This is a genomic window from Streptomyces sp. NPDC090994 (genome assembly GCF_044768905.1).
Lineage (GTDB): Bacteria > Actinomycetota > Actinomycetes > Streptomycetales > Streptomycetaceae > Streptomyces.
Genome location: NZ_JBIVWS010000003.1, coordinates 553,161 through 608,744 on the forward strand (window position 1 = coordinate 553,161; position 55,584 = coordinate 608,744).

The 55,584-nt window shown below is 72.8% G+C and carries 57 protein-coding genes and 1 riboswitch (2 of these 58 running past the window's edge); of the genes, 30 read left to right on the top strand and 27 right to left on the bottom strand.

Translation table 11 applies throughout. The annotated features are described in order from the left end of the window. The 6 genes from cobN to ACIQR3_RS09915 all read right to left on the bottom strand — a co-directional run. Positions 1-1,409 carry the 5' end (the start) of a cobaltochelatase subunit CobN gene (gene cobN, locus ACIQR3_RS09890; RefSeq protein WP_403536632.1) on the bottom strand. Its footprint begins 2,248 nt before the window's first position, so the window shows 1,409 of its 3,657 coding nt (coding positions 1-1,409); the start codon lies at positions 1,407-1,409; the stop codon falls past the left edge of the window. Next, entirely contained in the window at positions 1,406-2,914 is a 1,509-nt protein-coding gene (locus ACIQR3_RS09895) for a cobyric acid synthase (protein ID WP_403536635.1), read from the bottom strand. Before ACIQR3_RS09895 ends, cobN begins: the two co-directional genes overlap by 4 nt. Then, positions 2,911-3,867 carry a cobalamin biosynthesis protein gene (locus tag ACIQR3_RS09900; RefSeq protein WP_403536638.1) on the bottom strand — a complete coding sequence of 319 codons (957 nt, stop codon included), beginning with the start codon at positions 3,865-3,867 and terminating at the stop codon, positions 2,911-2,913. The genes ACIQR3_RS09895 and ACIQR3_RS09900 overlap by 4 nt, the downstream gene beginning before the upstream one ends. Before the next feature lie 122 nt (positions 3,868-3,989). Continuing rightward, positions 3,990-4,063: riboswitch (cobalamin riboswitch) on the bottom strand. Positions 4,064-4,282: 219 nt separating this feature from the next. Further along, positions 4,283-4,504: a hypothetical protein gene (locus ACIQR3_RS09905; protein WP_215167070.1), complete on the bottom strand. Its 222-nt coding sequence runs from the start codon at positions 4,502-4,504 to the stop codon at positions 4,283-4,285. Between the two features lie 55 nt (positions 4,505-4,559). Then, positions 4,560-5,912: an anion permease gene (locus tag ACIQR3_RS09910; protein ID WP_403536641.1), complete on the bottom strand. Its 1,353-nt coding sequence runs from the start codon at positions 5,910-5,912 to the stop codon at positions 4,560-4,562. 131 nt (positions 5,913-6,043) lie between these two features. Further along, positions 6,044-6,847 carry a lysozyme gene (locus ACIQR3_RS09915; protein ID WP_403536643.1) on the bottom strand — a complete coding sequence of 268 codons (804 nt, stop codon included), beginning with the start codon at positions 6,845-6,847 and terminating at the stop codon, positions 6,044-6,046. Between the two features lie 255 nt (positions 6,848-7,102). On the opposite strand from ACIQR3_RS09915, the gene ACIQR3_RS09920 reads away from it, so the two are divergent. From ACIQR3_RS09920 to ACIQR3_RS09945, 6 genes are all read left to right on the top strand, one after another. Then, the gene (locus ACIQR3_RS09920) at positions 7,103-7,774 is read left to right on the top strand and encodes a class II aldolase/adducin family protein (protein WP_403536645.1); all 672 of its coding nucleotides are present in this window, start codon (positions 7,103-7,105) and stop codon (positions 7,772-7,774) included. 331 nt (positions 7,775-8,105) lie between these two features. Continuing rightward, positions 8,106-9,224 carry an alpha/beta hydrolase family protein gene (locus ACIQR3_RS09925; protein ID WP_403536648.1) on the top strand — a complete coding sequence of 373 codons (1,119 nt, stop codon included), beginning with the start codon at positions 8,106-8,108 and terminating at the stop codon, positions 9,222-9,224. Positions 9,225-9,455: 231 nt separating this feature from the next. Beyond that, positions 9,456-10,877 (top strand): hypothetical protein, encoded by a 1,422-nt coding sequence (locus ACIQR3_RS09930; protein ID WP_403536650.1) that lies wholly within the window; start codon positions 9,456-9,458, stop codon positions 10,875-10,877. Positions 10,878-11,144: 267 nt separating this feature from the next. Then, entirely contained in the window at positions 11,145-12,743 is a 1,599-nt protein-coding gene (gene abc-f / locus ACIQR3_RS09935; RefSeq protein WP_403536652.1) for a ribosomal protection-like ABC-F family protein, read from the top strand. 371 nt (positions 12,744-13,114) lie between these two features. After that, the gene (locus ACIQR3_RS09940; RefSeq protein WP_003976983.1) at positions 13,115-13,336 is read left to right on the top strand and encodes a helix-turn-helix domain-containing protein; all 222 of its coding nucleotides are present in this window, start codon (positions 13,115-13,117) and stop codon (positions 13,334-13,336) included. 147 nt (positions 13,337-13,483) lie between these two features. Further along, entirely contained in the window at positions 13,484-14,275 is a 792-nt protein-coding gene (locus tag ACIQR3_RS09945; RefSeq protein WP_403536655.1) for an enoyl-CoA hydratase/isomerase family protein, read from the top strand. 157 nt (positions 14,276-14,432) lie between these two features. On the opposite strand, the gene ACIQR3_RS09950 is transcribed toward ACIQR3_RS09945, so the two are convergent. Beyond that, entirely contained in the window at positions 14,433-15,161 is a 729-nt protein-coding gene (locus tag ACIQR3_RS09950; protein ID WP_403536658.1) for a nucleopolyhedrovirus P10 family protein, read from the bottom strand. An 88-nt stretch (positions 15,162-15,249) separates the two neighbouring features. On the opposite strand from ACIQR3_RS09950, the gene ACIQR3_RS09955 reads away from it, so the two are divergent. The 5 genes from ACIQR3_RS09955 to amaP are packed head-to-tail and all read left to right on the top strand — an operon-like array spanning position 15,250 to position 17,578. Then, a complete protein-coding gene (locus tag ACIQR3_RS09955; protein WP_403536660.1) occupies positions 15,250-15,735 on the top strand; it encodes an Asp23/Gls24 family envelope stress response protein in 486 nt (161 codons plus the stop codon). Between the two features lie 37 nt (positions 15,736-15,772). After that, positions 15,773-15,958, top strand: a complete 186-nt coding sequence (locus ACIQR3_RS09960; RefSeq protein WP_403536662.1) for a hypothetical protein — start codon at positions 15,773-15,775, stop codon at positions 15,956-15,958. After that, positions 15,955-16,338, top strand: coding sequence for a hypothetical protein (locus ACIQR3_RS09965; RefSeq protein WP_403536664.1), 384 nt, complete (start codon positions 15,955-15,957; stop codon positions 16,336-16,338). Before ACIQR3_RS09960 ends, ACIQR3_RS09965 begins: the two co-directional genes overlap by 4 nt. Continuing rightward, a complete protein-coding gene (locus ACIQR3_RS09970) occupies positions 16,335-16,994 on the top strand; it encodes a DUF6286 domain-containing protein (RefSeq protein ID WP_403536667.1) in 660 nt (219 codons plus the stop codon). The genes ACIQR3_RS09965 and ACIQR3_RS09970 overlap by 4 nt, the downstream gene beginning before the upstream one ends. Beyond that, positions 16,991-17,578 carry an alkaline shock response membrane anchor protein AmaP gene (gene amaP / locus ACIQR3_RS09975; RefSeq protein WP_403536669.1) on the top strand — a complete coding sequence of 196 codons (588 nt, stop codon included), beginning with the start codon at positions 16,991-16,993 and terminating at the stop codon, positions 17,576-17,578. The genes ACIQR3_RS09970 and amaP overlap by 4 nt, the downstream gene beginning before the upstream one ends. A gap of 61 nt (positions 17,579-17,639) precedes the next feature. On the opposite strand, the gene ACIQR3_RS09980 is transcribed toward amaP, so the two are convergent. The 7 genes from ACIQR3_RS09980 to ACIQR3_RS10010 all read right to left on the bottom strand — a co-directional run bounded on the left by ACIQR3_RS09980 (position 17,640) and on the right by ACIQR3_RS10010 (position 25,187). After that, on the bottom strand, positions 17,640-18,395 hold the full coding sequence (locus ACIQR3_RS09980; RefSeq protein WP_403536671.1) for an SDR family oxidoreductase: 756 nt from the start codon (positions 18,393-18,395) through the stop codon (positions 17,640-17,642). Positions 18,396-18,400: 5 nt separating this feature from the next. Then, positions 18,401-20,185, bottom strand: coding sequence for a glycoside hydrolase family 15 protein (locus ACIQR3_RS09985; protein WP_403536674.1), 1,785 nt, complete (start codon positions 20,183-20,185; stop codon positions 18,401-18,403). 71 nt (positions 20,186-20,256) lie between these two features. Then, positions 20,257-21,081 (bottom strand): SURF1 family protein, encoded by an 825-nt coding sequence (locus ACIQR3_RS09990; RefSeq protein WP_403536677.1) that lies wholly within the window; start codon positions 21,079-21,081, stop codon positions 20,257-20,259. A 60-nt stretch (positions 21,082-21,141) separates the two neighbouring features. Further along, positions 21,142-21,375, bottom strand: coding sequence for a hypothetical protein (locus tag ACIQR3_RS09995; RefSeq protein WP_215167052.1), 234 nt, complete (start codon positions 21,373-21,375; stop codon positions 21,142-21,144). A gap of 114 nt (positions 21,376-21,489) precedes the next feature. After that, positions 21,490-22,476: a DEDDh family exonuclease gene (locus ACIQR3_RS10000; RefSeq protein WP_403536679.1), complete on the bottom strand. Its 987-nt coding sequence runs from the start codon at positions 22,474-22,476 to the stop codon at positions 21,490-21,492. 106 nt (positions 22,477-22,582) lie between these two features. Further along, positions 22,583-23,587 carry a CopD family protein gene (locus ACIQR3_RS10005; RefSeq protein WP_403536681.1) on the bottom strand — a complete coding sequence of 335 codons (1,005 nt, stop codon included), beginning with the start codon at positions 23,585-23,587 and terminating at the stop codon, positions 22,583-22,585. An 85-nt stretch (positions 23,588-23,672) separates the two neighbouring features. Continuing rightward, positions 23,673-25,187 carry a S8 family serine peptidase gene (locus ACIQR3_RS10010; protein ID WP_403536684.1) on the bottom strand — a complete coding sequence of 505 codons (1,515 nt, stop codon included), beginning with the start codon at positions 25,185-25,187 and terminating at the stop codon, positions 23,673-23,675. A 294-nt stretch (positions 25,188-25,481) separates the two neighbouring features. Here ACIQR3_RS10010 and ACIQR3_RS10015 point away from each other — a divergent pair, with 294 nt between their 5' ends. The 3 genes from ACIQR3_RS10015 (at position 25,482) to moaA (ending at position 28,608) form a co-directional block, all read left to right on the top strand. Next, positions 25,482-25,838, top strand: coding sequence for a DUF485 domain-containing protein (locus tag ACIQR3_RS10015; protein WP_215167048.1), 357 nt, complete (start codon positions 25,482-25,484; stop codon positions 25,836-25,838). Continuing rightward, entirely contained in the window at positions 25,835-27,460 is a 1,626-nt protein-coding gene (locus tag ACIQR3_RS10020) for a cation acetate symporter (protein ID WP_403536687.1), read from the top strand. Before ACIQR3_RS10015 ends, ACIQR3_RS10020 begins: the two co-directional genes overlap by 4 nt. Before the next feature lie 158 nt (positions 27,461-27,618). Beyond that, a complete protein-coding gene (gene moaA / locus ACIQR3_RS10025) occupies positions 27,619-28,608 on the top strand; it encodes a GTP 3',8-cyclase MoaA (protein ID WP_403536690.1) in 990 nt (329 codons plus the stop codon). Here moaA and ACIQR3_RS10030 read toward each other — a convergent pair. Continuing rightward, a complete protein-coding gene (locus ACIQR3_RS10030) occupies positions 28,605-28,820 on the bottom strand; it encodes a hypothetical protein (protein WP_403536693.1) in 216 nt (71 codons plus the stop codon). The genes moaA and ACIQR3_RS10030 overlap by 4 nt on opposite strands. Positions 28,821-29,053: 233 nt before the next feature. After that, positions 29,054-29,458 (bottom strand): DUF3099 domain-containing protein, encoded by a 405-nt coding sequence (locus ACIQR3_RS10035; RefSeq protein ID WP_403536696.1) that lies wholly within the window; start codon positions 29,456-29,458, stop codon positions 29,054-29,056. 261 nt (positions 29,459-29,719) lie between these two features. Here ACIQR3_RS10035 and ACIQR3_RS10040 point away from each other — a divergent pair, with 261 nt between their 5' ends. Further along, positions 29,720-30,004 carry a GlsB/YeaQ/YmgE family stress response membrane protein gene (locus tag ACIQR3_RS10040; RefSeq protein WP_215173976.1) on the top strand — a complete coding sequence of 95 codons (285 nt, stop codon included), beginning with the start codon at positions 29,720-29,722 and terminating at the stop codon, positions 30,002-30,004. Positions 30,005-30,080: 76 nt separating this feature from the next. On the opposite strand, the gene tyrS is transcribed toward ACIQR3_RS10040, so the two are convergent. From tyrS to ACIQR3_RS10065, 5 genes are all read right to left on the bottom strand, one after another. Continuing rightward, positions 30,081-31,349 carry a tyrosine--tRNA ligase gene (gene tyrS, locus ACIQR3_RS10045; protein ID WP_403536699.1) on the bottom strand — a complete coding sequence of 423 codons (1,269 nt, stop codon included), beginning with the start codon at positions 31,347-31,349 and terminating at the stop codon, positions 30,081-30,083. Between the two features lie 44 nt (positions 31,350-31,393). Further along, positions 31,394-32,800 carry a metallopeptidase TldD-related protein gene (locus ACIQR3_RS10050; protein WP_403536701.1) on the bottom strand — a complete coding sequence of 469 codons (1,407 nt, stop codon included), beginning with the start codon at positions 32,798-32,800 and terminating at the stop codon, positions 31,394-31,396. After that, a complete protein-coding gene (locus ACIQR3_RS10055; protein WP_403536799.1) occupies positions 32,797-34,317 on the bottom strand; it encodes a TldD/PmbA family protein in 1,521 nt (506 codons plus the stop codon). Before ACIQR3_RS10055 ends, ACIQR3_RS10050 begins: the two co-directional genes overlap by 4 nt. Before the next feature lie 86 nt (positions 34,318-34,403). Then, positions 34,404-34,583 (bottom strand): DUF397 domain-containing protein, encoded by a 180-nt coding sequence (locus tag ACIQR3_RS10060; protein ID WP_403536704.1) that lies wholly within the window; start codon positions 34,581-34,583, stop codon positions 34,404-34,406. After that, positions 34,580-35,425 (bottom strand): Scr1 family TA system antitoxin-like transcriptional regulator, encoded by an 846-nt coding sequence (locus tag ACIQR3_RS10065; RefSeq protein ID WP_403536706.1) that lies wholly within the window; start codon positions 35,423-35,425, stop codon positions 34,580-34,582. The genes ACIQR3_RS10060 and ACIQR3_RS10065 overlap by 4 nt, the downstream gene beginning before the upstream one ends. A 203-nt stretch (positions 35,426-35,628) precedes the next feature. Here ACIQR3_RS10065 and ACIQR3_RS10070 point away from each other — a divergent pair, with 203 nt between their 5' ends. From ACIQR3_RS10070 to ACIQR3_RS10085, 4 genes are all read left to right on the top strand, one after another. Continuing rightward, positions 35,629-36,042: an ATP-binding protein gene (locus ACIQR3_RS10070; RefSeq protein ID WP_403536709.1), complete on the top strand. Its 414-nt coding sequence runs from the start codon at positions 35,629-35,631 to the stop codon at positions 36,040-36,042. Positions 36,043-36,184: 142 nt separating this feature from the next. Further along, positions 36,185-36,889 (top strand): 3-oxoacyl-[acyl-carrier-protein] reductase, encoded by a 705-nt coding sequence (fabG, locus tag ACIQR3_RS10075; protein ID WP_403536711.1) that lies wholly within the window; start codon positions 36,185-36,187, stop codon positions 36,887-36,889. Positions 36,890-36,894: 5 nt separating this feature from the next. After that, the gene (gene fabI, locus ACIQR3_RS10080; RefSeq protein WP_215173958.1) at positions 36,895-37,662 is read left to right on the top strand and encodes an enoyl-ACP reductase FabI; all 768 of its coding nucleotides are present in this window, start codon (positions 36,895-36,897) and stop codon (positions 37,660-37,662) included. A 172-nt stretch (positions 37,663-37,834) separates the two neighbouring features. Continuing rightward, the gene (locus ACIQR3_RS10085) at positions 37,835-38,191 is read left to right on the top strand and encodes a hypothetical protein (protein WP_403536715.1); all 357 of its coding nucleotides are present in this window, start codon (positions 37,835-37,837) and stop codon (positions 38,189-38,191) included. On the opposite strand, the gene ACIQR3_RS10090 is transcribed toward ACIQR3_RS10085, so the two are convergent. Next, positions 38,169-38,861: a FadR/GntR family transcriptional regulator gene (locus tag ACIQR3_RS10090; RefSeq protein WP_403536718.1), complete on the bottom strand. Its 693-nt coding sequence runs from the start codon at positions 38,859-38,861 to the stop codon at positions 38,169-38,171. The genes ACIQR3_RS10085 and ACIQR3_RS10090 overlap by 23 nt on opposite strands. A 97-nt stretch (positions 38,862-38,958) precedes the next feature. On the opposite strand from ACIQR3_RS10090, the gene ACIQR3_RS10095 reads away from it, so the two are divergent. The 4 genes from ACIQR3_RS10095 (at position 38,959) to ACIQR3_RS10110 (ending at position 41,473) form a co-directional block, all read left to right on the top strand. Further along, complete coding sequence (locus tag ACIQR3_RS10095; protein ID WP_403536720.1) at positions 38,959-40,284, top strand: CynX/NimT family MFS transporter; 1,326 nt, start codon at positions 38,959-38,961, stop codon at positions 40,282-40,284. 34 nt (positions 40,285-40,318) lie between these two features. Beyond that, positions 40,319-40,435 carry an SGM_5486 family transporter-associated protein gene (locus tag ACIQR3_RS10100; RefSeq protein WP_251076200.1) on the top strand — a complete coding sequence of 39 codons (117 nt, stop codon included), beginning with the start codon at positions 40,319-40,321 and terminating at the stop codon, positions 40,433-40,435. 203 nt (positions 40,436-40,638) lie between these two features. After that, positions 40,639-40,842, top strand: a complete 204-nt coding sequence (locus ACIQR3_RS10105; RefSeq protein ID WP_403536723.1) for a hypothetical protein — start codon at positions 40,639-40,641, stop codon at positions 40,840-40,842. A gap of 112 nt (positions 40,843-40,954) precedes the next feature. Then, entirely contained in the window at positions 40,955-41,473 is a 519-nt protein-coding gene (locus ACIQR3_RS10110; protein WP_215173947.1) for a histidine phosphatase family protein, read from the top strand. A 74-nt stretch (positions 41,474-41,547) separates the two neighbouring features. Here the strand turns inward: ACIQR3_RS10110 and serB are convergent, their stop codons facing one another. Together serB and ACIQR3_RS10120 are read right to left on the bottom strand one after the other, a co-directional pair. Further along, complete coding sequence (gene serB / locus ACIQR3_RS10115) at positions 41,548-42,840, bottom strand: phosphoserine phosphatase SerB (RefSeq protein ID WP_403536726.1); 1,293 nt, start codon at positions 42,838-42,840, stop codon at positions 41,548-41,550. A gap of 119 nt (positions 42,841-42,959) precedes the next feature. Beyond that, on the bottom strand, positions 42,960-44,903 hold the full coding sequence (locus ACIQR3_RS10120) for a streptophobe family protein (protein ID WP_403536729.1): 1,944 nt from the start codon (positions 44,901-44,903) through the stop codon (positions 42,960-42,962). Between the two features lie 242 nt (positions 44,904-45,145). Here ACIQR3_RS10120 and ACIQR3_RS10125 point away from each other — a divergent pair, with 242 nt between their 5' ends. Beyond that, positions 45,146-47,749: an FHA domain-containing protein gene (locus tag ACIQR3_RS10125; RefSeq protein WP_403536732.1), complete on the top strand. Its 2,604-nt coding sequence runs from the start codon at positions 45,146-45,148 to the stop codon at positions 47,747-47,749. A gap of 118 nt (positions 47,750-47,867) precedes the next feature. On the opposite strand, the gene ACIQR3_RS10130 is transcribed toward ACIQR3_RS10125, so the two are convergent. Further along, positions 47,868-48,575 carry a transglycosylase SLT domain-containing protein gene (locus ACIQR3_RS10130; protein WP_403536735.1) on the bottom strand — a complete coding sequence of 236 codons (708 nt, stop codon included), beginning with the start codon at positions 48,573-48,575 and terminating at the stop codon, positions 47,868-47,870. 890 nt (positions 48,576-49,465) lie between these two features. Between ACIQR3_RS10130 and ACIQR3_RS10135 the strand changes: the two genes are divergently transcribed. From ACIQR3_RS10135 to chpE, 3 genes are all read left to right on the top strand, one after another. Continuing rightward, positions 49,466-50,611 (top strand): GAF domain-containing sensor histidine kinase, encoded by a 1,146-nt coding sequence (locus ACIQR3_RS10135; RefSeq protein WP_403536738.1) that lies wholly within the window; start codon positions 49,466-49,468, stop codon positions 50,609-50,611. After that, on the top strand, positions 50,604-51,260 hold the full coding sequence (locus ACIQR3_RS10140; RefSeq protein ID WP_403536740.1) for a response regulator: 657 nt from the start codon (positions 50,604-50,606) through the stop codon (positions 51,258-51,260). The genes ACIQR3_RS10135 and ACIQR3_RS10140 overlap by 8 nt, the downstream gene beginning before the upstream one ends. Before the next feature lie 112 nt (positions 51,261-51,372). Then, positions 51,373-51,621 carry a chaplin ChpE gene (chpE, locus tag ACIQR3_RS10145; RefSeq protein ID WP_403536743.1) on the top strand — a complete coding sequence of 83 codons (249 nt, stop codon included), beginning with the start codon at positions 51,373-51,375 and terminating at the stop codon, positions 51,619-51,621. A 175-nt stretch (positions 51,622-51,796) separates the two neighbouring features. Here chpE and ACIQR3_RS10150 read toward each other — a convergent pair whose 3' ends face one another. Continuing rightward, complete coding sequence (locus tag ACIQR3_RS10150) at positions 51,797-52,579, bottom strand: hypothetical protein (protein ID WP_403536745.1); 783 nt, start codon at positions 52,577-52,579, stop codon at positions 51,797-51,799. A 261-nt stretch (positions 52,580-52,840) separates the two neighbouring features. Between ACIQR3_RS10150 and ACIQR3_RS10155 the strand changes: the two genes are divergently transcribed. The 3 genes from ACIQR3_RS10155 (at position 52,841) to ACIQR3_RS10165 (ending at position 55,251) form a co-directional block, all read left to right on the top strand. Then, positions 52,841-53,638, top strand: coding sequence for an ABC transporter ATP-binding protein (locus ACIQR3_RS10155; RefSeq protein ID WP_215174497.1), 798 nt, complete (start codon positions 52,841-52,843; stop codon positions 53,636-53,638). 79 nt (positions 53,639-53,717) lie between these two features. Continuing rightward, the gene (locus ACIQR3_RS10160) at positions 53,718-54,149 is read left to right on the top strand and encodes an NfeD family protein (protein ID WP_215174495.1); all 432 of its coding nucleotides are present in this window, start codon (positions 53,718-53,720) and stop codon (positions 54,147-54,149) included. 160 nt (positions 54,150-54,309) lie between these two features. Further along, entirely contained in the window at positions 54,310-55,251 is a 942-nt protein-coding gene (locus ACIQR3_RS10165) for an SPFH domain-containing protein (protein ID WP_215174493.1), read from the top strand. Positions 55,252-55,366: 115 nt separating this feature from the next. Here ACIQR3_RS10165 and ACIQR3_RS10170 read toward each other — a convergent pair whose 3' ends face one another. Further along, positions 55,367-55,584, bottom strand: partial view of an HNH endonuclease gene (locus ACIQR3_RS10170; RefSeq protein ID WP_215174490.1) — the 3' end only. Its footprint extends 289 nt past the window's final position; 218 of the gene's 507 nt are visible here — the last part of the coding sequence; the start codon falls outside the window, past its right edge; the stop codon is at positions 55,367-55,369.

A 55,584-nucleotide genomic window follows, 5' to 3' on the forward strand; every position in this document is an offset into this window, starting at 1 on the left:
TCCCCGAAGCCGCGCGGCGGCTGGATCATCACGACCACGTTCCCGAACTGGAGGGACGCCAGCACGATGTCGTCGCCGTCCACGTACAGCGAACCCGGCGGCTCGCCCCACGCCTCCAGCATCGCCTCCTTCAGCGACGGGTCGAGCGTCTCGAACCACGCCCGGTAGTCCGCCAGCGGCACCCGCGCGGGCGCCGCCGCCAACTGGTCCTCCGTCAGCCACTCCACGTCATGGCCGCCGGCCTCGATCAGCCGGTGGATCAGCTCGTCGCCGCCGGAGGGGTACCCGTCGACCGCGTAGCCCGCCGCCCGCAGCGCGTCCAGCACCCGCACCGCCGACGCCGGCGTGTCCAGACCCACCGCGTTGCCGACCCGCGAGTGCTTGGTCGGGTACGCCGTGAAGACCAGCGCCAGCTTCTTCTCCGCGTTCGCCTTGTGCCCCAGAGCCGCGTGCCGTACGGCGATCCCGGCGACCCGCCCGGCCCGCTCGGGGTCGGCCACGTACACCGGCACTTCGTCCGGTCCCTGCTCCTTGAAGGAGAACGGCACCGTGACCAGGCGCCCGTCGAACTCCGGGATGGCGACCTGCATCGCCGCGTCCATGGGGGAGAGGGCGGCGTCGGACGCCTCCCAGGCCGCCTTCGACGAGGTGAGGCAGAGCCCTTGCAGCACCGGCACGTTCAGGTCGGCGAGCGCGCCGATGTCCCACGCCTCCTCGTCACCGCCGGCCGACGCCTGCGAGGCGTGCGTGCCGCCGGCCGCGAGGACGGTGGCGACCAGGGCGTCCGCCCGGCCCAGCAGCTCGTACAGCCCGGCGTCGGCGCCGCGCAGCGAACCGCAGTACACGGGGAGCGCGTTGGCGCCCTTCGCCTCGATCGCGTCGCACAGGGTGTCCACGAAGGCGGTGTTGCCGCTCAGTTCGTGGGCCCGGTAGAAGAGCACGCCGACGGTCGGGCGGCCCTCGGCGTACGGGCGGTCGCCGTGGACGCCGTACTCCGGCATCTTCCGCGGCTCGTCGAAGCCCTCGCCGGTCAGCAGCACGGTGTCGGAGAGGAACCGGGCGAGCTGGGTGAGGTTGTCCGGGCCGCCCTCGACCAGGTAGCGCAGCGCCTCCGCGACCACGCCGGCCGGCACCGACGACTCCGCCATCAGCTCCGCGTCCGGCACGGACTCCCCGCCGAGCAGCACGGTCGGCAGCCCGGACGCCTTCAGCGCGGCCAGCCCGTCCTCCCAGGCCCGCTTCCCGCCGAGCAGCCGTACGACGACCAGGTCCGCGCCGTCGACCAGCGCGGGCAGCTCCTCCCGGACGTCGACCCGGGTGGGGTTGCCGATCCGGTACGAGGCACCGGAGGCGGCGCGGGCCGCCAGCAGATCCGTGTCGGCGGTCGACAACAACAAGACAGTGCTCATACGGGCGCTCCCGGTGGAATGAAGGGCAGTCCTTGTGGCGCGCCGGACTCGATGAGCCGCCACAGCGCGTCCGTGTCCGCGTGCTGTTCGATCAGGTCGCCGAGCCGGTCGAGCTGCTGCTCGCGCAGCGCGGCGAACGAGGTGTCGGGGGCCGGCACGAAGCGGCGGCCCGCGGCGGCGGCCACCTCGCGCAGGAACGCCCGCCGGAACCCGTCCGACTCCAGCGAACCGTGCCAGTGCGTGCCCCAGGTCTGCCCGACCCGGCAGCCGTCGAGGAAGGGTTCGCCGCCCTCCACGGAGGCGACCCCGTGATGGATCTCGTACCCCTCCACCCGCTCCCCGAGGGCCTCGCCCACCGGCCGGGTGAGCGTCTTCTCGCGGGCGAACTGCACCCGCACGGGCAGCACGCCGAGCCCGTCGACGTGCCCGGCGCGCGACTCGACGTCGTCCTCGATGTGCTCGCCGAGGAGCTGGAACCCGCCGCAGACACCGAGCACCGGCCGGCCCTCGGCGGCCCGGCGCGCCAGGGCGTCCGCCAGTCCCCGCTCCCGCAGCCACTGAAGCGCCCGGACCGTCCCCCGCGTCCCCGGCACGACGACGAGGTCCGCGTCGGCCAGCTCCTCCGGCCGGTCCACGAACCGCACGACGACGCCCGGCTCGGCGGCCAGCGCGTCGACGTCCGTGAAGTTGGACATGAGGGGGACCGCGCAGACGGCGACCCGCAGCACGTCCTCGCCGACGGGGGCGGTGACCCGGGACTCCCGGACGGCGCCGCGCAGCGACACCGCCATCCCGTCCTCCTCGTCGATGCCGAGCCCGTGCCGGTACGGCAGCACGCCGTACGCGGGCCGCCCGGTGAGCCCGCGCAGCATCTCCAGCCCCGGTTCCAGCAGCGAGACGTCGCCCCGGAACTTGTTCACCAGGAACCCGGCGACCAGCGCCTGGTCCTCGGGCGCCAGCAGCGCCACCGTGCCGAAGAACGAGGCGAAGACCCCGCCGCGGTCGATGTCCCCGACGACGAGGACGGGCAGCCCGGCACCCCGCGCGATGCCCATGTTCACGATGTCGGTCCGGCGCAGGTTGATCTCGGCCGGACTGCCCGCCCCCTCGCAGATCACCGCGTCATACGTGCCCCGCAGCTCGGCCAGGCACTCCAGCACGGTGCCGAGCAGCCGCTGCTGCCGCCCGCCGTGGTAGCCGCGGGCGCTCATCTCACCGACCGGCCTGCCCAGCAGCACGACCTGGCTGCTCTGTTCGCCGCCCGGCTTCAGCAGGACGGGGTTCATCAGCGCGGTCGGCTCCACGCGGCACGCCTGCGCCTGCATGGCCTGCGCCCGCCCGATCTCGGCGCCCTCCCGCGTCACGAACGAGTTGAGGGACATGTTCTGCGCCTTGAACGGCGCCACCTTCACGCCCTGCCGCACCAGCCACCGGCAGATCCCGGCGGTCACGACGCTCTTCCCGGCGTCGGAGGTGGTACCGGCGACGAGCAGACCGCCGTTCATGCCGTACGTCCTTTCCTCAGTCGCGCTCCCACGATCCGTGCGCCCGCGCACACGCCCAGCGCGAGCCAGCTCACGCGCCGGGACAGCCGTACCGCGCGGTCGATGTCGGCGACCCGCACGGCGCGTCCGGCGGCCCCGTTGAGCACGGGCCGGTGCTCCACCCGGCCGCCGTAGGACAGGGTTCCGCCCAGCCGCACCCCGAGGGCGCCCGCGAAGGACGCCTCGACCGGCCCGGCGTTGGGGCTCGGGTGCCGGCCGGCGTCGGCCCGCCAGGCCCGTACGGCACCCCGCGGGTCGCCCCCGGCCGCCGTGGCCAGTGCGGCGGTCAGCCGGGCGCCCGGCCAGCCGGCCACGTCGTCGAGCCGGGCCGAGGCCCAGCCGTAGCGCCGGTAGCGGGGCGACTTGTGTCCGACCATGGCGTCGAGGGTGTTGACGGCACGGAAGCCGAGCAGCCCGGGGACCCCGGCCACGGCGCCCCACACCAGGGCGCCCACCACCGCGTCGGAGGTGTTCTCGGCGACGGACTCCACCACCGCCCGGGCGATCCCGTCGGCGTCCAGGGCCTGCGGGTCCCGCCCGCACAGGTGCGGCAGCCGGGCCCGGGCCCCTGCCACGTCCCCGGCCTCCAGCGCCCGCCCGATCGCGGAAGCCTCCCGGGCCAGCGAGGTCCCGCCGACCACGGCCCAGGTGGCGGCGCCCGTCAGCGCGACGGAGGCGGCGGGGCAGGGGCGTACGGCACGGGCGGCGACGGCACCGAGGGCGACGGCGCCACCGGCGCATACGGCGGTGTGCAGGGCGCCCCGGCCCCGGTGGTCACGCCACAGCAGTTGTTCCACGGCACCGGCGGCACGGCCGAACACGGCGACCGGATGCCCGCGGCGGGGGTCGCCGAGGAGCAGGTCACTGAGGAGGCCGGCGGCGGCGCCGTACGCGAAGACGCGTCCGGCACGCACGGGAGTTCAGCCGGTCACGCGGGGGGAGGGGGAACCGGGCCTGCGGTCCGAACGGCAGCCGAGCATCGCGTTATGTCCTCACTCAGGGTGTCCACGCCCTGGTTCGACGAGACCGGCGGTGAGAGTTCCTGACTCCCGGGGAGTGCTCCCCGGTCACAGTGGCGGGACCGCGCCGGATTCGCACCGGGCTTCCTCTCCTGCCGCCGTACATGGCCCCGGAAGTCCACCACGGGCCGAGAACGCCCGTCAACTTGCCGTTGACCTGCACGGGGGGAGTGTGCTGAGGCCCACACGCGGGGTACGGGGTGCGGACACGAAGCCGCCCTGCCGGAAGCACCCGCAGGGCGCCCGGCAGGGCGGCGACAAGGGAGGCGGGGAAGCGGGGGAGGGGGAGCGGGGGAGGGGGGAGGGGGCGTCAGGCCACGATCAGATAGATCCCGTACGCCACCGCCGCCGCGCACGCCGCGAAGCACACGTACGCGCCGGTGACCGCGAGGCCGGCGGAACCGCCCCGCTCGGCGGCCCGCTCCTGGCGGGACAGGCCGGCGATGCCGAGGGTGAACAGGGCCACCAGGGCGACGGTGGCCACGAGGCCGACCCCGAAGACGGAGCCGAGGGCTGCCCAGTCGATCTTCATCGTGCTTCTCTTCTCCTGATGTCCGGTCTTCTCCTGATGTCCGGACGGGACCGGCTCAGACGGGGGTGGCGGCCGAACGGGCGGCCGGGGCGTCGGGGGCCTCGGACGGCTGGGCCGGGATGGTGGCCGAGAGCCCGTCGGTCACCGCGAGCCCTTCGGCCACCGGAAGCCCTTCGGCCACCGGAAGTCCTTCGGTCGCCGGAAGGCCGTCGGTCGCCGGAAGTCCGTCGGCCGGGGTGCCCACCGGGGGCGGCGCCACGGCGGCCACCGCGGCGGTCACCACACCGGCCGGCTCCGCGACGCCGTCCTCCGCGTCGGTGACGTTGGTGTGGTCGACGACCTCGCGCCGGGAGATCCGCCAGATCGCGAAGCTGGCCGCGACCAGCAGCACCGCGACGAGCGCCGTGCCCCAGTCGCCGAGCCCGCAGACCCACTCGGCGAGTGCGGCGACCAGGGCCGCGGCCGGCAGCGTCAGCCCCCAGGCGACGAACATCCGCGTCGCCGTCGACCAGCGCACCACACCGCCCTTGCGGCCGAGGCCGGCGCCCATCACCGAACCGGAGACGGAGTGCGTGGTGGAGAGCGAGAAGCCCAGGTGGGAGGAGGCCAGGATGACCGTCGCCGCGCTGGTCTGGGCGGCGAAGCCCTGCTGCGGCTGGAGGTCGGTCAGGCCCTTGCCCATGGTGCGGATGATGCGCCAGCCGCCGAGGTAGGTGCCGAGCGCGATGGCCAGGCCCGCGGAGAGGATGACCCACAGGGGCGGGTCGGAGTCGGGGGTGAGGGCGCCGCCCGCCACCAGGGCGAGGGTGATGATGCCCATCGTCTTCTGCGCGTCGTTGGTGCCGTGCGCCAGCGAGACCAGCCCGGCCGAGGCGATCTGGCCGACGCGGTACCCCTTGTCGGCGGCCTTGCCGTCGGCCTTGCGGCCCAGCCGGTACATCAGCCGGGTGGCGACCAGCGCCGCGACGCCCGCCACCACGGGGGCGGCGATCGCCGGGAGCAGCACCTTGGTGACGAGGACGTCGCCGTGGACCGCGCCGACCCCCGCCGAGGCGATCGCGGCGCCGATCAGACCGCCCATGAGGGCGTGCGAGGAACTGGACGGCAGCCCGACCAGCCAGGTCAGCAGATTCCAGAGGATCGCGCCGACCAGGGCGGCGAAGATGACCTCGGGACGGATGCCGGTCTCGTCGACGAGACCCTTGGAGATCGTGTTGGCGACCTCCACGGAGAGGAAGGCGCCCACCAGATTCAGTACGGCGGACATGGCCACCGCGATCTTGGGCTTGAGCGCACCGGTCGAAATGGTCGTCGCCATCGCGTTCGCGGTGTCGTGGAAACCGTTCGTGAAATCAAACGCGAGTGCGGTCACCACCACAATCGCGAGGATCAGCGAGAAGCTTTCCATTTACCCAGGCAATCGTTCGAGGTCATTGGCTGGTCGAACGTAGGTAACCAGGGTGAACGGAAGATGAACTGGGAGGGGCGCGGTGGTGTCCGGAATCGGAGTCACCGCCCCCTGCCCGCACCCCTCCGGCCTCAGCCGCCCGCGGCGAACGTCTTCAGCCGGGCGAGGGACCCGTTGAACACGTTCTGGTCGCCCGGCAGCGGACCGGCGTTGTCGTACTGCCAGAACGTGTACGACGCCCAGCCGGCCGGCAGTTCGCCCGCGCTCGGCGCGTCGTAGCGGGCGATCCACAGGGGGTGGTCCGCGGCGAAGGCGCGGCTGTTCCCGGTGCACGTCTTCCACCAGTGCGTGGTGGTGTAGATCACCGGTCGGCGGCCCGTGAGCCGCCTCACCTCGTCGCTGAACGAGTCGATCCAGGCCGTCATCCGTGCCTTGCTCAGCCCGTAGCACTTCCTCTTCTTGTCGTACGGGTTGTACTCGATGTCCAGCGCGGGCGGCAGGGTGCGGCCGTCGGCGCGCCAGCCGCCGCCGTGGCGCACGAAGTACGCCGCCTGGGTGCGGCCCGAGGACCGGTGCGGCAGCGCGAAGTGGTAGGCGCCGCGGATCAGGCCCGCCCGGCGCGCGCCGTCGTACTGCTCCTCGAAGTAGGGGTTGCGGTAGGTGTGCGACTCGGTGGCCTTGACGTAGGCGAACGTCGCGCCCTTCGCCCTGGCCCGGCCGAAGTCGACGCTCTTCTGGTGGGACGAGACGTCGTGCCCCTTCGGCAGGCCGGTCGCGGCCGAGGCGGGCGCCTCGGTGAGCGCGGCCCCGCCGAGGGCGAGCGCGGCGGCGCAGGCCGCGAGCAGCCGGCCGCGGCCGGACGGTGTGGGGCGGGACGGTGTAAGGCGGGACGGTGCGAGCTGGGACGGTATGAGGCGGGTGCGGTCACGGGCCATGATTCCCCCCGGAAATCCCCCGAAATGGCAACGTGCATGACAAACCAGCCCGAGCGTACGCGAAGATCGTCGAACGCTCACCGATCTCCGGCCAAGAGAAGGGCGGGGGTGATTTGCCACGATATGCCCCCTCCCGGAGGTCCGGCTTCCGTCCTACAGTGCCCCGGCCTGCCGGCCCGCCTGGCAGGATCGCCGCAGCGCCGGTCGGCGGCGGGACCATTGGGGCGTACGGGACGCCCGGGAGGAGGCGGGGTCGTGCGGGAGTCGCGGGGGAGATGTGTACGCCCGGAGGAGGCGCGCGCCTGGGAGGCACTGGTGGCCGCCGCCCGGCGCACGGTCGCCGACGGCCTCGTGGTCGGCACCTCCGGCAACGTCTCGGTCCGGGTCGGCGACACCGTGCTGGTCACGCCCTCGGGCGTGCCGTACGACCGGCTCACGCCGGACGACGTCACCGGCGTGGACCCGGACGGGCGACAGGTGCTCGGCACGCTCGTCCCGACCAGCGAACTGCCCATGCACCTCGCGGTCTACCGGCACACCGACGCCCGCGCGGTCGTCCACACCCACGCCGTGCACGCGACGGCGGTCTCCACCCTCGTACCGGAGCTGCCGCTGGTGCACTACATGGCCGCGGCCCTCGGCGGACCCGTCCGGGTCGCCCCGTATGCGACGTACGGCACCGACGAGTTGGCCGAGAACATGCTCCGCGCCCTCGACGGCCGGTCCGGCTGCCTCCTGAGGAACCACGGGACGCTCACGTACGGCTCCTCCCTCGACCAGGCCTACGACCGCACCGCCCAGCTCGAGTGGATGTGCCGCCTGTGGCTGACCGCCTCCTCCGTCCCCGGCCTGACCCCGTCCCTGCTGACGGAGGGGCAGGTCGAGGAAGTGGCGCAGCGGCTGCGCGGCTACGGGCAGCGGGGCTGAGGCGGCGAGCCGGGAATCCGGGCGGGACGGCGGACCGGGGTGGCCGGGTCGCGGTGGCGGGATGTGGTGACGGCCGGGAGGGCGGGCCGGGGGTGGCGGGATGTGGCGGCGGGCCGGGGTGGCCGGGTCGGGGTGGCGGGATGTGGTGACGGCCGGGAGGGCGGGCCGGGGGTGGCGGTACGTGGTGACGGTCGGGCGGCCGGGCCGGTGGTGGTGGGACGCGGTGACGGCCGGGGCCGTACGGCCGGGTGGCGGGTGCGGGTGACCCGTCCGTCACCCCGAGCCGTCCTTCCGGTGGCTTACGGCGGAGCACGCCGGGAAACTGGGAGCTGTGCGCACCGTCACCGCAACGACCGCCGCCGTCACCGCGGCCCTGGCAGCCGGCGCCGCGAGCGTCGCCGCCGGCCGCCTCGCCAGCGACGCCGCCCTCAAGGCGACGCCCGGCCGCCCCCTGCCCACCGAGCCCCGGCTCACGGTGCACGGCACCGCGGCCGGACAGATCACCCTCACCCGGCACCTGGCCACGCTGCGGCCGGGCCGGTACGGACTGGCCGGCGACGGCTCGCACGCCGTCGTGGGTCCCGTCCTGCCCGGCGCCCAGCACCCGGCCGACACCGTCGTACGCCGCCTCGAAGGCGTCACGCACGGCACCCTGGGCCCCGGCGACAAGGCCTGGCTCACCGCCAACCTGTACGTCGGCGACCCGGGCACCGCCCTGGGCCTGGTCCACACCGACGTCGAGGTCCCCGGCGACCTCGGCGCGCTGCCCGCCTGGTTCCTGCCGGGCGCCCGCGGCACCTGGATCATCGCGGTGCACGGCCTGGGCACCACCCGGGAGCACGCCCTGAACCTCATGGGCCTGCTCAGCCGCCTCGAATTCCCGCTCCTGGCCCTCGCCTACCGGGGCGACGTCGGCGCTCCCCGCCCGCCGGACGGCCTGCGCCACTTCGGCGAGACCGAGTGGCGCGACCTGGACGCCGCCGTCCGGTACGCCGTCGGTCACGGCGCCCGCAGGGTCGTCCTGCTCGGCTGGTCCACCGGCGCCACCATGGCCCTGCACACCGCCACGCGCTCCGCGCACCGCGACCGGATCTCCGGGCTGGTCCTCGACTCCCCGGTCCTCGACTGGCAGACGACCGTGCGCGCCCTCGCCGCGGCCGGCCGCACGCCGGGCGCGCTGCTGCCGCTCGCGGTCCGCGCCGCCCAGGGCCGCACCGGACTCGACTCCGCGCGGGCCGCCGGCCCCGACCGCCTCGACGTCCCGGCCCTCGTCTTCCACGGCCCGGCCGACACCGTCGCCCCCTGGCAGCTCTCCCGCCGGTTCGCCGACGCCCACCCCCGCCTGGTCGCCCTCCACACCGTCCCGAACGCCGCGCACGGCGCGATGTGGAACGCCGCTCCCGACCGGTACGAAGAGGCCCTGCGCCGCTTCCTGACCCCGCTGATGTAGCCCTCACGCGGCCCTCCCGCTCGTTCCGCGCCCCGTTCCGACCTTTTCCGTTCCCTTCCGACCCCTGCCGACCCCTTCCGACCCCTTCCGTTACCGGGACCGCGGGCCCGGTGGCGCGATCGGTCCGGTCCCCTGTCGCCAGGCCCGTCGACCCCCCCGTACCGGACTTGTCCGTGACCCGTCGAGCCGTTCCGTTTGGGTTTTCGGACCGTCAACCGGAAGACTGCACCCGTGACGTCCCGTATCCCGCGCGACTCCAGGCTCCGACTCGTCCGCCCGCGACCCCTGGCCGCCGCCCCCAGAGCGATGAACCAGCGGCCACCGCGCCGCACCGCGCCGCGCCCTCCGGAGGGCACCCCCGCACGGTCGGAGCTGGCCCGCATGGCCCGCTCCGTCCTGGCCGACGCGGCCCGCGTCGCCCGCTGGGCCGACACCGCCCTCGGCCCCGGCCGCGCCTGCGGGACCACCGACGGCAAGGCCACCCTCTCCGTCGCCTCCGCCGAACTCGCCGGTCGGGAACTGGGCCTGACCACGGCTCAGGTGCAGGCCGACTGGGACATCGCCCGGCTCGCCGGACTCGTCGAGGTGCACGGCGACAGCGCCCGCCCCGGCTGGCGGCTGCGCGCCTGGGACCGCGACGACAGCGCCGTACTGCGCGGCTGGGTCGCCCTCTTCGACGCCTGGTCGCTCGCCCACCCCGAGCCCGCCGGCCAGGAGCCCGCCGCCGTCGCCGAGGTCGTCTCGGCCATGCCCCAGGTGCTCTCCTTCCTCCAGCTGTCCGCCGGACCGGTACCCGTCGCCCAGCTCCTCGACCTCCTCCAGCAGCGCGTCACCGAACTGCGCACCGAGCGCTGCGAGGTCCCCTACGACGGCCCCCGGCCGGACCTGCCCGAGCAGCCCGAGCAGCCGGAGCAGCCGGGGGACGACGACACCCCGCTCGACCCGCTCCTGGACTGGGCCCTCGGCGCCCTCGCCTCCGTCGGCGCCCTCACCTACGGCGACGGACAGGCCACCCTCACCCCGCTCGGCAACTGGGCGGTCTGGGTCAAGCTGGAGCAGATCTGCGTCGCCGCGCAGAGCCCCGCCGGCAACATCGAGCAGGCGGCCGAGGACATGCTCCGCGGCTGCGCCCAGCTCCGCCCCAACGCGGCCCGCGCCGAGTACCGCGCCTGGCTCGCCGCCCGCCCCGTCGGCAGCGCCGTCACCGAACTCCTCAAGGCCGCCCGCGGCGAGGACGCCCTGCTGCGGGGCCTGGCCTTCGAGGCGCTGCGCGTGGTCGGCGCCCCCGCCGAACCCGACGTGCGGGCCGTGGCCGACGAGCCGACCCTGCGGCCGTACGCCCTGCTGTGGCTGGCCGAGCACGACGGCGCCGACCCGGAGGACGCGCACGAGGTGCTCACCCGCCAGGAGGCCACCTGGCTGTGGGTCGACACCGCCGCCGCCGTCGCCGACCACGGCGAGGCCCCGATGCTCGTACGCCACCTGGAGTCCGCGATCCAGCCCACTGTCCCGATGCTGCTGGACGAGGTACGGGCCGTCGGGCACCCCCGGACCGTGCAGGTCCTGGTGGCGCTGGCCGCCGCGCACCCCGACCCGGCGCTGGCCAAGGCCGTGCGCCGGGCCGCCTTCCAGGTGCACACCGGGGGCAGCTGAACGCCGCGCGGCCCCGGGCCAGGTGGTCCGACGTACACCCCCCGTTGGGCCCCCGGCCCCCATCCCCCGTCCCCCATCCCCCCTCTCCCTCTCGCACCAGCTCCGCGTGGGCCTCCGTGCCGTGCCTCCCGCGCCCTCTTCCGACGCAGGGAAAAGTGGTTGCACGGCACCGTTAGACTGGCCCCATGGCCATTCTCCTCGCGCATTAGACGGCGGGCACGTCCTCAGCCGCCCCCTCCCGCCACCCAACCGCCCTGGAGTCTGTCCGTGATCTCCGCCTCCGGTATCGAGCTGCGCGCCGGTGCCCGTGTCCTCATCGAGAGCGCCACCTTCCGCGTCGCCAAGGGCGACCGCATCGGCCTGGTCGGCCGCAACGGCGCCGGCAAGACCACCCTCACCAAGTGCCTGGCCGGTGAGGGCATCCCCGCCGCCGGCACCATCACCCGCTCCGGCGAGGTCGGCTACCTCCCGCAGGACCCCCGCACCGGCGACCTCGACGTGCTCGCCCGCGACCGCATCCTCTCCGCCCGCGGCCTGGACGTCCTGATCCGCAAGATGCGGGAGAACGAGCAGCGCATCGCCAACGGCCAGGGCGCCACCCGCGAGAAGGCCCTGCGCCAGTACGAGCGCCAGGAGACGGAGTTCCTCACCAAGGGCGGGTACGCCGCCGAGGCCGAGGCCGCCACCATCGCCGCCGCGCTCAACCTGCCCGACCGGGTGCTCGGCCAGCCTCTGCACACCCTCTCCGGCGGTCAGCGCCGCCGTATCGAGCTGGCCCGCATCCTCTTCTCGGACGCCGACACGCTCCTGCTCGACGAGCCGACCAACCACCTCGACGCCGACTCGATCATCTGGCTGCGCGACTACCTCAAGACCTACCGCGGCGGCTTCATCGTGATCTCCCACGACGTCGACCTGGTCGAGACGGTCGTGAACAAGGTGTTCTACCTGGACGCCAACCGCTCCCAGATCGACGTCTACAACATGGGCTGGAAGCTCTACCAGCAGCAGCGCGAGGCCGACGAGAAACGCCGCAAGCGCGAGCGCGCCAACGCCGAGAAGAAGGCCGCCGCCCTGCACTCGCAGGCCGACAAGATGCGCGCCAAGGCCACCAAGACGGTCGCCGCGCAGAACATGGCCCGCCGCGCGGACAAGCTGCTCAGCGGCCTGGAGGCGGTCCGGCAGTCCGACAAGGTCGCCAAGCTGCGCTTCCCCGAGCCCGCGCCCTGCGGCAAGACCCCGCTGACCGCCGAGGGCCTGTCGAAGTCGTACGGCTCCCTGGAGATCTTCACCGACGTCGACCTGGCCATCGACAAGGGCTCCCGGGTCGTCATCCTCGGCCTCAACGGCGCCGGCAAGACCACCCTGCTGCGCCTGCTGGGCGGGGTCGAGAAGCCCGACACCGGCAAGGTGGTCGAGGGCCACGGCCTCAAGCTCGGCTACTACGCGCAGGAGCACGAGACCCTCGACCCCGAGCGCACGGTCCTGGAGAACATGCGCTCCGCCGCGCCCGACATGGACCTGGTCGAGGTCCGCAAGGTGCTCGGCTCGTTCCTGTTCTCCGGCGACGACGTCGACAAGCCGGCCGGAGTCCTCTCCGGCGGTGAGAAGACCCGTCTGGCCCTGGCCACCCTGGTGGTCTCCTCGGCCAACGTGCTGCTGCTCGACGAGCCCACCAACAACCTCGACCCGGCCAGCCGCGAGGAGATCCTCGGCGCGCTGCGCACCTACAAGGGCGCCGTCGTCCTCGTCACCCACGACGAGGGCGCCGTCGAGGCGCTCCAGCCGGAGCGGATCATCCTGCTGCCCGACGGCGTCGAGGACCTCTGGGGCGCCGACTACGCGGATCTCGTCGCGCTGGCCTGATCGTCGTCTTTTCTCCGACCGTCTTCCTTGCTTGATCGAATGGATGATCCACGGCGTATGGATCATTCGGCCGATCCGTGATCCACCATCTGTGTGAGATCTCCTCGTACCGAGGTGTGTCATACATCGATTTCACGGCCGAGCCGCCCGTCCCCGGGTGCTCGGCCGTTTCACCTTTCTGACCAGGAACTTCGCCGGGGAACCCGTTCGGGTGTACGGACGCGAGATCTTGGAATTCGTGATTCCGCTTGTGGGGACGCGCTCCTGTCGTCACATCCTTGTCTCATCGACCTTGCCGAATGGGTGGCCATCGGGGCCCGGAGGGGTGATCATGAGGAGAACCAGAGCGCACTTCCCATGAGGAGGCACGGGTGGCCGAGACTCTGAAGAAGGGCAGCCGGGTGACCGGCGCCGCGCGCGACAAGCTCGCGGCAGACCTGAAGAAGAAGTACGACGCCGGTGCGAGCATCCGGGCGTTGGCCGAGGAGACCGGCCGCTCGTATGGCTTTGTGCACCGCATGCTCAGTGAGTCGGGCGTCACGCTGCGAGGGCGTGGCGGGGCGACCCGGGGCAAGAAGGCCACGTCGGCCTGATTTCCCCCCGGGCGGCCCCTCGGCTCTTCGATGGTGGCCACCCGGTCGGAGGTATGACCGACCGGGTGGTTACTGTGCAGTCACTTAAGTGCGCTGTACGGGTGTCCGTACGGCACACAGGCCGACCGCACCCATCGGAGGCGCCTCATGGCTGCACAGGACCCCGTACTCGACCAGGACGGCGTACGGCTCACCGTCGACGACGCGATCGCCACGGTGACGCTGACCAACCCGGCCAAGCGCAACGTGCAGAGCCCCGCTCTGTGGCGGGCGCTCACCGAGGCGGGGCGGCGGCTGCCGGGCTCCGTGCGGGTCGTCGTCCTGCGGGCCGAGGGCAAGTCGTTCTCGGCAGGGCTCGACCGGCAGGCGTTCACGCCCGAGGGCTTCGACGGCGAACCGTCGTTCCTGGACCTCGCGCGCGGCAGCGACGCCGAGCTGGACGCGGCCATCGCCGAGTACCAGGAGGCGTTCACCTGGTGGCGGCGCAGCGACATCCTGACGGTCGCCGCCGTGCAGGGGCACGCCATCGGGGCGGGTTTCCAGCTCGCCCTCGCCTGTGACCTGCGGGTGGTCGCCGATGATGTGCAGTTCGCCATGCGCGAGACCTCGCTCGGTCTCGTCCCCGACCTGACGGGCACCCATCCGCTCGTCGGCCTGGTCGGGTACGCGCGCGCCCTGGAGATCTGCGTGACCGGACGGTTCGTCCTGGCCGAGGAGGCCGTGCACAGCGGGCTGGCCAGCATCGCCGTGCCCGCGGACCAGCTGGCGGACGCCGTGCGCGACCTGACGTCGGCCGTCCTGGCCGCGCCGCGCGACGCGGTGATCGAGACCAAGGCCCTGCTCCAGGGCGCCCTCTCCCGAGACCTGGAAACCCAGCGCACCGCCGAACGCGCGTCCCAAGCCCGCCGACTGCGGGACCTGGCAGGGCTCGGCGAGTAACGGGTCCGTGAAGGGCGCGTGCGCCGGCCGTCCCTCAGGGGCGCGGGGAACTGCGCGACCAGCCCCGACGCACCCGACGCCCGGACCCGACGCCCGGACCCGACGCCCGGACCCGGCACCCGGACCCGGCACCCGGACCCGGCACCCGGCCCCCGCGTCAGTCGACGGCAGTCACCAGCACCGCCACGGACGGCCGGTCGGCCACCGCGTCCGCCACCGCGGCGCGCACGCGCCGGGCCACCTCCACCGTGCGGTGCTCCGCGCCCACCGCGCACTCCACCCGCACGTGCCGCCGGGGCAGCACCGCGCCCTGCTCCGGCGCGTCCGGCGCGGACACGTGCACGGGACGGCCGAGCACGCCGGTCAGCCGGGTCACGCCCGCCACCGCCAGCACCGCCCGGCCCGCCCGGTCCTCGTCACCGTCCTGCCCGGCCCCCGCCTCCGGCTGCCGTTCCGGCGACGCCGCCGGCCGCTCCGGTTCCGGGTCCCTGTCGAGCAGCGCGGTCACCCGCAGGTCCACCTCACCGACCGTCAGGCCGAGCCGGAGCGACGCCGCCTGCGCCAGGGTGGCGCGGACCCGCTCGGCGGTGACCGGCAAGGGGTCGGCCGCGGTCGCCGCCAGGTCGGCCGTCATCCGCAACGGCCCCGGCGGCAGGGCGCTCGGCGGCGCCGGTACGGCGGGCCCGGGCGCGGCGTCCGGGTCGGCGAGCGCGAGGCGCAGCCGGTCCAGGCGTACGCCCGGCAGGCCGGCCACCGCGGTCAGCAGCACCTCGCGCGCCGCCCGTTCGGCGATCCAGGCCCCGTCCGCCGGAGTGCCCAGGGGCAGGAACCTGCCCAGCCCCAACTGCTCCCGAACTGTCCGTGCCCACCGGTCGGCCGTCGTCATTCCTCCAGCCTGCCGCATCCCTGGCGCGCGCGTGCGCAACCACGCTTAACGTGGGTCACAGGACGACGACCGGAAGGGACGTACGGCGATGAGTGAGACCACGGAACGCAGCCGGCCCGGACAGGACATCGGGGCCGAGGGACTGAGCAAGGGACAGTCGGTCAGGCGCGGCGGCGGGGACCCCGGCAGCCGCGGCCGGACCATCATCGCCGACGGCGTGGTGGAGAAGATCACCGGCATGGCGGCCCGCGACGTGGCGGGTGTGCACGCCATGGGCAGCGGCATGTCGCGCACCTTCGGCGCCGTACGGGACCGGGTGCCCGGCGGCTCCAAGTCGGGCGTGACGCGCGGCGTGAAGGCCGAGGTCGGCGAGAAGCAGACCGCGCTCGATCTGGAGATCGTCGTCGAGTACGGCGTGTCGATCGCCGACGTCGCCCGCGACGTGCGGGAGAACGTCGTCGCGGCGGTGGAGCGGATGACCGGCCTGGAGGTCGTCGAGGTCAACATCGCGGTCAGCGACGTCAAACTGCCGGACGAAGCGGACGAGGAGCAGCCGGAGCCGCGGATCCAGTGACCCGGCCCGCACCGTCCCGGACTGAGGAGAGCGCACCATGAACATGGCCGTGGTCGGCATGATCGCCGGCGTGGCGCTGGGTTTCGCCGGGTACTTCGGCGGATTCGGCGCCTTCCTGCTGGTGGCGGCCCTGGGCGCCGTCGGCTTCGTCGTCGGCCGGTTCCTGGAGGGCGATCTGGAACTGGGCGACTTCTTCCGCGCCCGTGACGACCGCCGACGGTGACCGGCGTGAGCAGCGCCGCCGCTGAGCCGCGCGCGGCCCGGGACGCCGTACCGCCCGGCGAGCGCGGCGCCACGCGGATCACCGACCGGGTCGTCGCCAAGGTGGCCGCCCAGGCGGCGCGCGAAGCGGTGGGCGAGCTGCCGCCGGACGCCGCGCGCCCGCACGCGCGCGTCGTGGTGCGCCACGGCGCCGCCCGGGTCCGCGTTCACCTCGAACTCGACTACCCCTGCGACGTCGGGGCCCGCTGCGGCCGGGTACGGCACCGGGTCGCCGAGCGGGTGAGCACGCTGACGGGGATGAAGGTGCCGGAGGTCACCGTGCGGGTGGAGCGGCTGCACCCGGCGGCGGAGTACGGCGCGGCCGAGGGAAGGACGCGATGAGCGAACCCGCTGAGCCCGCTGAGCCCGCTGGGCCGCAGGGCAGCACCGCCCGGCCGCCGGTCCTGGAGAAGGAGCCCGGCCCGCGGCCGCAACCGCCGCCGGGCGGCGCCGGCCGGGCCCACCGGTTCTGGTCCGCGCGGCGCCTGCCCGCCGGCCTCGTCGCCCTGCTGCTGCTCGCCCTCGCCGGTCTGTTCCTGTACGACGTCGTCGCCGTGCGCGCCGACCGGCCCGGCATGAGCTGGCGCCGCGAACTCGCCCGGCAGCTCGCGCGGCGGCCCCTGGACGACACCTGGGTGCTGGTCGGCGCGGGGATCGCCGCCGCCCTCGGCCTCTGGCTGCTCCTGCTGGCCCTCACCCCCGGCCTGCGGTCCGTCCTGCCGATGCGCCGCACCCACCCCGACGTCCGCGCCGGACTGCACCGGGACGCCGCCGCGGCGGTGCTGCGCGACCGGGCCGTGGAGGTCGCCGGGGTGCAGTCGGCGAAGGTCCGCACCCGCCGGTCCAAGGCCAAGGTGCGCGCGGTGTCGCACTTCCGTGAACTGGACGACGTACGCGCCGATCTGGACACCGCGCTCGGCGACACGGTGCGGGGGCTGGGCCTGGCCCGGCAGCCGCGCCTGTCGGTGAAGGTGCGGCGGCCCGGACGGAAGGGGTGACCACCGTGCTCAGAACCGTGAACCGGGTGCTGCTCGCGCTCGCCGGCCTCGTCCTGCTGGCCCTCGGCGGCTCGGTGCTCGCCGTCGGGCTCGGGGCGCCCGCACCCTCCTGGTGGATCCACGACGGACGTCACGACGTGCTGCTCAGCGACGCCGAGCGGACCAGGTGGCGGGAGGCCGGCTGGTGGTGGCCGGTGGTCATCGCCGCGCTCGCGGTCCTGCTGCTGCTCGCCCTGTGGTGGCTGGTCGCGGTGGTGCGCCGCCGCCGGCTCGCCGAGGTCCTCGTCGACACCGGCGACGGCGAGGGCGCCGTACTGCGCGGCCGGGCCCTGGAGGACGCGTTCGCCGCGGACGCCGGCCGGCTGGACGGCGTCGACCGGGCCGACGTACGGCTCACCGGGCGCCGCGGCGCACCCCGCGCCCGGGTACGGCTCCGCCTCGAACCGCACATCGACCCCGGCACCGCCCTCGACGGCCTCACCACCGGCGCGCTCACCCGAGCCCGCGCCTCGGCCGGCCTCGACACCCTGCCGACGGAGGTCCGCCTCAAGGGCGTAGGCCACCGGGCGGAACGGGTCAGCTGAGCGGGGCCGGCGGAGACGGGCCGGCCGAGCCGGGCCCCGGCCGCCCCGCGTCCACGGCCCCTCAGAACCCGTGCCGTACCCCGCCGTCCACCGGCAGCATGACCCCCGTGACGTACGACGCGGCCGGCGACAGCAGGAACGCCGCCGCGCGGCCGAACTCCTCGGGCGTGCCGTACCGGCGCAGCGGGATGCGGGACTGGGCCGCGGTGCGGGTCGCCACCGGGTCGGCGGAGAGGCCGTCCAGCTCACGCACCCGGTCGGTGTCGATGCGGCCCGGCAGCACGCCCACGACCCGGATGCCGTGCGGGCCCAGTTCGTCGGCGAGGGACTTGGCGAACCCGGCCAGCCCCGGCCGCAGGCCGTTGGAGACGGTCAGCCCCGGGATCGGCTCGTGCACCGAGCCGGACAGCACGAAGCCGATGACCCCGCCCTCGCCCAGCTCGGACGCCGCCGCCCGGGCCAGCCGCACCGCGCCGAGGAAGACCGACTCGAACGCCGCCTGCCACTGCTCGTCGGTGATGTCGGCGGCGAACCCGGCGGGCGGCCCGCCCACGCTGATCAGCACGCCGTCGAACCGCCCGAAGCGCTCCCGGGCGGTGGCGATCAGCCGCCCCGCCGCCTCCGGGTCGGCGTTGTCGGCGGCCACCCCGGCCGCACCCGGGCCGAGGGCCGCCGCCGCGTCGGCGACGCCCTTCTCGTCCCGGCCGCTGACGACCACCTTCGCCCCGTCGGCGACCAGGGCGCGCGCGGTGGCGTTGCCCAGGCCCCGGGTGGCTCCGGTGACGACGTACACCCGGTCCTTCAGTCCAAGATCCATGCCGCCTATCCTGCCTCCTGGGCACCGGCCAGGGCGAGGGCGGTGTGCACGAGGCCGATGTGGCTGAACGCCTGCGGGAAGTTGCCGAGCTGCCGGCCGGCCACCGGGTCGTACTCCTCCGCCAGCAGGCCCACGTCGTTGGCGAGCCCCGCCAGCCGCTCGAACAGCTCCCGGGCCTCCTTGGTCCGGCCCGCCATGAGCAGGGCGTCCGCGAGCCAGAAGGAGCACACCAGGAAGGTCCCCTCGTCGCCCGGCAGCCCGTCCACCGTGCTGCCCGAGGTGCTGTACCGCCGCACCAGGCCGTCGCGGGTCAGCTCCCGTGAGACGGCGTCGATGGTGCCGGTCACCCGGGGGTCGTCCGGCGGCAGGAAGCCGACGCGGGGGATGAACAGCAGCGCGGCGTCCAGCTCGCGGGAGCCGTAGTACTGGGTGAACGTGTTGCGGTCGGGGTCGTACCCCTTCTCGCAGACCTCGCGGTGGATCTCCTCGCGCAGCGCGCGCCAGCCCTCCAGGTCGCCGCCCAGCCCGGGCTCCTCCTCCAGGGTGCGTACCGCGCGGTCCACCGCGACCCACGTCATCACCTTGGAGTGCACGAACTGGCGGCGCCCGCCGCGCACCTCCCACAGCCCCTCGTCCGGCTGGCGCCACGCGGTGCGCAGGAACTCCATCAGGGCGCGCTGCAGCTCCCACACCTGGGCCACGGGCGGCATCCCCGCCGCCCGGGCCAGCGCCAGGGTGTCCATGACCTCGCCGTACACGTCCAGCTGGAGCTGGTTCACCGCGTCGTTGCCGATCCGCACCGGCCGCGACCCCTCGAAGCCGGACAGCCACGGCAGCTCCGACTCGGGCAGCCGTCGCTCACCGGCCAGGCCGTACATGATCTGGAGGTCCGCCGGGGAACCGGCCACCGCGCGCAGCAGCCAGTCGCGCCACGCCTCCGCCTCGTCGGTGTAACCGGCGGCCAGCAGGGCGCCCAGGGTGAGGGTGGAGTCGCGCAGCCAGCAGTGCCGGTAGTCCCAGTTGCGTACGCCGCCCAGCTCCTCCGGCAGCGAGGTGGTGGCCGCGGCCACGATGCCGCCGGTCGGCTTGTAGGTGAGCGCCTTGAGGGTGATCAGCGAGCGGACGACGGCGTCCCGGTACGGGCCGTCGTAGCGGCAGCGCGCGGCCCAGGCCCGCCAGTCCGCGACGCTGTGCTCCAGCGCCTCGAACGGGTCGATCAGCGGGGGCCGGGGCTCGTGCGAGGGGTGCCAGGTGAGGACGAAGGCGACCTTCTCGCCGGCCGCGACGGTGAACTCGGAGTGCGTCCCGTAGTCCTCGCCCCAGGTGTGCACCTCGGGCTCGCTGCGCAGCCACGCCGAGTCCGGACCGGCGACCGCCACCCGGTGCCCGTCGGCACGGCGCACCCACGGGACGACGGAGCCGTAGTCGAAGCGCAGCCGCAGCGCGCTGTGCACGGTCACCTCGCCGCTGAGCCCTTCGACGACGCGGACGAGGTCGGGGGCGCGGTCGCGCTGCGGCATCAGGTCGGTCACCCGGACCGCGCCGTCCGCGGTATCCCACTCGGTGTCCAGGACCAGGGTGTCGGTGCGGTAGGCGCGCCGGGTGCAGCGCCCGGCGCCCTTCGGGGCGATGCGCCAGTGCCCGTTGTCCTCGTCGCCGAGCAGCCGGGCGAAGCAGGCGGCGGAGTCGAAGCGGGGCAGGCACAGCCAGTCCACGGAGCCGTCCGTGGAGACCAGCGCCGCGGTCTGCTCGTCGCCGATGATCGCGTAGTCCTCGATACGGGAGTGCACGCGTTCCGTCTTCCCAGGAGGGTGTACGGCAATCAGGGCGCCCCGCCCCGCCGCCGGGGGACCCCGGCGCGCTACACCGCCGCCGGTTCCGCCTCCGACGCGCCGTCGGTGTCGCCGGTGTCCGCGGCGTCCTCCGCGTCCCCGGTGCCCGTCGCCCGGTCGCGGGCCTCGCGGCGGACCAGGAACCACCAGCCGACCGGGACGGCCGCGGAGAACAGCCACCACTGGATGGCGTACGCGAAGTTCAGCGCGGCGTCCTCGTCGCCGGGCTCGCCGATCAGCTCCGGGGTGCCGTCCGCGGGCTTCGGCGAGGTCAGCACGACGTACCCGCCGAGGACCTGGGCGTCGAGGCGTTCGGCCTGCTGCGCGCTGTTGATGAGCATGATCTGCCGGTCGGGCAGCCCTTCGAGGTCCTTGATGCCGCTGGCCTCGGTCGTCTCGTCCGGCATCATCCGGCCGGTGACGGTGACCTCGCCGGAGGGCGGCGCGGGGATCTTCGGGAACTCGGTCTGGCTGGGGCCGTCCGCGGCGATCCAGCCCCGGTTGACCAGCAGCACCTTGCCGTCGTCCAGGACGAACGGGGTGAGCACGTGGTAGCCGACCTCGTCGTCGGCGTTGGTGCGGCGGCGGACGACGACCTCGTCGGCGGTGTCGAAGCGGCCGGTCGCGGTCACGGAGCGGTACCGCTCGTCCGTGGTGATCTTCTTGCCGGGGGAGGTCAGCCGCTCCACCGGTACCGGGTCGGCGTGCAGCGCCTCGGCGACCAGGTCGTTGCGGGCGGTGCGCTCCTCGTAGCGGTGCATCTGCCAGAAGCCCAGCTCGATCATCGTGGGGATGAGGAGCAGGGCGATCAGCGTGAGGATCACCCACTGCCGGGACAACAGGAAGCGGTACACCCCACGACCGTACAACTCGGTCGTGGGGCGTCGGCAGGCGGGTGCGGGCTCCGGGGCCCGTCACACCTTGTCGATGACCCCCGTCCTCCCCTCCGAGCGGGCGCAGTGCGCGCCGCAGAACCAGTGGCCCTCGACCTCCACGCCCTGCCCGATGATCTGCACCCGGCAGTGTTCGCAGATGGGGGCCATGCGGTGGATCGCGCAGGCGAAGCAGTCGAAGACGTGCACCGCTCCCTGTGCGTGGACCTCGAAGCTCATGCCGTAGTTGTTGCCGCAGACTTCACATGTCGCCATGGGCCACAGGGTGAGCCGTCGCCGTGGCGCGGGCGAGCGGACGCCGGGCGAGTCGCCCGGCTTTCACCCGTCTCGTCCGGCATTCACCCGAGCGACGTCACACGCCCGTACGAGTCACTCGTCGGCCGGCTCGACGTCCCGCAGCAGCTGGCCGAACGCCGCCTCGTCCACCACCGGCGTCCCGAACTGCCGGGCCTTGACCACCTTGGACGTGCCCGAGTCGGGGTCGTTGGTGACCAGCAGGCTGGTCAGCCGGGACAGGCTGGTCGCGACGTGCAGACCGGCCTCGGTCGCGCGGTCCTCCAGCAGGTCCCGCTCGACGGACGTGTCACCCGAGAAGGCGACCCGCATGCCCTGCTTGAGCGGTTTGCCGTCTTCGTACCGCCCCGGGTTGGGATAGGGGCACGCGGGCCTCTTGCGGGCGGGGCGCCAACTGGCCGGCCGGTAGCCGCCCGAGCCCGCCTGGGCGCCGATGCGGGGCGCCGGGCGGTCCGCCCACTCGGTCAGCGGCCGGCACTCCTGGAGCGGCAGCCTGACACGGCCGGCCGCCGCGGCACGCAGACTCGGCCGGAACGCCTCCGCCAGCACCCGCGCGTCGTCCAGCGCGTGGTGCGCCCGCTGCTGCACCACGCCGAAGTGCGCGGCGAGCGACTCCAGCTTGTGGTTGGGCAGCGGCAGCGCCAGCTCCTTGGAGAGCGCGATGGTGCACAGCCGCTGGCGCACCGGCGCCTCGCGCTCCGCGCGCGCGTACTCGCGGGCGATCATCTGCCAGTCGAAGACCGCGTTGTGCGCGACCAGCACCCGCCCGTCCAGCCGGGCCGCGAACTCCTCGGCGACGTCCCGGAAGAGCGGCGCCCCTTCGAGCACCTCGCTCGTCAGCCCGTGTATCCACACCGGCCCCGGGTCGCGCTCCGGGTTGACCAGCGTGTACCAGTGGTCCTCGACCTCGCCGCGGGCGTCGAGCCGGTAGACGGCCGCCGAGATGATGCGGTCGTCGCGGGCCAGGCCGGTGGTCTCCACGTCGACGACCGCGTACCCCTGCGGATACGCGGCCGGCCACGCCGTGGGGGAGGACACCGCCGTCGTCTGGTCTTCGAGCATGGTCCCAGAGGATACGGGCCACGACTGACAGTGCCGTCCCGCAGGGGTCCCGTCACCCCTCGGGGTGACCGGGCACCCCGTCAACTCCGCGCACCCGCCGGGCCCGTCACCAGCGGATCGGCACCGGAAGCGCCGTCAGCAGCCCGGAGACCGCGACCACCACGCCCAGGACGGCGACCTCCGCGCGCGCGGGGGAGCAGGCCGCCAGCGGGTCCGCCGCCCGGCCCAGCCGGATCCGCGCCCACAGGGCCAGCGCGGCGACGGCCGCCACCAGGAGCACCTTGGCGACCAGCACCCGCCCGTAGGCGGTGTCCGTCAACTGGTCCAGGACCGTGCCCGCCGGCATCCGGCGCAGCGAACTGCACACCCCCGTCGCCGTGATGACGGCCAGCAGGACGGCCGCCACGCGCGCGTACAGCCCCAGCAGTGCCGGGCCCGCCGCCGCGCCCCGCCACCGGCCGAGCACCCGCAGGACGTGCAGCAGACCGCCCACCCACAGGGAGGCGCACGTGAGGTGGAGCAGGGTCAGACCGGAGCCCAGCAGCGGGCTCGGCTCGGTCGGCGGATGCGCGCGCAGGGCCTCCGCCACCACCACCGCGGCCAGCGGCCACACCTGGGTGCCCGGCCGGCCGGAGGCGGCGCACAGGCCCGCCACCAGGAACGCGTTGACCTCCAGCAGCGCGAGCTTGCCGTCGCGCGAGGAGGAGAGCCCGCCCACGTCGATCGCGGCCAGGCCGTCCGGCACCAGGTTGCCGGTGGCCACCACCGAAGCCAGTCCCAGCGCGGCCACGAAGCCGGTCACGGCCGCGGGCACCGACCAGCTGCGGGGCCGGGGCGGGGGAGCGCCGCGCAGGGAGCGGGCCAGCCGGCCGGCGAACAGTTCGCCCAGGGGGACGGCGAGCGCCGCGAACAGCACCGCGCGCAGCAGGGCGATGCCGCCGGTGCCGGGCGCCTCGGCCTCCCCGGTGCCGTGCAGCGCCGGGGAGGGGCCGAGCAGGGGTATGAGCGCGGCCAGCGCCACCAGGGCGAGCACGGCCACGGCCCGGCCGGTGCCGGGGCCCGGGCGCCCCCGGGCCCCGGCCGGCGGGGACGCGGGTCGTATCAAGGTCACCTCAGGATCTTCACCAGTCATCCCACGACCGGGCAAGTCCAGAGGCAGGCCGGGAGTACGCCCCGACGCCCCCGCGGCCCGGTGCCTACCTGGTCACCGCGTCCAGCGCGTCCGCCGTGCCCCAGCCGTAGAAGCCGTTGCGGTTCTTCGGGCCCTCGCAGACCGCGTCGACCTTGCCGTCGCCGTCGATGTCGTACGGGTCGGTGCAGGGCGTCGCGTCGGCCTCCGCGTACAGCAGGGCCTTCACCTGGGCGGGCGTGGCCCGCGGGTGCGTCGACTTGATGAGCGCGGCGACGCCCGCGACGTGCGGCGACGCCATCGACGTACCGGCCATGTAGCCCCACGTGCCGCCGGGCAGCGTGCCCAGGATCCGGCCGTTGGTGGCGGGTGCCGCCGGGGGCTGGTACGTCGTCGAGTCGCCGCCGGGCGCGGCGATGTCGATGACGCCGAGACCGTAGTTGGAGAAGGACGACTTGATGCCCTTGGCGCCGGTCGCGGCGGTGGTGACGACGCCGGGCAGCTGGGTCGGGATGTCGTAGCACTCGGACGGGTCGATCACCCGCTCGGAGGGCGTGGTGTCGTTGGGGGAGGACGGGTCGGTGATCTCGTCGGCGGCGAGGTCGTACTCCTCGTTGCCGGCCGCGGCGACGTTGACCGCGCCCTTCTTCTCCGCGTACGACGAGGCCCGCTTGACGGCCTCGACCAGCGCCTTCTGGTCCGGGTCGTCCTTGCAGTTGAAGTACCACGGGTCGGTGTAATAGCTGTTGTTGGTCACGTCGACGCCGTGCTCGGCCGCCCACATGAACCCGCAGACCACGGCCTCGGTGTAGAAGAAGCCGGCGGTCGTGGAGACCTTGATGCCGGAGACCTTCACGCCGGGCGCCACACCCGTCATGCCGATGCCGTTCTTCGCGGCGGCTATCTCACCGGCGACGTGCGTGCCGTGCGGGGACTCCTCCGCGGAGGGCCGCCAGGCGCCGTCGGTGGTGTCCGGCTTGCCCGACACGCAGTTGACGGAGGCGGCGCGGTCGAAGTTCGGGGCGATGTCCGGGTGGGTGTCGTCCACGCCGGTGTCGATGACGGCGACGGTCACCTTGCTGCTGCCCAGCGACTTCTCGTGCGCCTTGTCGGCCTTGATGGCGGGCAGGTCCCACTGCAGGGGCTCCAGCGGGTCCTGGCCCTCGACGGCCTCGGCCGCGGCGGCCTCCACGGCGCTGAGCACCTTCGGCGTGCCCACGTCGGTCGTGGCGGCCGAGGGCAGCGGCGCGGTGCGGGTGGCGCCGGCCGACTGCACGCCGCGCGCCGTGCGGACGCTCTTGGCGAAGTCCGGGTTCGACGAGTGGACGACGATGACGCCTATCCGGTCGTACGACGTGACGATGGTGCCGCCGGCCTCGGATATCGCGCGCTTGACGGCGGCCGAAGGGGCCTTGCCCGGCTTGACGTTGACGACGTAGCTGAGCGAGGTGGCATCGGCGGCGGCCGACCCGGACTCGGCGGCGGTGGCCTGGACGTTGGGCAGGAACGCGAGGGCCGTCGCCACGGCCAGTCCGGCCGGGATCGCCAGCGCGCGGCGGTGACGCGAGTGAGACGCGGTCATGTACGGAACTCTCCAGTCTCTTCCGTGGTGCGGACGGTGCACGTGGTGCGGGTGCCCTGAAGAAAGCCGTCCCGGCCGAGGGCGTCCGGGCAGGTACATGTCGGGTGGTGCAGAGCGAAGTTATCCCCCGGAGCCGCTGGCCAGCAATGACCGGCCGGGAGTTACTTCGGAAAGTGGCCCGGGCGATGAACCGGGCCCAGGGCGGCGCCGTGTCGTTGGGCAGGGAGCACGAGCACGATCAGCGCTCCCACACCGATAGGTACAGCAGTCATGTCCGTCCTACGAGGAGACTCCGTGGCCACCGACGCACCGCCCCCCTCGCAAGAGCACCACCGACTCCCTTCCCCCGAGGAGTTCGCCGAGGTGCAGCAGAGCGCTGAGTTCGGTGAACTGCGCCGCTCCTTCCGCTCCTTCGCCTTCCCGCTGACGATCGCCTTCGTCGCCTGGTACCTGCTCTACGTGCTGCTCTCCAACTACGCGGGCGGCTTCATGGGCAGCAAGCTCTTCGGCAACATCAACGTCGCGTTCGTCTTCGGCATCGCCCAGTTCCTCACCACGTTCCTCATCGCCTGGTGGTACTCGCGGCACGCCGCCGCGAAGCTCGACCCCAAGGCCGAGGCCATCAAGTCCCGGATGGAGGGCGGCGCATGAGCACCACACCGCAGTTCTTCCTGGCGGCCAACGAGGCCAGTGAGCACCGGCCGCTGATCATCACGCTGTTCGCGGTCTTCGTGGTCGCGACGCTGTTCATCACCGTCTGGGCCGGACGGCAGACCAAGGACGCCGCCGACTTCTACGCGGGAGGCCGGCAGTTCAGCGCCTTCCAGAACGGCCTCGCGGTCTCCGGCGACTACATGTCCGCCGCGTCCTTCCTCGGCATCGCCGGCGCCATCGCCATCTTCGGCTACGACGGCTTCCTGTACTCCATCGGCTTCCTGGTCGCCTGGCTGGTGGCCCTGCTGCTGGTCGCCGAGCCGCTCCGGAACTCCGGCCGCTACACCATGGGCGACGTCCTCGCCTACCGCATGCGCCAGCGCCCCGTGCGCACCGCCGCCGGCACCTCCACGATCGTCGTCTCGATCTTCTACCTGCTGGCCCAGATGGCGGGCGCCGGCGTCCTGGTCTCCCTGCTGCTCGGCATCACCTCCGACGCCGGCAAGGTGCTCATCGTCGCCCTGGTCGGCGTCCTGATGATCGTCTACGTCACCATCGGCGGCATGAAGGGCACCACCTGGGTCCAGATGGTCAAGGCCGTGCTGCTGATCGGCGGCACCGTCCTGATCACCTTCCTGGTGTTGCTGAAGTTCGACTTCAACATCTCCGACCTGCTCGGCAAGGCCGCCGAGAACAGCGGCAAGGGCGCCGCCTTCCTGGAGCCCGGCCTCCAGTACGGCGCGACCGGCACCACCAAGCTGGACTTCATCTCCCTGGGCATCGCCCTGGTGCTCGGCACCGCCGGCCTGCCGCACATCCTGATCCGCTTCTACACGGTGCCCAACGCCAAGGCCGCCCGTAAGTCCGTGAACTGGGCGATCGGCATCATCGGCGCCTTCTACCTGATGACCATCGCGCTCGGCTTCGGCGCGGCGGCGCTCATCTCGCAGAAGGAGATCACCGACTCCAACCCGTCCGGCAACACGGCGGCCCCGCTGCTCGCCCTGCACGTCGGCGGCGTCGACTCGGCCTGGGGCGCGATCCTGCTCGCCACCATCTCGGCGGTGGCCTTCGCGACCATCCTCGCCGTGGTCGCCGGCCTCACCCTCGCCTCGTCCTCGTCCTTCGCGCACGACATCTACGCCAACGTCATCCGCCGGGGCCAGGCCACCGAGAAGGAGGAGATGCGGGCGGCCCGCTGGGCGACCGTCTTCATCGGCATCGTCTCCATCGCGCTCGGCGCCCTCGCCCGCGACCTGAACGTGGCCGGCCTGGTCGCCCTGGCCTTCGCGGTCGCCGCCTCCGCCAACCTGCCGACGATCCTCTACAGCCTCTTCTGGAAGCGGTTCACCACCCAGGGCGCGCTGTGGTCGATCTACGGCGGTCTGGTCGTCGCCGTCGGCCTGGTGCTGTTCTCGCCGGTCGTCTCGGGCGACGCCACCTCGATGTTCCCGGACGTCGACTTCGCCTGGTTCCCGTTGAAGAACCCGGGCATCATCTCCATCCCGTTCGGCTTCCTGATGGGCTTCCTCGGCACCGTCCTGTCCAAGGAGGAGCCGGACACCGGCAAGTACGCGGAACTGGAGGTCCGCTCCCTGACCGGCACCGGCGCCCACTGACGCCCCCCTGCGCACGGGCCCCGTCGCAGCCTCCTGCGGCGGGGCCCGCGCGCGCCTCGTGGCTTCCGGTCGCCGTCGATGTCACCGGGGTCGCGTAGGCTCGCAGGTGTCGGGAGACGCAAGTGTCCCGCCGATCCGCGTCGAGGGAGGGGCCCCACGTGCTCATCGACACCTACGGCCGAGTGGCCACGGACCTGAGGGTCTCGCTGACCGACCGCTGCAACCTGCGGTGCACGTACTGCATGCCCGAGGAGGGCCTGCAGTGGCTGGCCAAGCCCGACCTGCTCACGGACGACGAGATCGTCCGCCTCGTCGGCATCGCGGTCACCTCGCTGGGTGTCACGGAGGTCCGCTTCACCGGCGGCGAGCCCCTGCTCCGCCCCGGCCTGGCCGGCATCGTGGAGCGCGTCGCCGCCCTCGACCCGCGCCCCCAGACGTCCCTGACCACCAACGGCATCGGCCTCAAGCGCACGGCGGCGGCCCTGAAGGCGGCGGGCCTGGACCGGGTCAACGTCTCCCTGGACACCCTGCGCCCGGACGTCTTCAAGACCCTCACCCGCCGCGACCGGCACAAGGACGTCCTGGAGGGCCTGCACGCCGCCCGCGAGGCCGGCCTGACGCCGGTCAAGGTCAACTCGGTCCTGATGCCGGGCCTCAACGACGACGAGGCCCCCGACCTCCTCACCTGGGCCGTGGAGCACGACTACGAGCTGCGGTTCATCGAGCAGATGCCGTTGGACGCCCAGCACGGCTGGAAGCGCGAGGGCATGGTCACCGCCGGTGACATCCTGGCCTCGCTGCGCACCCGCTTCGAGCTGACCGAGGAGGGTTCCGAGGAGCGCGGCTCGGCCCCCGCCGAGCGCTGGCTCGTGGACGGCGGCCCGCACCGGGTCGGCGTCATCGCCTCCGTCACCCGCCCGTTCTGCGCCGCCTGCGACCGCACCCGCCTGACCGCCGACGGCCAGGTCCGCACCTGTCTGTTCGCCCGCGAGGAGACCGACCTGCGCGCGGCCCTGCGCTCGGGCGCCCCGGACGAGGAGATCGCCCGCGTCTGGAAGCTCGCCATGTGGGGCAAGAAGGCGGGCGCCGGCCTCGACGACCCGTCCTTCGTCCAGCCGGACCGGCCGATGTCGGCGATAGGCGGCTAGGCGCCCTTCTCCCACTCCTCCAGGCGCACCACGTCCTTCAGGAACCCCCGCACCCCGAGGAACTGGGACAGGTGCTCGCGGTGCTCGTCGCACGCGATCCACGTCTTGCGGCGGTCGGGCGTGTGCAGCTTCGGGTTGTTCCAGGCGAGCACCCACACGGCGGCGGCGCGGCAGCCCTTGGCGGAGCAGACCGGGGTCGTCTCGTCACTCACAGGTTCACATCTCACAAGTCATGCAAAAAGGCGACGCCGAGCAGCCACGGGGGGAGCTGCCCGGCGTCGGTCCATCGCTCCGACGGGGGATGCGGAGCGCTTACCGAGTATGTCATGGGTGGTCTGCGATGCGGGACCGGAACAACATGATTGGAGCGAGCTTCTCGCCCCCTTGGCGAGGCTTTGACCCGCACCCGGGATGATCAATCCCGTTCAGTAACGTCGGATTTCGATCAGGAATGATCGCTCGACACATGGTGTACACCCGCCGTCCGGTCAGGCCCGGCATCTTCCGCCCTGGATTCCGCGAAGCCCCCCGAAGGGGACGCGGCCGGCGGCTCGATCATCGGCGGCGTCGGCACCGTCACGAAGGTCGTCGGCAGCCCCGGCGCGTTCTCCCGCCCGGCGTTGGCGATCACCACCGCGATGTACGGCAGCAGCACCCCGAGGACCAGCGCCACGATCGCGACGTGCCGTTCCACGTTCCACAGCGTGGCCGCGAGGATCACCGACACCGTACGGACCGACATCGAGATGATGTACCGCCGCTGCCGCCCGCGTACGTCTTCCTCCAGGCCCGTCCGGGCTCCGGTGATCCGGAACACCTGGGCGTTGCCGTCGCCGCTTCGCTTCCGCATCACATTCCACCGCCCGCTCGCATCGGAGCCTCCCTCGCCCGTACCCGTACCGTCCGGCCGCCGAGGTCGCGCATCCGGACAGTTCTTACGTTACGCCGCGACTGCGCCGCCTACGAGACCGGGGGACCCCGTCCCCGGGCGACCGGAGTGCGCCGCGACGCCCGGCGGCGTCCCCCATTCGGACGTACCCGCCGTGCGCACCGCGCGGTACGGGCCGAGAGTGGCCGTAATGCTCACGTAGAGCCGTACGAGGAGGCAGCCATGGGCTGGTTGTGGGCGATCATCGTCGGATTCGTGCTCGGACTGATAGCCAAGGCGATCATTCCGGGCAAGCAGCACAGTCCTCTGTGGCTGACCACGATCTTCGGCATGCTCGGTGCCATCGTCGGCAACGCCGTCGCCCGGGCGGCCGGGGTCGACGCCACCTCCGGCATCGACTGGTGGCGGCACGTCTTCCAGCTCGTCGCCGCGATCATCATCGTCGGCATCGGTGACATGGTGTACATGGCGGTACGCGGCAACAAGAGGCGACGGCACACCGCCTGAGCCCGGCCGGGCACCACGCGCGTACGACGAAGGGGCGGCCCCCGCCGGACACGGGAGCCGCCCCTTCGTCGTGCGCTCAGGCGCCGCTGACCTCCACCGCGGCCAGGTTCTTCTTGCCGCGCCGCAGCACCAGCCAGCGCCCGTGCAGCAGCTCCTCGGCGGCCGGGACCGCGTCCTCGGCGGCGACCTTCACGTTGTTCACGTAGGCGCCGCCCTCCTTGACCGTGCGCCGGGCAGCCGACTTGCTGGCGACCAGGCCGACCTCGGCGAACAGGTCGACCACCGGACCCAGCTCGGCGACCCGCACGTGCGGCACCTCCGACAGGGCCGCGGTCAGCGTCCGCTCGTCCAGCTCCGCCAGGTCGCCCTGGCCGAACAGCGCCTTGGACGCGGCGATCACGGCCGCGGTCTGGTCCGCGCCGTGCACCAGCGTCGTCAGCTCCTCGGCCAGCGCCCGCTGTGCCGCCCGCGCCTGCGGACGCTCCTCGGTCTGCTTCTCCAGCTCCTCCAGCTCCTCGCGGGACTTGAAGGACAGGATGCGCATGTAGCCCGAGATGTCCCGGTCGTCCACGTTCAGCCAGAACTGGTAGAACGCGTACGGCGTCGTCATCTCCGGGTCCAGCCAGACGGCCCCGCCCTCGGTCTTGCCGAACTTGGTGCCGTCCGCCTTGGTCATCAGCGGCGTCGCGTACGCGTGCACCACGGCGTCCGGCTCCAGCCGGTGGATCAGGTCCAGGCCCGCCGTCAGGTTGCCCCACTGGTCGCTGCCGCCCTGCTGGAGCACGCAGCCGTAGCGCCGGTAGAGCTGGAGGAAGTCCATGGCCTGGAGGAGCTGGTAGCTGAACTCCGTGTAGCTGATGCCCTCGGCCGACTCCAGCCGGCGCGACACCGACTCCTTGGTCAGCATCTTGTTGACCCGGAAGTGCTTGCCGATGTCCCGCAGGAACTCGATCGCGGACAGCCCCGAGGTCCAGTCCAGGTTGTTGACCATCGTGGCCGCGTTCTCGCCCTCGAAGGTCAGGAACGGCTCGATCTGGGCGCGCAGCCGCTCGACCCAGCCGGCCACCGTCTCCGGCGAGTTCAGCGTGCGCTCGGCGGTCGGGCGCGGGTCGCCGATCTGGCCGGTGGCCCCGCCGACCAGCGCCAGCGGCCGGTGCCCGGCCTGCTGGAGCCGGCGCAGCGTGAGCACCTGCACCAGGTGCCCGACGTGCAGGGACGCCGCGGTCGGGTCGAAACCGCAATAGAACGTGACAGGACCGTCCGCGAGCGCCTTGCGCAAAGCGTCCTCGTCGGTGGACTGGGCGAACAGCCCGCGCCACTTCAGCTCGTCGACGATGTCCGTCACGGTTCTCGTGTCTCCTCGAATGGTTCTCGTGTGCGGGTACGAGGTTATACGCCCTGGCTGACAGAGCTCATATTGAAATCGGGGACCCGCAGTGCCGGCATCGCCGCCCGCGTGAACCAGTCGCCCCACTCCCGGGGCAGCGTCCGCTCCGTACGCCCCGCCTCCGTGGCCCGCCCCAGCAGGTCCACCGGCGACTCGTTGAACCGGAAGTTGTTCACCTCGCCGACGACCTCGCCGTCCTCCACGAGGTAGACCCCGTCCCGGGTCAGCCCGGTCAGCAGCAGCGTCGCCGGGTCGACCTCGCGGATGTACCACAGGCAGGTCAGCAGCAGCCCCCGCCCGGTACCGGCGACCATCTCCTCCAGCGAGCGGCCGTCGCCGCCGTCCAGCACCAGGTTGTCGAGGGCCGGCGCGAGCGGCAGCCCGGTCAGCGAGGCACTGTGCCGGGTCGTCGTCAGCCGGGCCAGCTCGCCTTCCCTGACCCACTCCGTGGCCGACACCGGCAGCCCGTTGTCGAACACCGACTGATCGCCCCCGGAGGAGTGCGCCACCACGAACGGCGCCGTCTCCAGGCCCGGCTCCGCCGGGTCGCTGCGCAGGGTCAGCGGCAGTTCGCTGATCCGCTCGCCCAGCCGCGTGCCGCCGCCCGGCTTGGAGAACACCGTCCGCCCCTCGGCCGCGTCCCGGCCCGACGCCGACCAGAGCTGGTAGATCAGCAGGTCCGCGACCGCGGTCGGCGGCAGCAGCGTCTCGTACCGTCCCGCGGGCAGCTCCACCCGCCGCTCGGCCCACCCCAGGCGTACGGCCAGCTCCGCGTCGAGCGCCGCCGGGTCGACGTCCTTGAAGTCCCGGGTGGCCCGCCCCGCCCACGCCGAGCGGGACCGGTCCGGCGACTTGGCGTTCAGCTCCAGCGTCCCGGTGGGCAGATCGCAGCGCAGCCGCAGCCCGGTGGACGTCCCGAGGTAGGTGGTGGTCATCTCGTGGTTGGCGAACCCGTACAGCTCCCGCCCGCCGCCACGCGCGCGTGCGAAGGCCTCCCCGAGCGCCGGCGCGAAGTCGGCGAACACGGCCGACGACGTCTCGGCGGGCGCGTCCGTGAAGTCCGGCGACTCCGGCACCCCGCCGACCAGCGGCTGCGCGTCCTCGGCGGGCCCGGCGCTCCGGGCGGCCTCCTCGGCGGCCCGCACCAGCGGCTCCAGATCGTCCCGCGTGACGGCCGACCGCGACACGACTCCCGACGCGGTGCCCTCCTGCCCGTCCACGGTGGCGACGACCGTGAGCGTGCGCCCGCGCGTGACGCCGTTGGTGGTGAGCGCGTTGCCCGCCCAGCGCAGGTTGGCGGTGGAGTGCTCGTCGGCGATGACGACGCACCCGTCCGCGCGGGACAGTTCCAGCGCCCGCTCGACGATCTCGTGCGGCTTGCTGTTCGTCCGGGGCGTGCGGGCGCTCATCGGCCGGCCTCCTGCGTCGTGTTCAGTATGTTGACGCCCTTGAAGAGGGCGGACGGGCAGCCGTGCGACACGGCCGCGACCTGCCCCGGCTGTGCCTTGCCGCAGTTGAAGGCGCCGCCCAGCACGTACGTCTGCGGCCCGCCGACGGCCGCCATCGACCCCCAGAAGTCGGTCGTGGTCGCCTGGTAGGCCACGTCCCGCAGCTGTCCGGCGAGCCGCCCGTTCTCGATCCGGAAGAACCGTTGACCGGTGAACTGAAAATTATACCTTTGCATATCTATTGACCATGATCGATCACCGACGACGTAAATGCCGCTTTCCACCCCGCCGATCAGATCCTCCGTGGACAGCCCGCCGGGATCGGGCCGCAACGACACGTTCGCCATCCGCTGCACCGGCACGTGCCCGGGGGAGTCGGCGTACGCGCACCCGTTGGACCGCTCGAACCCGGTCAGCCGCGCGATCCGCCGGTCGAGCTGGTACCCCACCAGCGTGCCGTCCTTCACCAGGTCCCAGGACTGCCCCTCGACCCCTTCGTCGTCGTACCCGATCGTCGCGAGCCCGTGCTCGGCCGTACGGTCCCCGGTGACGTTCATCAGCTCGGACCCGTAGCGCAGCTTGCCGAGCTGGTCGAAGGTGGCGAAGGAGGTGCCGGCGTAGGCGGCCTCGTAGCCCAGCGCCCGGTCCAGTTCGGTGGCGTGCCCGATGGACTCGTGGATGGTCAGCCACAGGTTCGACGGGTCGACCACCAGGTCGTACAGTCCCGCCTCCACGCTCGGCGCCCGCATCTTCTCGGCCAGCAGCTCCGGTATCTCGGCCAGTTCGGCGTCCCAGTCCCAGCCGGTGCCGGTCAGGTACTCCCAGCCGCGCCCCACGGGCGGCGCGAGCGTGCGCATGGAGTCGAACTCGCCGCTGGAGCCGTCCACCGACACGGCGGTCAGTACGGGGTGCAGCCGTACGCGCTGCTGGGTGGTCGAGGTCCCGGCGGTGTCCGCGTAGAACTTGTTCTCATGGACGGTGAGCAGCGAGGCGTCCACATGGTCGACCCCGCCCGCCGCCAGCAGCCGCGCGCTCCAGTCGGCGAGCAGCGCCGACTTCTCGGCGTCGTCCACGGTGAACGGGTCGATCTCGTACGAGGACACCCACGTGCGGTCGGCGTGCACGGGCTCGTCCGCCAGCTCGACCCGCTCGTCCGACCCGGCCGCCTTGATCACCTGCGCGGACAGCTTCGCCATCGCCACCGCCTGCGAGGCGACCTTGGCGGCGGCGTCCGGCGTCAGGTCCACGCCGGAGGCGAAACCCCAGGTCCCGCCGTGCACGACGCGTACGGCGTACCCGAGGTCGGTGGTGTCCGAGGAGCCGGAGGGCTTGGCGTCCCGCAGCCTCAGGGAGGCGCTGCGCACGCGTTCCAGCCGGAAGTCCGCGTGCTCGGCCCCGAGGGAACGGGCGCGGGCGAGGGCGGCGTCGGCGAGGGGGCGCAGGGGGAGGGCGGTGAAGGTGGCGTCTATGTCATGTATGTCGTGGGGCACGGGAGAAGATCCCTTCGAGCGCTTGCCGGTGGTGACCGTGGCACGCAGTGAACCACGACCGGCCGGGCGCCGCCCTACGCTGCCGCGGTGAACGCCGCCCAGGCGGCCGGGGTGACGACGAGGGGACGGAGGCTCGTGTCCTTGGAGTCGCGGATGCGGATGGCTTCGGGGCGTACGGCGACCTCGACGCAGTTGTCGTTCTCGCTGCCGCTGTAGCTGCTCTTGAACCAGCTCAGCTCGTCTGTGGCGCTCATAGGGCTCCTCGCATCTGTTCCAGCAGCGTCACGGTAGCCCGGCAGTCCAGGGCTTGGGAACGGAGCTTGCCATAGCGCTGCAGCAGGACACTCACGTCCTTGGGCGCGGAGATCAGGTTGCTCGACCGCTGGCCTTCGGTGTAGCCGAGCCACTGGTGCGCAGTCGTCTCCGCGAGGTACATCAGCCCGTCGATGCCACAGTGATCCTCCTGGACGGTGGGCATGACCTGGATCTCGACATTGCGCCGCGTGCCCATCTCCAGAAGGTGATCGATGACTTGCTCGGTGACGTGGCGTCCTCCCATGCGCCGAGCTACGACGCTCTGTTCGATGACGAAACTGAAGGCGGTGTTCTGCTTGGCGGTGATGACCCGTTGCCGGTCCAGCCGAGACGCGACCTCGCGCTCGATCTGTTCCTCGGACGCAGGGGGCAGCCGCCGGTCGAAGATCGCCCGGATGTAGGCCTCAGGTTGCAGCAACCCCGGAATCGCGCGGCACTCGTATGCGTAGAGGGAGATCGCCTCCTCCTCGATCCCCGCCCACTGCCGAAACCAGGAAGCCAGCACGGACCTCTTCGTCAGACTCTTGGCCGCCGCCTTGAGAACCTTGTGTGCGACCGGCCCCAGGGCCTCCTCCGCCCGCGTGGGCAGGTCCGTCGGCGGGAACCGTTTTCCCTGCTCGATCTTGGCGATGTACGCGGCCGAGTACCGTACCCGCGGCGCGAACTCCTCCTGGGTCAGCCCGGCTTCCTCGCGCAGCGCCTTGAGGACCGCGCCGAAAGTCTTGAGACTGTCGGAGGGCTCTACTTCGCTACCGTTCGCTCCGCCGTTGTCCGCCCTCATCCCCACGCGCCTCCCCAGCTCACGCAACTCACGTCCTCGAACTCCACTCGCCGACCCATGGTCACGGGGAGTGACTCACCCAGTCCAGAGTGTGCACCGATACAGCCACGTCTGTATGGGTGTCGTCCCTGTTGGGGCCGGGAGGGGGTCGGAACGCTGAGCGCATGCCAGCACCACGGGCCCAAGAACCCGTTACCGTAAGTGTGTTCGCCCAGCGGTTCTCCGCCACGCGCCGCGGCGCGCGCCTCGCCCGCCGGCTCGCCACGCACCGGCTCGACCTGTGGGACCTGCCGTACGGCAGCCCCGCCTCCGACACCGTCACCCTCGTCGTGGCCGAACTCGCCGCCAACGCGGCCCTCCACGGCAGCGTCGCGGGACGCGACTTCGAGCTGCGGCTGACGTACGACCGGGCCGCGGGACTGGTCCGCGTAGAGGTCTCCGACACCCGCCCCGGCCTCCCTGACGCGTCGGCCCGGCCGCCCGAGGACGCCGACGGCGGCCGGGGCCTGCTCCTCGTGGCGGCCGTCGCCGGCCGCTGGGGCGTGGCCGGGCGGACGGGGCCGGGCAAGACGGTGTGGGCCGAGTGCGCGGTCGGCGCTCAGGGCGTCCGACTGTAGGGACCCGACAGTCCGGCCCGTGAGCCACTGTGGGTGCCCGATTCCCCGGGCGGAGGTCGGGACCGATAGGTTTTCGAGGAAGCCGCCTGTCATCGAGGTGTTCGGGCGGACGTGTTCAGACCACTGACGAAAGGGTGATCCGTTGAGCCGCTCGGTTCTCGTCACCGGAGGCAACCGGGGCATCGGCCTCGCCATCGCCCGCGCGTTCGCCGACGCCGGCGACAAGGTCGCCATCACGTACCGCTCGGGTGAGCCGCCGGCGGGCTTCCTCGCCGTCAAGTGCGACATCACCGACGCCGAGCAGGTGGAGCAGGCCTACAAGGAGATCGAGGAGGCGCACGGCAACGTCGAGGTCCTCGTCGCCAACGCCGGCGTGACCAAGGACCAGCTCCTGATGCGCATGTCCGAGGAGGACTTCACCTCCGTCCTCGACACGAACCTGACCGGCACCTTCCGCGTCGTCAAGCGGGCCAACCGCGGCATGCTGCGCGCCAAGAAGGGCCGCGTGGTGCTCATCTCGTCCGTCGTCGGACTGCTCGGCTCGGCGGGACAGGCCAACTACGCCGCCTCCAAGGCCGGCCTGGTCGGCTTCGCGCGCTCCCTCGCCCGTGAGCTGGGATCGCGCAACATCACCTTCAACGTCGTCGCACCCGGCTTCGTCGACACCGACATGACCAAGGTGCTCACCGACGAGCAGCGCGCGGGCATCGTCTCGCAGGTGCCGCTGGGCCGGTACGCGCAGCCGGAGGAGATCGCCGCGACGGTGCGGTTCCTCGCGTCGGACGACGCTTCGTACATCACTGGAGCCGTCATTCCCGTTGACGGCGGACTGGGAATGGGTCACTGATCACCATGAGCGGAATCCTCGAGGGCAAGCGCGTCCTGATCACCGGCGTGCTGACGGAGGCGTCCATCGCCTTCCACACCGCCAAGCTGGCCCAGGAGCAGGGCGCCGAGGTCATCCTGACCGCGTTCCCGCGGCCCACGCTGACCGAGCGCATCGCCAAGAAGCTGCCGAAGCCCACCAAGGTCATCGAGCTGGACGTCACCAACGACGAGCACCTCCGGCGCCTGGCCGACGTCGTCGGCGAGGAGCTGGGCGGCCTGGACGGCGTCGTGCACTCCATCGGCTTCGCGCCGCAGGACGCGCTCGGCGGCAACTTCCTCAACACGCCGTTCGAGTCGGTCGCCACGGCCATGCACGTCTCGGCGTTCTCCCTGAAGTCGCTCACCATGGCCTGTCTGCCGCTGATGCAGAACGGCGGCTCCGTCGTCGGCCTCACCTTCGACGCCCAGTACGCCTGGCCGCAGTACGACTGGATGGGCCCGGCCAAGGCCGCCCTGGAGGCCACCAGCCGCTACCTCGCCCGTGACCTGGGCAAGCAGAACGTGCGGTCCAACCTCATCTCGGCCGGCCCGCTCGGCTCGATGGCCGCCAAGTCCATCCCGGGCTTCAGCGACCTGGCCTCCGTGTGGGACCACCGCTCCCCGCTGGAGTGGAACCTGAGCGACCCGGAGCCGGCCGGCCGCGGCGTCGTCGCGCTGCTCAGCGACTGGTTCCCGAAGACCACCGGCGAGATCATCCACGTCGACGGCGGTCTGCACGCCATCGGAGCCTGACACCCCGCTTGCCGGAGGGCCCGCGTCCGCAAGGGCGCGGGCCCTTCGCGTGCCACCCGGCGGGCTCACCCGTACGGCCCAGCCGACCGGGCGGCCGGAGTGCCGACGGCGCACGCTGGGAGACGACTCCACCCCGCGCTTTCCGACCCGTCCCGGCCGAGGGGGTCCGCCTGTGCGTTTCGCCCGCCGCCTGGCCGCCGCAGCCGTCGTCGCCTCCTTCGGGCTCTCCCTGCCGTACGAGACGGTGGCGCACGCGCGCGTACAGAGCCGTAGCGAGGAAGCCGAGCCCGCGCGGCCCTTCGGCGCCGAGTGCCGCATCCGGCACACCGGCTCCAGGGTGACCGCGTACTGCCACAACCCCTATCCGGACCCCGACCGCGTCAGCCTGCACGTCGAGTGCGTCCGCTGGTGGGACCTGGACAGCGACAGCGCCCCCGTGGCGGCGGGGCCCGCGCAGACCGTACGGCTGACGGGGCGCTGCTGGAAGGAGATCGGCGCGGCCTGGGTCAGTCACCGGCGTCCGGACTGACCCGCCCCGGGCGGCACACCAACGGGTAGCCCGCCGCCTCCCGCTCGGCCGTCCCCGCGTCGCCCGCGCGGATCGCGTCCACCAGGGCGGTGTGGTCCATGTGCGTCTCCGGGGTCAGCTCGGCGCCGATGTCCTCGCGCAGCCAGTCCCGCATCACCTCGCCCAGGTCCGCGTACATCGCGGTCATCACCTCGTTGTGGGAGGCGGCCACCACGGCCAGGTGGAAGGTGGCGTCCGCCGTCACGAACGCCTCCGCGTCGCCCGACTCCCACGCCTCCGCGCGGCGTACCAGCAGCGCGTCCAGCTGCTTGAGGTCCTTCTCGGTGCGCCGCTCGGCGGCCAGCCGGGCCGCGGCCGACTCCAGCGTGGAGCGCAGCTCGGCGATGTGCCGGGGGTCGGCGCCGGCGAAACGGCGGTGCATCACGCCGGCCAGCTCGCTGGTGGCGGCGACGTACGTGCCGGAGCCCTGGCGGATGTCCAGCAGCCCGTTGTGCGCCAGCGCGCGCACCGCCTCGCGGACGGTGTTCCGGGCGACCCCCAGCTGCTCGACCAGCTCGGGCTCGGTCGGGATCCGGGAGCCCACCGGCCACTCTCCCGAGGTGATCTGCTGGCGCAGCGCGGCGATGACCTGCTCGGACAGGGCCGAACGGTGGGGGTGGCTCAGGGGCATGGCTCACCTTCGCGAGTGGACTGATCAGAGGGAGTAGACAATCAGATGAAGAAGCAGACGGTCGGATGAAGTGGACAATCAATCATCCCATGATTCTATGATGGGCCTCATGGCTAGTGAGGACATACGGACGCTGAAGCCCGCCGCCCCGCCCACCCGGCACGAAGAGGGCCAGGGGCCCGAACGGACCGGCACGCGCGCGTGGACGCCGTGGACGACCCGTCTGCTCGTCCTCGGCATCGTGCTCGCCGCGGTCAACCTGCGTCCCGCGATCACCAGCCTCGGCGCGCTCCTGGAGGAGGTCCGCGACGGGCTCGGCATGAGCGGCAGCGTGGCCGGGCTGCTCACCTCCGTGCCGCCGCTCTGCTTCGCCGTCTTCGGCGTCACCGCCCCGCGGCTCGCCCGCCGCTTCGGGCCCGGGGCGGTGGTGTGCGCCGGCATGGCCGCCCTCACCGCCGGGCTGCTGATCCGCCCGTACGCCGGTGGCACCGCCGGGTTCCTGGTCGCCACCGCGCTGGCGCTGATGGGCATCGCGGTCAGCAACGTCCTGATGCCGGTCATCGTCAAGCGCTGGTTCCCCGACCGGGTCGGGTCCATGACCGGCCTGTACTCCATGGCCCTGGCCTGCGGCACCTCGATCGCCGCCGCGGCGACCGTGCCGGTGACCGACGCGCTGGGCGGCGACTGGCAGCCCGGCCTCGCGGTGTGGGCCGCGCTGGCGGCGGTGGCCGTCCTGCCCTGGCTGCGGTTCGTACGGGACCGGGGCGCGGCGCCCACGGCGGCTGCTGCCTCCTCTGCTGCCGCCGCCGCTTCCGCAGAGCCCGCCGAGCGACCCGCGCTGCGCATCACCCGCAGCCGTACCGCCTGGGCGCTGGCCGCCTTCTTCGGACTCCAGGCCACCGCCGCCTACATCACCATGGGCTGGATGGCGCAGATCTTCCGGGACGCGGGCGTCTCCGCCGGCACCGCCGGAGTGCTCCTGGCCGTCACCATGGCGGTGGGCATACCGCTGGCCTTCGTCATCCCGCGCGTGGCGACCCGGCTGCCCCACCAGGGCCCGATGGTGCTCGTCCTCGGCGTCTGCGGCCTCGCCGGGTACGCCGGCCTCTACCTCGCGCCCGCCGGCGGCGCCTGGGCCTGGGCCCTGCTGCTCGGCGTCTCCAACTGCGCCTTCCCGCTGGCCCTGACCATGGTCGGGATGCGGGCGAAGACCGGCCCGGGCGTCGCCCAGCTCTCGGCCTTCGCGCAGAGCACCGGCTATCTGATCTCGATCCCCGGCCCGCTCCTGGTGGGCGTGCTCTACCAGCACAGCGGCGGCTGGGGCCTGCCGATCGCGCTGATGGCGGCCCTGATGGTGCCGCAGATGGTGGCCGGCGTCCTGGCGGGCCGCAACCGCACGGTGGAGGACGAGGCGGCCCGCTGACCGGGCCGCCGGCCCCGGGTGCGAAACTGGTCGCATGCCAGTCCTCGACCCGAACCCCAAGAACGGCCAGAAGAAGATGCTGATCGTCTTCGGCTCGTTCCTCGCGATCTTCGTGATCATCGGCATCGTGGCGACGATCGCCTCCCCGTGACACCGGCCGCCGCCGCGCAGGGGTGGGGGTAACCCCCCGGTCCCCTAGGGGGTGAGACTCAGGGTCGAGTGGGTGGGTCACCGGATGGGACGGCGCCCTCGGATTCCGTACCTTCGTGATGTGACCGCGAATTCCCTGGTGACGGGGGAGCGGCGCAGTACGGACCACGGACCAGGGGACGCCGAAGACCCGCGGAGGCACGCATGTCGACCCCCACGCACACCCACCCCCGCCCGGTCTCCGGCGGCGACGCCGACACCCGGCTGCCCTGGTGGGCGCTGGCCCTGCCGACCCTCGCCTTCGTCCTGCTGCTCGGGCTGATACTCGACCCGTCGGAGGCCCACGCCGCCGGCCGGCCCGCCCTCGCCCACCTCCTGGAGCAGGCCCGGCACCTGGTGGGACGCTGACGCACCCCTCCAGCAGGCGAACCGGACCGGACGCCCCGACCTGCGCCACGGCCCGGAATCCGCGAGCCAACTCCCTGCGCCCCGTGGCCTGTTTCATGCGAAGCTGGAGGGCATGAGCGTCGCAGAACCCCGCAGTATTGTCCTTTTCCGGCATGCGAAAGCCGACTGGCCGCCGGTGTCCGACCATGAGCGACCGCTTGCCGAGCGGGGACGCAAGGACGCCGCGGAGGCCGGACGCCGCCTCACCGACAGCGGCCTCTCCTTCGATCTGGCCCTGTGCTCCACCGCCGTCAGGACCCGCGAGACCTGGAAGCTCGCCGTCCAGGAGTTCCCGCACCGCCCGAAGACGGTCTACGAGGAGCGGATCTACGACGCCTCGCCGGGCGAGCTGATCGCCGTACTCAACGAAACCCCCGACGACCTCGGCAACGTCCTGCTGATCGGCCACAACCCGGGCGTGCAGGGGCTCACCGAGATCCTGGCCGGCTCCGCCGAGGGCGACGTCCGCGAGCGGATGGCGGGCCGGGGCTTCCCCGCCGCCGCCTTCGCGGTGCTGTCCTTCACGGGCCCCTGGAAGTCCCTGGAGCCCGGCGTCGCCACCCTGCGGGACTACTGGGCCCCCGCCGACTGACCCCGCCTCGTCCGACTCCGACGGGCCCGCTGCCGGTCCCCGACCGGTACCGGGCCCTCACGCTCCCGGCGTGCTCAGCGGTCCTCGTCCGTGGCCCGGCCCTCGGCCCCGGCCCGGTCGTCGGTCTCCGGCCGGTCCTCGGCCCCGGCCCGGTCGAGGAGCTGCTGGTCGAGGGTGTCCGCCGCCTCGACCTCCTCACGGGTGATGCCCAGCAGATACAGGACGGTGTCCAGGAACGGCACGTTCACCGCGGTGTGCGCGGCCTGCCGCACCACCGGCTTGGCGTTGAAGGCCACCCCGAGCCCGGCGGCGTTCAGCATGTCCAGGTCGTTGGCGCCGTCCCCGATCGCCACGGTCTGCGACAGCGGTACGCCCGCCTCCGCCGCGAACCGGCGCAGCAGCCGCGCCTTGCCCGCCCGGTCCACGATCTCCCCGGTGACCCGCCCGGTCAGCTTCCCGTCGACTATTTCCAGGGTGTTGGCCTGGGCGAAGTCCAGCCCCAGCCGCTCCTTCAGATCATCGGTGACCTGGGTGAACCCGCCCGAGACGACGCCCACCTGGTAGCCGAGCCGCTTCAGCGTACGGATCAGGGTGCGCGCCCCCGGCGTCAGCCGCACCTCGCTGCGCACCTTGTCCACGACCGAGGCGTCCAGACCCTCCAGCAGCGCCACGCGCGCGTGCAGCGACTGCTCGAAGTCCAGCTCCCCGCGCATGGCGGCGGCCGTCACCTCGGCGACCTCGGCCTCGCAGCCGGCGTGCGCGGCGAAGAGCTCGATCACCTCGTCCTGGATGACCGTCGAGTCCACGTCCATGACGACCAGCCGCTGAGCCCGCCGGTGCAGCCCCGCGGCGACCACCGCTATGTCGACGCCCAGCGCCGCCGCGTCCGTCACCAGCGCGGTCCGCAACGGCTCGGTCTCCACACCGGACACGGCGAACTCGACCGCCGTCACCGGATACTTCGCCAGCCGGAAGATCCGGTCGATGTTGCCGCCGGCCTTGGTGATCCGGGCGGTGACCTGGGCCGTCGCCTCCGCGGTGAGCGGGTGGCCGAGCACCGTGACCAGGGAGCGGCCGAGGCCGCGCGGCCGGTTGTCGCCGGTGCCGGAGATGATCTCGGCCTGCATCCTCACCGACTCCGCCCAGCTGTGGACGGTGGCCCGCAGCTTGCCCTCCAGCTCCCGCGGCGGCTGCGTCACGAGCGCGCACAGCACCATCCGGCCCCGGGTGACGACCTGCTCGATGTCGACGACGTCGAGGGAGAAGGCGGCGAGGGTGTCGAAGAGGCCCGCCGTGATACCCGGCTGGTCCTTGCCGAAGATCTTGACGAGAAGCGTGGGGACGTCAGAGGTCTGCGTAGCGCTCATGGTGTTCCTACGGTATCCGGCGTCCCGTACCGGACGCGTCCGAGGTCCGTCTGGCGGACACGGAACTCTCGGTGTCGGTCCGGTGGCGCGCACCTGTCGCCGCGGCGACACAGGCGTGGTCACTCCCCGCCTTCGGGCCGCCTCGGCCGACGCGGCCGCCGTGGCGGCGGCGGAGGGGGCGGAGGGGGCGGAGGGGGCGGAGGGGGTGGTGGGGGCGGTGGCGGGGGCACTGGCCCCTCACCCCGACCCGACGGCGGCCGAGGGCGCCGCGGAGCGGGCCTCGGCGGCAGCACCGGCCCGGCGACGGTGGGCGCGCCGTACACATCGTTCCCGTCCGCCCGCCCACGCCCGGCCTCCCCGCCGGGTTCCGGTGGCCGGAGGTAGGGGTTGGTGTCCGGGTTCGGCGGCGGGTAGCCGGAACCGGGACGGTACGGGCCGGGCGGCCCGGCCGGCTCCCCGTACGGAGGCCGCTCCCCGCGCGACGCACCGCTCGGTCGCGACGCTGCCCCGGGGTACGCCGCACCCTGCTGCCCGTACCGAGGCCCGGGCTCGCCGCCCCAGCCACTCGCGTGAGCCGCCCCAGCCGCCCCCGTCGTACCCACCACGCCCACCCCACCCCGTGCCAGCGGCACCGCCCCCCGCCCCGCCGCCCCCGTCGCCCACGCGAGCAACGCCCCGGCCGCCCCCGCCCCCGCCCCCCACACGGCGCCCAGAAGCAGTGCCGTACCGAGGTGCCCGCGCAGCTCGATCCCGGCGCCGAACGCGTCGAAGCCGAGGACGGAGAGCGAGGCGTCGACCGACACCTCCGTCAGCCAGGCCAGCAACGGCAGCGCCAGCGCGGTCGCGACCCCCAGCCGCACCGCACAGCGCCCCGCAAAACCCAGCACCCCCTGCGTCCCTCGTACCCCACGAGTCCCTCGTACCCCCTGCCTCCCCGGTACCCCCCGCACCGCACGCACCGGCGTCCGCACCGCCGTGAGCACCCCCGCCAGCAGCATCATCAGCCCCGCCGCCACCGCCAGCAGCCACACCCGCCCGTCCAGTTCCGCGAGCCGCCCGAGGGTGACCGGCTCACCGGCGTCGACCCGGAGGAGGTCGTCCAGCGGATCCGGCAGCAGGCCGGCCAGTACGCCCGTCGCCCGCCCGTCCCACGGCACGAACAGGCCCACCGGGATGCCGAGCCACACCCCGTTCGGCGCCCCCAGCAGCGCCGCGCCGGCGATCCGCCGGGGGTGCTCGTCGCCGACCGCCGCGTACGCCGCCGCCGCGAGCCCCGCCACCACCGCCAGCACCGCCACCGCGACCAGGGCGGACGCGGCCGGCCGCACCACCCGGTGGGCGGCGTCCCAGCCACGCGGCAGGGGCGTACGGCGCGACGCCAGCAGCGCGACGAGCAGCACCCCCGCGGACCAGCCCAGCCCGCCCAGCAGCGTCGGCACGGTGTCCACCGTGAACCCGACCGCCGCCTCAGCGTCGACGAGTTCCCCCAGCCGGTCGGGCAGCAGCCCGCCGACGTCCCCCAGCCCCGGAACCTCCAGGCCGCCGCCCCCGTCCCCGCCGGGCAGGTCGTCCAGCCCCAGCGAGCCCCCGTCGATCGTGATGACGTCGTGGCCCGCCCAGGCCAGCCCGCCCGTCATCGCCGTGAAAAGGGCGACCACCGCCCCCGCGCGGGCGAGGAGTTCGACGGGCGCCACGGCAACTCCCGCCGCCCGCAACGACCGCAGGAAGAAGAAGGACAGCAGGAGCGCGCCCACCAGGCTCACGCCCAGTGGCGTGATCTCGATGGCGGAGTGCGCCTGCGCGCCCTCCAGCCCGAACACGGACACATCCCCGGACGGCGAGACCGAACCACCCGCCCCGAGCGCCACAGCCGCCGCGGTCATCGGCCCCAACGAGGCCGCGTCGTCCGCCTCAAGGAGGTGCAGCCCCAGCGCCGCCGTCCCCGCCATCCCGATCAACGCCCAGCTCACAGCGGCGACGGCGGACAGCAGTACGTCGCCCCACGGCACTTTCACGCCGTGTTCCGCGACTGCCGCACCTGCCGTACTCCTGGACGCGCTCATGGCAGACCCCCCGATCCGCGCGGCGCGGCCGGGTCGCCGCGCAATGTCCCCCTCGCGTGGATTACCACTCTCCGGGCAGGTTTCAACCCCGTCAACGGAGCCGGATGACGCGTTCTCGCCCGGTTCGCGCAAGGCCCGGCTTTCGGTCACGGGCCGTGCCTGAAATAGTTCCCCCCGATGTTCGACATCCCTAGACTCCCCGTGACGGGGGTACATCGGGGGACAACTCAGTGGGGCTTGGAGTGCCGGAACTCGTACTGGAATCAAACGGGCAGACCTGGACACTCGATCCGTCCAGGTCGTACAACCTCGGGCGCGATCCCCAGGGGGACATAGTGTTCGACGACGCCAGGGTCTCCTGGCGTCACGCCACCGTCCGCTTCGACGGCCGGAGTTGGGTGATCGAGGACCACGGCAGCACCAACGGCACGTTCGTGCAGGGCCGTCGGGTCCACCGGTCGGACCTGGTCCCCGGTGCGGCCGTACACCTGGGCAACGCCACCGACGGCCCGCTGCTGAACCTGTCCGGCACGGCCGCCCCCGTGGCCGCCCCGCAGGCACAGCCCGGCCGGCAGCCGTACGCGGACCAGGGAGCGGAACACGACGCTCCGGCCGCCTACCCGGGTCCCGAGCCCTACTCGGACCCTGAGCCCTACCCGGACCCCGAGCCCTACCGGCAACCGGCGCCCTACCAGCAGCCGCGACTCCACGAACACCCCGCCCCCCACATCCCGCAGCAACACGGCGCGGGCGGCGCAAGCGGCGCAGACGGCGCAGGCAACGCGGACGCCGACGACCCGGCGGGCACGCCGCCGCCCTACGGCGACCGCAGCCCCACCACGCTCCACCACATCTCCCTCGGCCGGGTGATGCGCATCGGCCGCGCCCTGGAGAACGACCTGGTCGTCTCCGACCTCCAGGTCTCCCGCAGCCACGCCGAGTTCCGCTCGACGCCCGACGGCCGCATGGAGATCCGCGACCTCGGCTCGCACAACGGCACGTACGTCAACGGCCAGCCGATCGACAAGGGCGGCTCCCGGCTCCTCGGCCCCGCCGACACCGTGGGCGTCGGCCACTCCACGTTCCGGATCGTCGGCGACCGCCTGGAGGAGTTCGTCGACACCGGCGAGGTCACCTTCTCCGCCCGCCGGCTGACCGTCACCGTCGAGGGCGGCAAGCAGATCCTCAAGGACGTCTCCTTCGGCGTACCGGAGAAGTCGCTGATCGCGGTCATCGGCCCGTCCGGTTCCGGCAAGTCGACCCTGCTCAAGGCGCTCACCGGCTACCGCCCCGCGAACGAGGGCGAGGTCCTCTACGACGGCCGGAACCTGTACAAGCAGTTCGCCGAGCTGCGCCAGCGCATCGGTCTGGTCCCGCAGGACGACATCCTTCACAAGGAGCTGACCGTCCAGAAGGCCCTCACCTACGCCGCCAAGCTCCGCTTCCCGGCCGACACCACGGGCGAGGAGCGCGCGGCCCGCATAGCCGAGGTGCTGCGTGAGCTGAAGCTCGACGTCCACAAGGACAAGAAGGTCACGTCCCTCTCCGGCGGCCAGCGCAAGCGCGTCTCCGTCGCCCTCGAACTGCTCACCAAGCCGTCGCTGATCTTCCTGGACGAGCCGACCAGCGGCCTCGACCCGGGCATGGACCGCGACGTGATGCAGCTGCTGCGCGGCCTGGCCGACGACGGCCGTACCGTCCTCGTCGTCACCCACTCGGTGGCCGAGCTGGCCCTCTGCGACAAACTCCTGGTACTCGCGCCGGGCGGCTCCGTCGCCTACTTCGGCCCGTCCGAGGAGGCACTGAACTTCTTCGGCTACGACACCTGGGCCGACGTCTTCTCCGCCTTCGAGAACTACCGCGACTACGACTGGGCGGGCCGCTGGAAGGGCTCGCAGCACTACCAGATGTACGCCGCCGACCTGGACGCGGTGGCGGCACAGTCCGTGGCGATGCCGCCCATGCAGGCCATGCGACCGCCGAAACCGCAGAGCTGGACGGCACAGTTCGCCACCCTGGTACGGCGCTACGTCTCGGTGATCGCGTCCGACAAAGGCTTCCTCGCCCTGATGGTGATCCTGCCCGCCGTCCTCGGCGCGGTCAGCCTGCCCATCGACTGGGGCACGAGCCTGCTGCCCAACCCGGTGGACGAGCGGACCGGGCAGCCCACCCCGAACAGCACCGCCACCACGGTCCTGCTGATCCTCGCCGTCGGCGCCTGCTTCGCCGGCGCGGCCAACTCCGTCCGCGAGCTGATCAAGGAACGGGTCATCTACGAACGGGAACGCGCGACCGGCCTGTCACGCTCCGCGTACCTGATGTCGAAGGTCTTCGTCCTCGGCGTGATCACCGTGTTCCAGGGCCTGCTGGTCGGCGTCATCGGTTTCTCCACCCGGAAGATCCCCGAGGAGGGCGTGGTCCTCGGCGGCCTCACGCTCCTCGAACTCTCCCTGCCGATCATGGCGCTGGGCTTCACCTCGATGATGTTCGGCCTGATCATCTCCGCGCTGGTGAGGACCGCCGAGAAGACCATGCCGCTGCTGGTCATGTTCGCCATCGTCCAGGTCGTCTTCACGGGCTGCCTGTTCGCCCTGAACGGCGCGGTCGGGGTCAACCAGCTCTCGTACCTGATGCCGTCGCGCTGGGCGGTCGCCGCGGCCGGCGCCACGCTGGACTTCAACCGGATCAGCCCGCCGGAGGCAGGCACCGGCGCCGACCCGCTGTGGGAGCACACCGCCGCCGCCTGGGGCATGGACATGGCCGCCGTACTGGCCCTCGGCGTGATCTGCGGCCTCTTCGTGGCCCGCTTCCTGCGCCGCCACGAGCCCGAGGTCATGCGCAAGTAGACCGCCCCCGCACAGCCCGAAGGGCGGCACCCCAGCAGAGGGGTGCCGCCCTTCGGCACGACGGTGTCACGCGGGCGCGACGGTCACACAGGCGTACGGGAAGAGGTCCGCGCTGACCTCAGTACGCGCTGTTGACGTTGTCGATGGTGCCGTACTTGTCGGCCGCGTAGTTGGCCGCGGCGGTGATGTTGGCCACCGGGTCGTAGATGTCCCAGGAGGTACCGGCCACGTGGTACGCCTTGAAGGTCGGCGGGATCACCTGGAGCAGGCCCTTGGACGGGACGCCGTTGATGGCGTTGATGTCCCAGTCGTTGATGGCCTTCGGGTTGCCCGAGGACTCACGCATGATGTTCTTGTGCAGGCCGTTGTAGGAGCCGGGGATGCCCTTCTCCTTCATGATGTCCAGGGCCTCGCTGATCCAGCCGTTCAGGTTGTTCGCGTAGCTCTTGGCGCTGACCTGCTTCACCTCGGCGCGCTCGGCGGACCGGCTGGCGGACTCCTTGGCGGCGCGCTCCTTGGCGGCGCTCGCCTCGGCCTTCTTCTTGGCGTCGGCGGCGGCCTGCTTCTTCGCGTCGATGGCCGCGACCTTCTCGCTGGCGCCGGCGAGCTGGTCGGTGACGGACGCCTTGACGTCCTTGATCTGCTCGGAGCTGTACGCCACCTTGGCCGCCGGGGCGGCCTCGCTCGTGGCGGTCGTGTGGCCGCTGGCGGGCACCGCGGAGAACGCGAGGGCGGCGGCACCGAGGGTGCCGACACCGGCTATGGCGATCTTGTGGTTGCGGGTCAGGGAACGACTATGGCCACGGGTGAGGATGTTCTTGGGCATGGCGGGATAGACCTCTTCGAGTTGCGCGGAGGTCGCTCTCGTCCTGCGTCAGTACAGGGGTGGTTTCCGTGCTTCCGGCACGAACACCGTGGTTCACAGCCCACGGCACCGAGCGACGTGAGCAATTCTTAGCGGTCGCAAAATCGGCTGGCAAAGGTGTGACGTACGAAGCCGGGTAGTGGATCAGAGGCAGGAGAAACCGGGCGGAATGGACCATTCAGCCGGTCAAATCAGACGAGTCGACCTCCTACTCCTCTTCGTACGTGATCTGTGCCCTATGCGCGGCCTCACACCCGCCCCCCTGCCACCTCACCGCGAGTTGCTGAAGCAATGCGATCCGTGAGTGACTGCAGACCCGCCCCGGGCAGGAGGACCCGCACGGCCGCGCACACACCGCCCGGCCCCCTCGGGCAGCCGTACCGCTGACTTGTCTGCCACCGCTGCCTCCGCGCGCCGCGCACGCGCGCGCGTGGAAGGCCGGAGGACACGACCATGCCTCGCACCCGCGCGGTCGCCGCGCACGCGCGCGCGTGGAAGGCCGACCACAGCGGCCCCCGCCGACACGCTCCGGCCGACGGCCCGCACGCGCGCGTAGAGGGCCGGTCACCGGCATGCGGCGGTCACGCGTGCGCAACGTGCCGGCCACCGGCCGATCCTCTGCCGGATCCGGCCATACCGCCCGGGACCGCCGGGGCCCGCCCCGGGCCGCCCGGGACCGCCGGGGCCCGCCCCGGGACCACCCGGGACCGCCGGGGCCCGCCCGGGCCCGCCCGGGACCGCCGGGGCCCGCCCGGGCCCGCCCGGGACCTCCGCCCTAGGACCACCGACCCGCCTCACCGCCCGCCACAGGTCCGATCCGCGCTGTCACACCCCGCCGGTACCGTGAGGTCATGAGTCACGGCCCCCGGTCCGGCCTCGCCGCGGTCAGCTCCGCGCTGCTGGCCATGAGCAGGCACCTGGAGGTGCGCGACGTCCTCAAGACGATCGTCGCCTCGGCCCGCGAACTGCTCGACGCGCGGTACGCGGCCCTCGGCGTCCCCGACGACCACGGCGGCTTCGCCCAGTTCGTGGTGGACGGCGTCAGCGACGAGCAGTGGAAGGCCATCGGCCCCCTGCCCCGCCAGCACGGCATCCTCGCCGCGATGCTGCACGACGCCCGCCCCCAGCGCCTGGCCGACGTCCGCGAGGACCCCCGCTTCGGCGGCTGGCCGTCCGCCCACCCCGACCTCGCCGACTTCCTCGGCCTGCCGATCCGCGACGGTGACGAGGTCATCGGCGCGCTCTTCCTGGCCAACAAGAACTGCGACACACCGCGGACCGGCTGCGGCTTCACCCAGGACGACGAGGAACTGCTCGGCATCCTCGCCCAGCACGCCGCCATCGCCCTCACCAACGCCCGCCTCTACGAGCGCAGCCGCGAACTGACCATCGCCGAGGAACGCACCCGCCTCGCCCACGAGCTGCACGACGCGGTCAGCCAGAAACTGTTCTCCCTGCGCCTCACCGCCCAGGCCGCCGCCCGCCTGGTGGACCGCGACCCCGCCCGCGCCAAGGACGAGCTCCAGCAGGTGGCCGCCCTGGCCGCCGAGGCCACGGACGAGCTGCGCGCCGCCGTCGTCGAGCTGCGCCCCGCCGCCCTGGACGAGGACGGCCTCGTCGCCACCCTGCGCACCCACGTCCAGGTTTTCGACCGCGCCCACACCGCGCGCGTGACCTTCACCGGCCACGGCGTCCGGGCACTGCCCGCCGCCCAGGAGGAGGCCGCGCTGCGCGTCGCCCAGGAGGCACTGCACAACGCCCTGCGGCACTCCGGCGCCGAGCACGTCGACGTGACGCTGCACCGGGCCGGGGCGGGCGCCGTGCTGCGGGTCACGGACGACGGCGGCGGCTTCGACCCGCAGGCCGTGCACCGCGCGGGGCGCCATCTGGGCCTGGTCTCCATGCGGGACCGGGCGAGCGGGGTCGGCGGCAGCCTGACCATTGAATCGGCGCCCGGCAAGGGCACCACGATCACGATGGAGGTCCCCGGTGGCTGAAGCGATCAAGGTGCTGCTCGTCGACGACCACCAGGTGGTCCGCCGCGGCCTGCGCACCTTCCTGGAGGTCCAGGACGACATCGAGGTGGTCGGAGAGGCCGCGGACGGCGCCGAGGGAGTCGCCCGCGCCACAGAGCTGGACCCCGACGTCATCCTCATGGACGTCAAGATGCCGGGCATGGACGGCGTGGAGGCCCTGCGCCGGCTCCGCGCACTCGGCCACCCCGCGCGCGTACTGATCGTCACCAGCTTCACCGAGCAGCGCACGGTCGTCCCGGCGCTGCGCGCGGGCGCCGCCGGGTACGTCTACAAGGACGTCGACCCCGACGCGCTCGCCGGCGCCATCCGCTCGGTGCACGCCGGGCACATCCTGCTCCAGCCCGAGGTCGCGGGCACCCTGCTCTCGGCCGAGGGCGCCGGGCCCGGCCACGGCAGGGCCGGCTCCCTCACGGACCGGGAGCGCGAGGTGCTGGCCCTGATAGCGGACGGCCGCTCCAACCGGGAGATCGCCCGCGCCCTGGTCCTCTCCGAGAAGACGGTGAAGACCCACGTCTCCAACATCCTCATGAAACTCGACCTCGCGGACCGCACCCAGGCCGCGCTGTGGGCCGTACGCCACGGCAGTGCGGAGGGTTCCGTTCCGGAGTGAGATTCATACCGTCGTGGGAATGGCCCCCGAATGGCGCAACCTCCCGGGGACGCCGCCGTTCTCCAGTGCGTGCCGCGGCGCCTGCCGCGGTGATCGCAAGGAGGGGTTGTACGTGAAGAACCTGAAGAAGGCAGCGGCCGTGACGATGGTGGCCGGCGGGCTGGTCGCCGCCGGTGCCGGCCTGGCCTCCGCCACCCCCGGCGGTGCCGGTGCCCACGGCGAGGCCATCGGCTCCCCGGGCGTCGCCTCGGGCAACGTCGTCCAGGCGCCGATCCACATTCCGGTCAACGCCGTGGGCAACAGCGTGAACGTGATCGGCGTCCTGAACCCGGCCTTCGGCAACGAGGGCGTCAACCACTGACGGTCGCCGCCACGGGGGTGCCGTGCGCCTCGCCGCCCCGCGGGCAGCCGCCCCGCTGACCCGCGGGACGACCGTGCCACGGGCGGCACGGGGCGGGTGCGGACGGCACCCCGTCGACGCCGGGCCGGGGTGACCCGGCCGGCCCGCACCGACGCCGGCCACCGGCCCGGGGACGTCACCCCCGCTCGCGTTCCTCCACGACGGAGTTGTACGCCGCCACCAAGGCCCGCCGAGCCGTCCGCTCCACCGGCCGCAGCGCATGCGACCGCGCCGCCATCTCGGACGCGCTCACCGCGCCCCCGTGCCCGTTCTCGTACGCCAGCGAGACCAGCGCGCCCACCCGCTGCGCCAGCTCCAGCACCCGCGCCGCCCGTGGCGGGTACCCCGGCGCCAGCACCTCGCGTCCCGCCTCCGCCCGCGCCCGGTACGCGGCGACCGCCGCCTGCGCCACCGGTCCCGACCCGGCCACGTCGAGCCGCGTCAGCACCTCGGTCGCCTCCCGGAGCGCCTCCGCCAACTCCCGCTCGGCCTCCGCCAACGACAGCACGTCCGCGGGCGGCGCCTCGCGCACCGGCAGGCAGTGCCAGACGACCTCCACATGGACATCGCCCTCGGGCCCCGCCTCGTACACCTCGGGCACCAGCCCCAGCGCCGCCCCGTGACAGACCACCGCCTCCTCGGCCTCCAGCGCCCGCGCGTTGAACTCCGGCGGCCCGCTCAGCCCCAGCGGATGCCCCGGCGCCGGCAGCGCGACCCGCAGCCCGGTCACCCCGAGCGCCCGCAACCGGCCCAGCGCCAGCGTCAGCCCGACCGGCGCCGACTCACCCGGCAGCCCCGCCACGCGGTGCACCGCGTCCTCCCCGACGATCGCGAGCACGGCGTCATCCGGCGAGACGACTCCGACAAGTAGTGCGTTTCCCCAGGCGGCGAGCCGCCCTGCACGTGGTTCCGTGAGCATGCCCACCACCCTAGAGCGCCCCTGACGGACCACCGAGGCGTCGCGACGCCCGGCACCCCGTCTTCCGGGACGACCGACGCCGACCCCGCACGACCCCACGCCGACCCGTCAGAGGCACCCTGGAGACCGGCCCGATGGAACGGCGGAGCCGACCGGTGGCGTAGATTTCGTAGAGGGCGGCGCCCACCGGCGCGGCCGACCGAGCCACAGGCGTACGCGACAGCCGAGACCGGCCACACTGTAAGGGGAGACAACGCGCTCATGAGCGATGTTCTGGAGCTTCAGGACGTATCCGTGGTCCGCGAGGGCCGGGCTCTGGTGGACCAGGTCTCCTGGTCGGTCAAGGAGGGCGAGCGCTGGGTGATCCTCGGCCCCAACGGCGCCGGCAAGACCACCCTCCTCAACCTCGCCTCCAGTTACCTCTTCCCCAGCCAGGGCACCGCCACCATCCTCGGCGAGACCCTCGGCAAGCCGGGCACCGACGTCTTCGAACTGCGCCCCCGCATCGGCATGGCCGGCATCGCCATGACCGAGAAGCTGCCCAAGCGCCAGACCGTCCTGGAGACCGTGCTGACCGCCGCGTACGGCATGACGGCCACCTGGCAGGAGGACTACGAGGAGATCGACGAGCAGCGCGCCCGCGCCTTCCTCGACCGCCTCGGCATGACCGAGTTCCTCGACCGGAAGTTCGGCACCCTCTCCGAGGGCGAGCGCAAGCGCACCCTCATCGCCCGCGCCCTGATGACCGACCCCGAACTGCTCCTCCTCGACGAGCCCGCCGCCGGTCTCGACCTCGGGGGCCGCGAGGACCTCGTACGCCGCCTCGGCCGCCTCGCCCGCGACCCGATCGCCCCCTCGATGATCATGGTCACCCACCACGTCGAGGAGATCGCCCCCGGCTTCACCCACGTCCTGATGATCCGTCAGGGCAAGGTACTGGCCGCCGGCCCGCTGGAGTTGGAGCTGACCTCCCGCAACCTCTCCCTCTGCTTCGGCCTCCCGCTCGTCGTGGAACAGGTCGGCGACCGCTGGACCGCACAGGGCCTCCCGCTCACCTGACCCACCCCGCCCCGGCCCGACCCACTCCGTCCCCTTTGCGCCCTGTCCCCGCAGCGACCCCCGGACCTACCATGACCATGTGAACGACATCGACGCATGGGTGTGGTGGCTCGTCGCCGCGGCAGCACTCGGAATTCCCCTCGTCGTGACCGCGATGCCGGAGTTCGGCATGCTCGCCGTGGGCGCCGTCGCCGCGGCGATCGCCTCCGGGATCGGGGCCGGCGTCGTCGTACAGGTCCTCGTCTTCGTCATCGTCTCGGTCGCCCTCATCGCGGTGGTGCGCCCGATCGCGGCCCGGCACCGCAAGGACCGCCCCCAACTCCTCTCGGGCGTCGAGGCGTTGAAGGGCAGACAGGCCGTCGTCCTCGAACGCGTCGACGGCTCCGGCGGCCGGGTCAAGCTGGCCGGCGAGATCTGGTCGGCCCGCTCCCTCGACACCGCACGCGCCTACGACGTGGGACAGGAGGTGGACGTCGTGGACATCGAGGGCGCGACCGCGATCATCATGTGACGACGCACCACCCAACTGGGCGAACAGCCCCCGAGGCGGGCGACGGTCTGTCAGACTCGACCAGCAAGATCCTCAACAGCCGTAAGATCAACAGCCGTAAGATCAGCAGCAGTCAGGATCTGCCAAGAGCGCCGAGGCGGAGAAGGGTACGGGAACGACCATGCAACCGGTCATCATCGTCTTGATCATCCTGGTGGTGTTGGTCTTCATCGCCCTGATCAAGACGATCCAGGTCATCCCACAGGCCAGCGCCGCCATCGTCGAGCGCTTCGGCCGCTACACACGCACGCTGAACGCGGGCCTCAACATCGTCGTCCCGTTCATCGACACCATCCGCAACCGCATCGACCTGCGCGAACAGGTCGTCCCGTTCCCGCCGCAGCCGGTGATCACCCAGGACAACCTGGTGGTCAACATCGACACGGTCATCTACTACCAGGTCACCGACGCCCGCGCCGCGACCTACGAGGTCGCCAGCTACATCCAGGCGATCGAGCAGCTCACCGTCACCACCCTGCGCAACATCATCGGTGGCATGGACCTGGAGCGCACCCTGACCTCCCGCGAGGAGATCAACGCGGCCCTGCGCGGCGTCCTCGACGAGGCCACCGGCAAGTGGGGCATCCGCGTCAACCGCGTCGAACTGAAGGCGATCGAGCCGCCCACCTCCATCCAGGACTCGATGGAGAAGCAGATGCGCGCCGACCGCGACAAGCGCGCCGCGATCCTCCAGGCCGAAGGTGTCCGGCAGTCCGAGATCCTGCGCGCCGAGGGCGAGAAGCAGTCCCAGATCCTGCGCGCCGAAGGCGAGGCCAAGGCCGCCGCCCTGCGCGCCGAGGGCGAGGCCCAGGCCGTCCGTACGGTCTTCGAGGCCATCCACGCCGGAGACCCGGACCAGAAGCTGCTCTCGTACCAGTACCTCCAGATGCTGCCGAAGATCGCCGAGGGCGACGCCAACAAGCTCTGGATCGTCCCCAGCGAGATCGGCGACGCCCTCAAGGGCCTGTCCGGCGCCATGGGCAACTTCGGCGGCCTGGGCGGCGGTCCGGCCACCGGCACCGTCCCGCCCCAGGAGCGCCGCGAGAAGCCGTCCATCGACTGACGCGCCCCGAAAGGGGCGCGGGGCTGTATCGATGTGCGGTTCCGCCGCGTGGGCGCGACCAGCCACATCCCACCCGCAGCCGGTGAACAACCACCGCGCCCCTACGGCGAAACCATCAAGCCGCGTCCAGGACCAACCAGTCCGGCAGCGCGGCGAAGTCCTCCCGCCCCAGCGCCAGCAACATCGCGTCCGCAGGAGTCGGCTCGAAAGGCTGACGCAGCAACGGCATTCCCGCCTGCTCAGGCGTCCGGTTCGCCTTCCGGTGATTGTCCTCCGCGCAGGAGGCCACCGTGTTCAGCCAGGTGTCCTGCCCGCCGTGCGACCGCGGCACCA

Coding starts and splice junctions, on each gene's coding strand:
- ACIQR3_RS10135 (WP_403536738.1), top strand. CDS start 49,466: ATGAGTCACGGCCCCCGGTCCGGCCTCGCCGCGGTCAGCTCCGCGCTG.
- ACIQR3_RS10020 (WP_403536687.1), top strand. CDS start 25,835: ATGAGCACCACACCGCAGTTCTTCCTGGCGGCCAACGAGGCCAGTGAG.
- fabI (WP_215173958.1), top strand. CDS start 36,895: ATGAGCGGAATCCTCGAGGGCAAGCGCGTCCTGATCACCGGCGTGCTG.
- ACIQR3_RS10040 (WP_215173976.1), top strand. CDS start 29,720: ATGGGCTGGTTGTGGGCGATCATCGTCGGATTCGTGCTCGGACTGATA.
- ACIQR3_RS10110 (WP_215173947.1), top strand. CDS start 40,955: ATGAGCGTCGCAGAACCCCGCAGTATTGTCCTTTTCCGGCATGCGAAA.
- ACIQR3_RS10100 (WP_251076200.1), top strand. CDS start 40,319: ATGCCAGTCCTCGACCCGAACCCCAAGAACGGCCAGAAGAAGATGCTG.
- ACIQR3_RS09910 (WP_403536641.1), bottom strand. CDS start 5,912: ATGGAAAGCTTCTCGCTGATCCTCGCGATTGTGGTGGTGACCGCACTC.
- serB (WP_403536726.1), bottom strand. CDS start 42,840: ATGAGCGCTACGCAGACCTCTGACGTCCCCACGCTTCTCGTCAAGATC.
- ACIQR3_RS09970 (WP_403536667.1), top strand. CDS start 16,335: ATGAGCGAACCCGCTGAGCCCGCTGAGCCCGCTGGGCCGCAGGGCAGC.
- ACIQR3_RS10035 (WP_403536696.1), bottom strand. CDS start 29,458: ATGCGGAAGCGAAGCGGCGACGGCAACGCCCAGGTGTTCCGGATCACC.
- ACIQR3_RS09955 (WP_403536660.1), top strand. CDS start 15,250: ATGAGTGAGACCACGGAACGCAGCCGGCCCGGACAGGACATCGGGGCC.
- ACIQR3_RS10090 (WP_403536718.1), bottom strand. CDS start 38,861: ATGCCCCTGAGCCACCCCCACCGTTCGGCCCTGTCCGAGCAGGTCATC.
- ACIQR3_RS10065 (WP_403536706.1), bottom strand. CDS start 35,425: ATGAGGGCGGACAACGGCGGAGCGAACGGTAGCGAAGTAGAGCCCTCC.
- ACIQR3_RS10150 (WP_403536745.1), bottom strand. CDS start 52,579: ATGCTCACGGAACCACGTGCAGGGCGGCTCGCCGCCTGGGGAAACGCA.
- ACIQR3_RS09945 (WP_403536655.1), top strand. CDS start 13,484: ATGGCTGCACAGGACCCCGTACTCGACCAGGACGGCGTACGGCTCACC.
- ACIQR3_RS10120 (WP_403536729.1), bottom strand. CDS start 44,903: ATGAGCGCGTCCAGGAGTACGGCAGGTGCGGCAGTCGCGGAACACGGC.
- ACIQR3_RS09915 (WP_403536643.1), bottom strand. CDS start 6,847: ATGGCCCGTGACCGCACCCGCCTCATACCGTCCCAGCTCGCACCGTCC.
- ACIQR3_RS10105 (WP_403536723.1), top strand. CDS start 40,639: ATGTCGACCCCCACGCACACCCACCCCCGCCCGGTCTCCGGCGGCGAC.
- ACIQR3_RS10165 (WP_215174493.1), top strand. CDS start 54,310: ATGCAACCGGTCATCATCGTCTTGATCATCCTGGTGGTGTTGGTCTTC.
- ACIQR3_RS09960 (WP_403536662.1), top strand. CDS start 15,773: ATGAACATGGCCGTGGTCGGCATGATCGCCGGCGTGGCGCTGGGTTTC.
- ACIQR3_RS10010 (WP_403536684.1), bottom strand. CDS start 25,187: ATGACCGCGTCTCACTCGCGTCACCGCCGCGCGCTGGCGATCCCGGCC.
- ACIQR3_RS10155 (WP_215174497.1), top strand. CDS start 52,841: ATGAGCGATGTTCTGGAGCTTCAGGACGTATCCGTGGTCCGCGAGGGC.
- ACIQR3_RS10095 (WP_403536720.1), top strand. CDS start 38,959: ATGATGGGCCTCATGGCTAGTGAGGACATACGGACGCTGAAGCCCGCC.
- ACIQR3_RS09980 (WP_403536671.1), bottom strand. CDS start 18,395: ATGGATCTTGGACTGAAGGACCGGGTGTACGTCGTCACCGGAGCCACC.
- ACIQR3_RS09950 (WP_403536658.1), bottom strand. CDS start 15,161: ATGACGACGGCCGACCGGTGGGCACGGACAGTTCGGGAGCAGTTGGGG.
- ACIQR3_RS10050 (WP_403536701.1), bottom strand. CDS start 32,800: ATGAGCGCCCGCACGCCCCGGACGAACAGCAAGCCGCACGAGATCGTC.
- ACIQR3_RS09895 (WP_403536635.1), bottom strand. CDS start 2,914: ATGAACGGCGGTCTGCTCGTCGCCGGTACCACCTCCGACGCCGGGAAG.
- ACIQR3_RS10060 (WP_403536704.1), bottom strand. CDS start 34,583: ATGAGCGCCACAGACGAGCTGAGCTGGTTCAAGAGCAGCTACAGCGGC.
- ACIQR3_RS10130 (WP_403536735.1), bottom strand. CDS start 48,575: ATGCCCAAGAACATCCTCACCCGTGGCCATAGTCGTTCCCTGACCCGC.
- ACIQR3_RS10000 (WP_403536679.1), bottom strand. CDS start 22,476: ATGCTCGAAGACCAGACGACGGCGGTGTCCTCCCCCACGGCGTGGCCG.
- ACIQR3_RS09905 (WP_215167070.1), bottom strand. CDS start 4,504: ATGAAGATCGACTGGGCAGCCCTCGGCTCCGTCTTCGGGGTCGGCCTC.
- ACIQR3_RS09995 (WP_215167052.1), bottom strand. CDS start 21,375: ATGGCGACATGTGAAGTCTGCGGCAACAACTACGGCATGAGCTTCGAG.